The organism is Amycolatopsis echigonensis (assembly GCF_014174495.1).
Taxonomy (GTDB): Bacteria; Actinomycetota; Actinomycetes; order Mycobacteriales; family Pseudonocardiaceae; genus Amycolatopsis; species Amycolatopsis echigonensis.
In genome coordinates this window covers 1-57,671 of record NZ_JACJHR010000003.1, presented here as the reverse complement: position 1 = coordinate 57,671, position 57,671 = coordinate 1, and the positions used below count along the sequence as shown (strand labels likewise).

52 protein-coding genes (1 of these 52 running past the window's edge) are annotated in these 57,671 nt (G+C 70.6%); 23 read left to right on the top strand and 29 right to left on the bottom strand.

The window, feature by feature from the left end; genetic code table 11:
* The 3 genes from H5411_RS03190 to H5411_RS03180 form a co-directional block, all read right to left on the bottom strand.
* Nucleotides 1–318, bottom strand: partial view of a PHP domain-containing protein gene (locus H5411_RS03190; RefSeq protein ID WP_183122895.1) — the 5' end (the start) only. 1,284 nt of this gene lie to the left of the window's left edge; the window shows 318 of its 1,602 coding nt (coding positions 1–318); its start codon is at nt 316–318; its stop codon lies off the left edge, out of view.
* Between the two features lie 140 nt (nt 319–458).
* Nucleotides 459–2,567: a 3-hydroxyacyl-CoA dehydrogenase NAD-binding domain-containing protein gene (locus tag H5411_RS03185; protein WP_183122894.1), complete on the bottom strand. Its 2,109-nt coding sequence runs from the start codon at nt 2,565–2,567 to the stop codon at nt 459–461.
* On the bottom strand, nt 2,567–3,766 hold the full coding sequence (locus H5411_RS03180; RefSeq protein WP_101434657.1) for a thiolase family protein: 1,200 nt from the start codon (nt 3,764–3,766) through the stop codon (nt 2,567–2,569). Before H5411_RS03180 ends, H5411_RS03185 begins: the two co-directional genes overlap by 1 nt.
* Nucleotides 3,767–3,972: 206 nt before the next feature.
* Here H5411_RS03180 and H5411_RS03175 point away from each other — a divergent pair, with 206 nt between their 5' ends.
* Nucleotides 3,973–5,037 carry a tetratricopeptide repeat protein gene (locus tag H5411_RS03175; protein ID WP_101434656.1) on the top strand — a complete coding sequence of 355 codons (1,065 nt, stop codon included), beginning with the start codon at nt 3,973–3,975 and terminating at the stop codon, nt 5,035–5,037.
* 36 nt (nt 5,038–5,073) lie between these two features.
* On the opposite strand, the gene H5411_RS48825 is transcribed toward H5411_RS03175, so the two are convergent.
* Nucleotides 5,074–6,045, bottom strand: coding sequence for a 3-hydroxyacyl-CoA dehydrogenase NAD-binding domain-containing protein (locus H5411_RS48825; RefSeq protein ID WP_101434655.1), 972 nt, complete (start codon nt 6,043–6,045; stop codon nt 5,074–5,076).
* Nucleotides 6,042–7,154, bottom strand: a complete 1,113-nt coding sequence (locus H5411_RS03165; RefSeq protein ID WP_220816449.1) for an NAD/NADP-dependent octopine/nopaline dehydrogenase family protein — start codon at nt 7,152–7,154, stop codon at nt 6,042–6,044. The genes H5411_RS48825 and H5411_RS03165 overlap by 4 nt, the downstream gene beginning before the upstream one ends.
* 305 nt (nt 7,155–7,459) lie before the next feature.
* Between H5411_RS03165 and H5411_RS03160 the strand changes: the two genes are divergently transcribed.
* On the top strand, nt 7,460–8,224 hold the full coding sequence (locus H5411_RS03160; RefSeq protein ID WP_183122893.1) for an IclR family transcriptional regulator: 765 nt from the start codon (nt 7,460–7,462) through the stop codon (nt 8,222–8,224).
* A 45-nt stretch (nt 8,225–8,269) separates the two neighbouring features.
* Here the strand turns inward: H5411_RS03160 and H5411_RS03155 are convergent, their stop codons facing one another.
* The 3 genes from H5411_RS03155 to H5411_RS03145 all read right to left on the bottom strand — a co-directional run bounded on the left by H5411_RS03155 (nt 8,270) and on the right by H5411_RS03145 (nt 11,565).
* Entirely contained in the window at nt 8,270–9,541 is a 1,272-nt protein-coding gene (locus H5411_RS03155; RefSeq protein ID WP_183122892.1) for a ribonuclease D, read from the bottom strand.
* A 71-nt stretch (nt 9,542–9,612) separates the two neighbouring features.
* The gene (locus H5411_RS03150; RefSeq protein ID WP_033291604.1) at nt 9,613–10,329 is read right to left on the bottom strand and encodes a response regulator transcription factor; all 717 of its coding nucleotides are present in this window, start codon (nt 10,327–10,329) and stop codon (nt 9,613–9,615) included.
* 672 nt (nt 10,330–11,001) lie between these two features.
* Entirely contained in the window at nt 11,002–11,565 is a 564-nt protein-coding gene (locus H5411_RS03145; RefSeq protein WP_167441842.1) for a DUF3000 domain-containing protein, read from the bottom strand.
* Nucleotides 11,566–12,088: 523 nt separating this feature from the next.
* Between H5411_RS03145 and hemE the strand changes: the two genes are divergently transcribed.
* Genes hemE through H5411_RS03125 form a run of 4 tightly spaced genes read left to right on the top strand, consistent with a single transcriptional unit; the run spans nt 12,089 to nt 16,690 of the window.
* Complete coding sequence (hemE, locus tag H5411_RS03140; RefSeq protein ID WP_183122891.1) at nt 12,089–13,171, top strand: uroporphyrinogen decarboxylase; 1,083 nt, start codon at nt 12,089–12,091, stop codon at nt 13,169–13,171.
* A complete protein-coding gene (hemG, locus tag H5411_RS03135; RefSeq protein WP_183122890.1) occupies nt 13,168–14,577 on the top strand; it encodes a protoporphyrinogen oxidase in 1,410 nt (469 codons plus the stop codon). The genes hemE and hemG overlap by 4 nt, the downstream gene beginning before the upstream one ends.
* Before the next feature lie 46 nt (nt 14,578–14,623).
* Nucleotides 14,624–15,316, top strand: coding sequence for a hydrogen peroxide-dependent heme synthase (gene hemQ / locus H5411_RS03130; RefSeq protein ID WP_009075643.1), 693 nt, complete (start codon nt 14,624–14,626; stop codon nt 15,314–15,316).
* Nucleotides 15,317–15,322: 6 nt separating this feature from the next.
* Nucleotides 15,323–16,690 carry a CoA transferase gene (locus tag H5411_RS03125; protein ID WP_183122889.1) on the top strand — a complete coding sequence of 456 codons (1,368 nt, stop codon included), beginning with the start codon at nt 15,323–15,325 and terminating at the stop codon, nt 16,688–16,690.
* Nucleotides 16,691–17,095: 405 nt separating this feature from the next.
* On the opposite strand, the gene H5411_RS03120 is transcribed toward H5411_RS03125, so the two are convergent.
* The 9 genes from H5411_RS03120 to H5411_RS03080 all read right to left on the bottom strand — a co-directional run bounded on the left by H5411_RS03120 (nt 17,096) and on the right by H5411_RS03080 (nt 24,327).
* On the bottom strand, nt 17,096–17,422 hold the full coding sequence (locus H5411_RS03120) for a hypothetical protein (RefSeq protein WP_183122888.1): 327 nt from the start codon (nt 17,420–17,422) through the stop codon (nt 17,096–17,098).
* Nucleotides 17,419–18,222, bottom strand: coding sequence for an MbnB/TglH/ChrH family RiPP precursor modification enzyme (locus H5411_RS03115; protein ID WP_183122887.1), 804 nt, complete (start codon nt 18,220–18,222; stop codon nt 17,419–17,421). Before H5411_RS03115 ends, H5411_RS03120 begins: the two co-directional genes overlap by 4 nt.
* Nucleotides 18,215–19,048, bottom strand: coding sequence for a TIGR04222 domain-containing membrane protein (locus H5411_RS03110; RefSeq protein ID WP_183122886.1), 834 nt, complete (start codon nt 19,046–19,048; stop codon nt 18,215–18,217). Before H5411_RS03110 ends, H5411_RS03115 begins: the two co-directional genes overlap by 8 nt.
* A 39-nt stretch (nt 19,049–19,087) precedes the next feature.
* On the bottom strand, nt 19,088–20,038 hold the full coding sequence (locus H5411_RS03105) for a TIGR04222 domain-containing membrane protein (protein ID WP_183122885.1): 951 nt from the start codon (nt 20,036–20,038) through the stop codon (nt 19,088–19,090).
* Between the two features lie 98 nt (nt 20,039–20,136).
* Entirely contained in the window at nt 20,137–20,979 is an 843-nt protein-coding gene (locus H5411_RS03100; RefSeq protein ID WP_183122884.1) for a TIGR04222 domain-containing membrane protein, read from the bottom strand.
* A 111-nt stretch (nt 20,980–21,090) separates the two neighbouring features.
* Nucleotides 21,091–21,519 carry a peptide-methionine (R)-S-oxide reductase MsrB gene (gene msrB, locus H5411_RS03095; RefSeq protein WP_101434644.1) on the bottom strand — a complete coding sequence of 143 codons (429 nt, stop codon included), beginning with the start codon at nt 21,517–21,519 and terminating at the stop codon, nt 21,091–21,093.
* 19 nt (nt 21,520–21,538) lie between these two features.
* Complete coding sequence (locus tag H5411_RS03090; RefSeq protein WP_101434643.1) at nt 21,539–21,844, bottom strand: hypothetical protein; 306 nt, start codon at nt 21,842–21,844, stop codon at nt 21,539–21,541.
* Between the two features lie 50 nt (nt 21,845–21,894).
* Entirely contained in the window at nt 21,895–23,589 is a 1,695-nt protein-coding gene (locus H5411_RS03085) for a serine/threonine-protein kinase (protein ID WP_183122883.1), read from the bottom strand.
* Nucleotides 23,590–23,652: 63 nt separating this feature from the next.
* Nucleotides 23,653–24,327, bottom strand: a complete 675-nt coding sequence (locus H5411_RS03080) for a TVP38/TMEM64 family protein (protein WP_183122882.1) — start codon at nt 24,325–24,327, stop codon at nt 23,653–23,655.
* 37 nt (nt 24,328–24,364) lie between these two features.
* On the opposite strand from H5411_RS03080, the gene H5411_RS03075 reads away from it, so the two are divergent.
* The 3 genes from H5411_RS03075 to H5411_RS03065 all read left to right on the top strand — a co-directional run bounded on the left by H5411_RS03075 (nt 24,365) and on the right by H5411_RS03065 (nt 27,384).
* On the top strand, nt 24,365–25,387 hold the full coding sequence (locus H5411_RS03075) for a DNA polymerase domain-containing protein (protein WP_183122881.1): 1,023 nt from the start codon (nt 24,365–24,367) through the stop codon (nt 25,385–25,387).
* 175 nt (nt 25,388–25,562) lie between these two features.
* On the top strand, nt 25,563–25,955 hold the full coding sequence (locus tag H5411_RS03070; protein WP_037713305.1) for a DUF6221 family protein: 393 nt from the start codon (nt 25,563–25,565) through the stop codon (nt 25,953–25,955).
* A 424-nt stretch (nt 25,956–26,379) separates the two neighbouring features.
* Nucleotides 26,380–27,384 carry an MsnO8 family LLM class oxidoreductase gene (locus tag H5411_RS03065; RefSeq protein WP_183122880.1) on the top strand — a complete coding sequence of 335 codons (1,005 nt, stop codon included), beginning with the start codon at nt 26,380–26,382 and terminating at the stop codon, nt 27,382–27,384.
* Here the strand turns inward: H5411_RS03065 and H5411_RS03060 are convergent.
* Nucleotides 27,381–28,037, bottom strand: coding sequence for a maleylpyruvate isomerase N-terminal domain-containing protein (locus H5411_RS03060; RefSeq protein WP_183122879.1), 657 nt, complete (start codon nt 28,035–28,037; stop codon nt 27,381–27,383). The genes H5411_RS03065 and H5411_RS03060 overlap by 4 nt on opposite strands.
* Nucleotides 28,038–28,077: 40 nt before the next feature.
* On the bottom strand, nt 28,078–29,670 hold the full coding sequence (locus H5411_RS03055; RefSeq protein WP_183122878.1) for a PucR family transcriptional regulator: 1,593 nt from the start codon (nt 29,668–29,670) through the stop codon (nt 28,078–28,080).
* A gap of 117 nt (nt 29,671–29,787) precedes the next feature.
* Between H5411_RS03055 and pruA the strand changes: the two genes are divergently transcribed.
* Both pruA and H5411_RS03045 read left to right on the top strand, forming a co-directional pair.
* Complete coding sequence (gene pruA, locus H5411_RS03050; protein WP_101434637.1) at nt 29,788–31,416, top strand: L-glutamate gamma-semialdehyde dehydrogenase; 1,629 nt, start codon at nt 29,788–29,790, stop codon at nt 31,414–31,416.
* 15 nt (nt 31,417–31,431) lie between these two features.
* Nucleotides 31,432–32,361 carry a proline dehydrogenase family protein gene (locus H5411_RS03045; RefSeq protein ID WP_183122877.1) on the top strand — a complete coding sequence of 310 codons (930 nt, stop codon included), beginning with the start codon at nt 31,432–31,434 and terminating at the stop codon, nt 32,359–32,361.
* Nucleotides 32,362–32,437: 76 nt separating this feature from the next.
* On the opposite strand, the gene trxA is transcribed toward H5411_RS03045, so the two are convergent.
* A complete protein-coding gene (gene trxA, locus H5411_RS03040; RefSeq protein WP_101434635.1) occupies nt 32,438–32,809 on the bottom strand; it encodes a thioredoxin in 372 nt (123 codons plus the stop codon).
* A gap of 87 nt (nt 32,810–32,896) precedes the next feature.
* Between trxA and H5411_RS03035 the strand changes: the two genes are divergently transcribed.
* Complete coding sequence (locus H5411_RS03035) at nt 32,897–33,136, top strand: DUF2630 family protein (RefSeq protein WP_101434634.1); 240 nt, start codon at nt 32,897–32,899, stop codon at nt 33,134–33,136.
* A 74-nt stretch (nt 33,137–33,210) separates the two neighbouring features.
* Nucleotides 33,211–33,798: a TetR/AcrR family transcriptional regulator gene (locus tag H5411_RS03030; protein ID WP_183122876.1), complete on the top strand. Its 588-nt coding sequence runs from the start codon at nt 33,211–33,213 to the stop codon at nt 33,796–33,798.
* Nucleotides 33,799–34,181: 383 nt separating this feature from the next.
* Here H5411_RS03030 and H5411_RS03025 read toward each other — a convergent pair whose 3' ends face one another.
* The 7 genes from H5411_RS03025 to H5411_RS02995 all read right to left on the bottom strand — a co-directional run bounded on the left by H5411_RS03025 (nt 34,182) and on the right by H5411_RS02995 (nt 39,359).
* Entirely contained in the window at nt 34,182–35,681 is a 1,500-nt protein-coding gene (locus H5411_RS03025) for an alpha/beta hydrolase (protein ID WP_183122988.1), read from the bottom strand.
* 192 nt (nt 35,682–35,873) lie between these two features.
* A complete protein-coding gene (locus H5411_RS03020; RefSeq protein WP_183122875.1) occupies nt 35,874–36,947 on the bottom strand; it encodes an ATP-dependent DNA ligase in 1,074 nt (357 codons plus the stop codon).
* A gap of 26 nt (nt 36,948–36,973) precedes the next feature.
* Nucleotides 36,974–37,573, bottom strand: coding sequence for an Asp23/Gls24 family envelope stress response protein (locus H5411_RS03015; RefSeq protein ID WP_101434631.1), 600 nt, complete (start codon nt 37,571–37,573; stop codon nt 36,974–36,976).
* A complete protein-coding gene (locus H5411_RS03010) occupies nt 37,573–38,106 on the bottom strand; it encodes a DUF6286 domain-containing protein (protein WP_183122874.1) in 534 nt (177 codons plus the stop codon). Before H5411_RS03010 ends, H5411_RS03015 begins: the two co-directional genes overlap by 1 nt.
* Complete coding sequence (locus H5411_RS03005; RefSeq protein WP_183122873.1) at nt 38,106–38,492, bottom strand: Asp23/Gls24 family envelope stress response protein; 387 nt, start codon at nt 38,490–38,492, stop codon at nt 38,106–38,108. Before H5411_RS03005 ends, H5411_RS03010 begins: the two co-directional genes overlap by 1 nt.
* Complete coding sequence (locus H5411_RS03000; RefSeq protein WP_009075692.1) at nt 38,489–38,665, bottom strand: hypothetical protein; 177 nt, start codon at nt 38,663–38,665, stop codon at nt 38,489–38,491. The genes H5411_RS03005 and H5411_RS03000 overlap by 4 nt, the downstream gene beginning before the upstream one ends.
* Nucleotides 38,666–38,903: 238 nt before the next feature.
* Nucleotides 38,904–39,359 (bottom strand): Asp23/Gls24 family envelope stress response protein, encoded by a 456-nt coding sequence (locus H5411_RS02995; RefSeq protein WP_220816447.1) that lies wholly within the window; start codon nt 39,357–39,359, stop codon nt 38,904–38,906.
* Between the two features lie 909 nt (nt 39,360–40,268).
* Between H5411_RS02995 and zapE the strand changes: the two genes are divergently transcribed.
* Entirely contained in the window at nt 40,269–41,312 is a 1,044-nt protein-coding gene (zapE, locus tag H5411_RS02990; RefSeq protein ID WP_183122871.1) for a cell division protein ZapE, read from the top strand.
* Here the strand turns inward: zapE and H5411_RS02985 are convergent.
* Both H5411_RS02985 and rocD read right to left on the bottom strand, forming a co-directional pair.
* The gene (locus H5411_RS02985) at nt 41,254–41,835 is read right to left on the bottom strand and encodes a phosphatase PAP2 family protein (RefSeq protein ID WP_183122870.1); all 582 of its coding nucleotides are present in this window, start codon (nt 41,833–41,835) and stop codon (nt 41,254–41,256) included. The two genes, zapE and H5411_RS02985, sit on opposite strands and share 59 nt — an antisense overlap.
* Nucleotides 41,836–42,115: 280 nt before the next feature.
* Entirely contained in the window at nt 42,116–43,354 is a 1,239-nt protein-coding gene (gene rocD / locus H5411_RS02980; protein ID WP_220816446.1) for an ornithine--oxo-acid transaminase, read from the bottom strand.
* Between the two features lie 183 nt (nt 43,355–43,537).
* Here rocD and H5411_RS02975 point away from each other — a divergent pair, with 183 nt between their 5' ends.
* From H5411_RS02975 to H5411_RS02935, 9 genes are all read left to right on the top strand, one after another.
* On the top strand, nt 43,538–44,392 hold the full coding sequence (locus tag H5411_RS02975) for a PPK2 family polyphosphate kinase (RefSeq protein WP_183122869.1): 855 nt from the start codon (nt 43,538–43,540) through the stop codon (nt 44,390–44,392).
* Nucleotides 44,393–44,413: 21 nt separating this feature from the next.
* On the top strand, nt 44,414–46,516 hold the full coding sequence (locus H5411_RS02970) for a S9 family peptidase (protein WP_183122868.1): 2,103 nt from the start codon (nt 44,414–44,416) through the stop codon (nt 46,514–46,516).
* Nucleotides 46,516–47,469 carry an LLM class F420-dependent oxidoreductase gene (locus H5411_RS02965; protein WP_183122867.1) on the top strand — a complete coding sequence of 318 codons (954 nt, stop codon included), beginning with the start codon at nt 46,516–46,518 and terminating at the stop codon, nt 47,467–47,469. The genes H5411_RS02970 and H5411_RS02965 overlap by 1 nt, the downstream gene beginning before the upstream one ends.
* A gap of 221 nt (nt 47,470–47,690) precedes the next feature.
* A complete protein-coding gene (locus H5411_RS02960) occupies nt 47,691–49,190 on the top strand; it encodes a pyridoxal phosphate-dependent decarboxylase family protein (RefSeq protein ID WP_183122866.1) in 1,500 nt (499 codons plus the stop codon).
* On the top strand, nt 49,187–50,479 hold the full coding sequence (locus H5411_RS02955; RefSeq protein ID WP_183122865.1) for a lysine N(6)-hydroxylase/L-ornithine N(5)-oxygenase family protein: 1,293 nt from the start codon (nt 49,187–49,189) through the stop codon (nt 50,477–50,479). The genes H5411_RS02960 and H5411_RS02955 overlap by 4 nt, the downstream gene beginning before the upstream one ends.
* The gene (locus H5411_RS02950) at nt 50,476–52,269 is read left to right on the top strand and encodes an IucA/IucC family protein (RefSeq protein WP_183122864.1); all 1,794 of its coding nucleotides are present in this window, start codon (nt 50,476–50,478) and stop codon (nt 52,267–52,269) included. Before H5411_RS02955 ends, H5411_RS02950 begins: the two co-directional genes overlap by 4 nt.
* Nucleotides 52,266–53,579, top strand: a complete 1,314-nt coding sequence (locus H5411_RS02945; RefSeq protein ID WP_183122863.1) for a type I glutamate--ammonia ligase — start codon at nt 52,266–52,268, stop codon at nt 53,577–53,579. Before H5411_RS02950 ends, H5411_RS02945 begins: the two co-directional genes overlap by 4 nt.
* Before the next feature lie 40 nt (nt 53,580–53,619).
* Nucleotides 53,620–55,032 carry a Si-specific NAD(P)(+) transhydrogenase gene (sthA, locus tag H5411_RS02940; protein ID WP_183122862.1) on the top strand — a complete coding sequence of 471 codons (1,413 nt, stop codon included), beginning with the start codon at nt 53,620–53,622 and terminating at the stop codon, nt 55,030–55,032.
* A gap of 57 nt (nt 55,033–55,089) precedes the next feature.
* Nucleotides 55,090–57,048 (top strand): intein-containing Rv2578c family radical SAM protein, encoded by a 1,959-nt coding sequence (locus tag H5411_RS02935; protein ID WP_312877457.1) that lies wholly within the window; start codon nt 55,090–55,092, stop codon nt 57,046–57,048.
* Nucleotides 57,049–57,671: the final 623 nt, after the last annotated feature.

Below are 57,671 nucleotides of genomic sequence, written 5' to 3'. Positions count from 1 at the left end.
CACCGACGACTTCTCGTGCGTCGCGTGCCCGTGATCAGTGAAGACGACCCACTTCGCGCCGTGCTCGCGCGCGCCGGCCGCGATCCGGTCGATGGTGTACATCGCGTCGTACGAATACTGGCTGTGCGTGTGGTGATCGCCGACGACCCACTGGTAGCGGCGGCCGAACAGCCAGTCGAGGTCCAGCCCCAGATCCAGGTCTGCCGCGTCGGCCTGGCCCGAAGCCAGCATCGGCGCCCCGGCCGCGACGGCACCGGCCAGCCCCGCGCGCTTGAAGAATCCGCGACGGCCGACGCCGTCCGGGTTCGTGCTGTTCATCCTGCTCCTGACCTGCTCGAAAGATTCGGCAGGACGCTATGGGGCAGCGGTGAACGGGTGGTGCCCGGAAGGTCACGAAGTGCTCGGTGTGTCCGGGTTCACGGCGGAGCCGCCCTGCGCGGGGCGGCTCCGCCGAGGCGTTACGCCGGAACCGAAGCGACGCCCTGGGAGAGGAACGGCTTGCCGTTGACCCGCTCCGAGACGCCCGACCGGTCGAGGTACGGCGTGATGCCGCCCAGCCAGAACGGCCAGCCGGCGCCGAGGATCAGGCACAGGTCGATGTCCTGGGCCTCCGCGACCACGCCCTCGTCGAGCATGATCCGGACCTCCTCGGCGATCGCGTTCAGCGCGCGGTCGCGGACCTGCTCGGCGGTCGAGGGCTGGTCGCCCTGCTTCCACAGTTCGGCGACCTCCGGGTCGACCGACGGCGTGCCGTTCGCGTCCCAGGTCCAGACGCCCTTCTTGCCCGCCTTCACGAACCTCTCGAGGTTCTCGCTCACGGTGAAGCGGTCCGGGAACGAGCCGTGCAGCGTCTCGCCGACGTGCAGCGCGATGGCCGGGCCGACGAGCTGCATCAGGTTCAGCGGCGACATCGGCAGGCCGAGCGGCTCGAGCGCGGAGTCGGCCACGTCGAACGGCGTGCCCTCGTCCACCGCGACCAGCACCTCGCCGAGGAAACGCAGCAGCAGCCGGTTCACGACGAACGCCGTCGCGTCCTTCACCAGCACGCTGGACTTCTTCAGCTGCTTGCCGACCGAGAACGCGGTCGCCAGCGTCGCGTCGTCGGTCTTCTCGCCGCGCACGATCTCCAGCAGCGGCAGCACGGCCACCGGGTTGAAGAAGTGGAAGCCGACCACGCGCTCCGGGTGCTGCAGCTTCGAGGCCATCGCGGTGATCGAGAGCGAGGACGTGTTCGTGGCCAGAATCGCCTCGGGCGAGACGTGCTGCTCCAGTTCGGCGAACACCTGCTGCTTCACGCCCAGCTCTTCGAAAACGGCCTCGATCACGAAGTCCGCGTCGGAGAACGCGGCCTTGTCGAGCGAGCCGGTGACGAGTGCCTTCAGCCGGTTCGCGCCGTCCGGCGAAACCCGCTTCTTGGCCAGCAGCTTGTCGATCTCCTCGTGGACGTAGCCCACGCCCTTGTCGACGCGCGCCTGGTCGACGTCGGTGAGCACCACCGGAACCTTCAGGCGGCGCACGAACAGCAGCGCCAGCTGGCTGGCCATGAGCCCCGCGCCGACGATGCCGACCTTGTTCACCTTGCGCGCCAACGACTTGTCCGGCGCACCGGCCGGCCGCTTGGCCCGCTTGTTGACCAGGTTGAACGAGTACAGCCCGGCTCGCAGCACGTCCGACATCAGCAGCTCGGCGAGCCCGTCGGTCTCCGCCGCGTAACCGCGGTCGAGATCGTTCTCCCGCGCCAGTTCCAGCAGTTCGACAGCCTTCGTCGCGCCCGGCGAGGCACCGTGGGTGCGACCGTCCACGATGGACTTGGCGCGCGCGATGGCCGCGTCCCACTCCGCGCCGCGGTCGATCTCCCGGCGAGCCGGGGTGATTTCGCCGTTGACGACCTTGGCCAGCCACAGCAGCGACTGCTCCAGGTAGTCCGCGGAACCGAAGACCTCGTCGACGATGCCGAGTTCGGCGGCCTTGCGCACGTTCAGCATCTTGTTCTGCGCCAGCGCGTTCTCGATGATCACGGTGACGGCGGCGTCCGGGCCGATCAGGTTCGGCAGCAGCTGCGTGCCGCCCCAGCCCGGGAACAGGCCGAGGAACACCTCGGGGAACGCGATCGCCGCGGTGTTCTCCGACAGCGTCCGGTAGTGGCAGGACAGCGCGAGCTCGAGCCCGCCGCCCATCACCGCGCCGTTGACGAACCCGAACGTCGGGATCTTCGACTCGGTGAGCCGCCGGAACACGTCGTGCCCGGTCTGCGCGATCTCCCGCGCCAGCTTCGGGTCCGACACCGCCTCGACGCCGGAAAGGTCCGCGCCGACGGCGAAGATGAACGGCTTGCCGGTGACCGCGATCGCGGCGGGCTCGGCGGCGAACGCCTCGTCCAGCGCGGTGTTCAGCGCGACGAGACCCTGCGGGCCGAAGGTGTTCGGCCGGGTGTGGTCGTGCCCGTTGTCCAAAGTGATCAGTGCGACCGGCTTGTCCAGCCCCGGCACCTTGACCAGGTTGGTGACCGCGTTGGTCACGACCTCGTCCGGGAACGCCGCCTTCGCCTCTTCAGCGGTGAAAGTCATTACTTCGCCCCCTCAGAGCCGTTGTATGCCGGGTTTTCCCAGATCACGGTGCCGCCCATGCCGATGCCGATGCACATCGTGGTGAGGCCGTAGCGCACGTCGGGGCGCTCGGCGAACTGGCGGGCCAGCTGCGTCATCAGCCGCACGCCGGACGAGGCCAGCGGGTGGCCGCACGCGATCGCGCCGCCCCACTGGTTGACCCGCGGGTCGTCGTCGGCGATGCCGAAGTGGTCGAGGAACGCGAGCACCTGCACCGCGAACGCCTCGTTGATCTCGAACAGGCCGATGTCCTCAATGGACAGACCGGTGCGCTGGAACAGCTTCTCGGTGGCCGGCACCGGGCCGATGCCCATCACCTCCGGCTCGACGCCGGCGAACGAGTAGCCGACCAGCCGCATCCCGATCGGCAGGCCCAGCTCGCGCGCGGTGTCCTCGTCGGCGAGGATCGCCGCGGTCGCGCCGTCGTTGAGACCGGCCGCGTTGCCCGCGGTGATCCGGCCGTGCGGACGGAACGGCGTCTTCAGCTTCGCCAGCTGCTCGACGGTCGTGCCCGGGCGGGGCGGCTCGTCCTCGGTCGCGAGGCCCCAGCCGAGTTCCTTGCTGCGGGTGGCGACGGGCACCAGCTCGGGGCCGATCTTGCCGGTCTTCACGGCCTCGGCGTAGCGCTCCTGGCTGCGCGCGGCGAACGCGTCCGTGCGCTCCTTCGTGATCTCCGGGAACCGGTCGTGCAGGTTCTCCGCGGTCTGGCCCATCACGAGCGCGGTCGGGTCGACCAGCTTGTCCGCGACGATCCGCGGGTTCGGGTCGACGCCCTCGCCCATCGGGTGGCGGCCCATGTGCTCGACGCCGCCGGCGATGGCGATGTCGTAGGCGCCGAAGCCGATGCCGCTCGCGGTGGTGGTCACCGCGGTCATCGCGCCCGCGCACATCCGGTCGATCGCGAAGCCCGGCACGGACTTCGGCAGCCCGGCGAGCAGCGCGGCGGTGCGGCCGATGGTCAGGCCCTGGTCGCCGGTCTGCGTCGTCGCGGCGATCGCCACCTCGTCCACGCGCTCGGGCGGCAGCTCCGGATGCCGCCGCAGCAGCTCGCGGATGGCGTTGACGACGAGGTCGTCCGCCCGGGTCCCGGCGTACATGCCCTTGTCGCCCGCCTTGCCGAAGGGCGTGCGTACCCCTTCGACGAAGACGACATTGCGCACCCCTCGCGCGGCGGGCGCGAGCGGCGGCGTAGCTGGTGCGGCCACGAATGCTCCTGAAGTCGAGAGTGTTCCTGTCCCGCACCCTAGCCCTTGTTACCGGTGGGTAACCAGGGGAGTGGCCCAGTCGAGTGGGGGACGGCACACTCCCGGGGAGCTGCCGGACGGCTGAAGGAGGACTGAACCGCTGGCCAGGGCAGACTGTCCAGGTGAGATTCCTCCGCCCGAAGCCAGAGCCCGCTGACGAGGTCGCCGCGCTGCGGGCCGCCCTCGCGAAGGCGCGCAACCCGAACAGCGTGCCGAACCTGCGCCGGCGGTTCCTGCTGGGTCAATTGCTGGTCAAGAACGAGGACTGGTCGGCGGCGGAGCGGCATTACGCGGACCTCGTGCCCGCGTTGACCGAAACCTTCGGTCCGCGCGGGCCGGAGACCCTTGCCGCGTGGGCGAATCTGGCGCACTGCCAGACCTCGCAGGGCCGTCCGGCGGAAGCGATCCCGCTGCTGGAACGGACCGCGGAGCTGTTCGAGGAAACGTGGGGCGCGCGCCAGCCCGCGACGTTCAAGACCCAGCTGTTCCTCGCGGAAGCCTACGGCGTGGCGGCGCAGTACGAAGACGCGCTGGCCGTGGTGGACGCGCACGTCGACTACTGCGCGGCCGAACTCGGCCCGGCACACTCGCTGACGAAAGCCGGACGCCGCCGGAAGATCACCATGCTGCGCACGCTGACCCGCTATGAGGCGGTCGGACAACTGCTGGCGGACGAGGATTCGCTCTGTGCGACCGACGAGCAACGAGACGCGATCCGCGGACTCCGTTTGGTCGTGCAAGCCGAAACCGGAGATCCGGAGCCGGCGATCGCACCGATGCGCGAACTGTTCGGGAAGCGGCCAGAGCTGGCGGAGTCCCTGGCGGCCGTGCTCCTGAAAGCAGGGCAAGCCTCCGAGGCAGCCGTCCTGCTCCGCCAGGTCCTGGCCGAGGCACGAGGCCGAGGCGCGCTGGTCGTCCGCAGCACGCTCGCGCGTGCCTGCGTAGAGAGCGGCGAGCTGGACGAAGCCGAGCACTGTGCGCGAACCGTGCTGGCCGCCGGTGCTTGGCCGGCAGGACATCCGATCGTGCTCGGCCTCCGCGCGACGCTGGCCCGGGCCGCCGCCCGACGGGGCGACCGGGTGAGTGCCGCCGCGGAGCTGGAGTCCGTGGTCGCCGGGCTTGCCGCAGTCTTCGGCGACACTCATCCGCTCACTGTCCAGGCAGCCGGATGGCTTGAGGAGTGCTGACGGCCGCGGGCCCGAACCCGCGGCCGCCGCCGAGGATCACTCCTCCGAACCGTCCTCCGGGCGCACCGGAACCGGTGTCCCGTCTCGCAAATGCGGTTCGCGCAGCCGGAAGATCTCCTCGAACTCCCGTATCCGCGCCGCCCGGTAATCCGGCACTCCGGCCGGGTCGAAGCGGTAGAACCCGGTCCCGTCCTGGAGGCCTCGCCGCTGGCCGGTCATGTTCTCCTCGACGATCGCGGGCGCCTGGAACCGTTCGCCGAGTTCGCCGGTCAGGTAGCGCGAGGCGTAGTACAGGATGTCGCCGCCGCCCCAGTCGATGAATTCCAGCGGCCCCAGCACCGAAAACCGCGGCCCGAGCCCGGCGCGGACCGCGAGGTCGATCTCGGCGGCTCCGGCCACCCCTTCCTCGACCATCCGCGCGGCCTCGTTCATCAGCAGCGCCTGCAGCCGCGGCACGATGTACCCGGCGGCAGGTCCGCACACCACCGGCACCTTGCCGATTTCGCGCAGCAGCTCCACGAGCCGGTCGACCGCGGCCGGATCGGTGCCGTCGCTCCGGCTGACCTCGACCAGCGGCATCAATTCGGCCGGGTTGAGCCAGTGCGCGTTGACGACCCGCTCCGGCCGGTCGGCGAGCTCCGCGATCTGCGTGACCAGAAAGGTCGACGTCGTCGAGGCCAGCACCGCCGACTCCGGCACCTGCGAGCCGAGCCAGCCGAACACCTCGCGTTTGATCTCCATGACCTCCGGCACGGCCTCGAACACCACGGTCGCGTCGGCGAGTTCCTTCGCCGAACGGTCGCCCAGCGTCAGGCTTTCCAGCGCGTCCGCGTGGCCGGACATCGCGCGCAGCCGGTCGGCGAGGCGCTTGCGGACCTCGTCGCGCCGGAGCTGGCGTTCCTCCTCGGTGCGGTCCTTGACGTCCGCGAGCAGTACCGGATGTCCCGCCGCGAGGAAGGCCAGCGCGATGCCCTCGCCCATCCTCCCGGCGCCGACGATGGCGATCACGACTGGACTCCGTCCCGCAGCAGTTCGGTCAGACCGGCCCGGTCGAGATCCGCCAGTCCGAGGTTCTCGAACGTCCGGCCCTCGGCGTAGAAATCGCGGCCGGTGACGGCGGAACCGAGAGCCAGCAGACCCGCCGCGACCGGCGTCGGCACGCCGGCCCAGCGGCCCGCGGACACCAGCAGCGACAGGCCGAGCCGTGTGTCTTCCACCATGTAGCGGTGCGTGTGGAGGTCGATCTTCTCGCGCCAGTCGCCGCTGTCGGTGAGCCGCTCGTGCGCCGCCCGGCCGTACATCCATTCCTCGCCGTCAGTCGCGTAGTGGTCGGCCAGCGGGAAGTGCGGCGCGCCGTAGCCGAACGCTTCGCGCAGCGCGACCCGCTCGGCGTCGAGCGCGTCGGTGACCCGGCGGATCGACGGCTGCGTACCCTCGTTGTGGATGTCCCAGGCGGCGAAATGCTCCAGCGGACCGGCGTTCATCGTGATCAGCGGCGGATGGATGATCGGGCCCGCGTTCATCAGCGCGCCGCTGAGCCCGTCGCCCGCGTCCTCGATGCTCGGGTAGGCCTCGCGCAGGGTTGTGAACGCGCTTTCCGCCAGCCGCAGCGGGAAAACCCCGGTCGGCAGACGCGTCGCGTACCCGCTGATCACCACTTCCGCGTCACCGTGCCGACGCGCGAGATAAGGCAGCGTCCCGGCTTCGGCGAAGGCGATCTCCGAGCTTCCGCCCGCCGCGGCGACGGCCTTCGCGAACACCATCGAACCGAACGTGCCCGGCGGCAGGAGAACCACTTGGCCCTCGGTCAGCAGCGGTGCGAGCCGGGGAGCCAGGTCGTCGTGCGTGGTCGACGGCAGCGGGATCACGATCAGGGCCGCGCCGCGCACCGCTTCGGCGAGGTCCGTCACCGGGTTGATCTTCCCCGTGCCGTCGCCCACCGGCACCGAGCGGGAACCCCGGTAATCCCGGACCTCCACCGCTCCGGCTGCGCGCACCGCTTCCAGTGCCTCGGCGTTCCGCCGCCACCAGCGCACTTCGTGGCCGTGCTCGGCGAGTTCCGCCACCGTGGCCCAGGAACCGTGCCCGCCCCCGAGCACCGCGATCTTCACTTTCATGTGCTCCTGTCTAGTGTTTCTCTACTGTCCCGCCGACCGCACCTTCTCACGGGTCGCCAAGGCCGGTCTCGGCCCACAGCCGATCTCGCTGCTCGCGCAACCCGGGCGATCGTCTCGATCGCCGGGCCCGGATCGCGCTGCCTGCGAGGAAATCCGAACCCCCGGTGCCCATGCACGGCGAGCGTCACTCCCGCTCCGAGCCCGAGACCCGACCCCGCCCCGGTGATCACCACTGACTCGCTCGGCCGACCCACGCCCGCAGTGTCGCTTGCGCCGCGGCCCGGCCTCAATCAGACTTCCGCCACATGGAAGCCAGGCCCACCTCGGCGGCGCGGCTGCTGTCGGTGCTGGACTGCTTCAGCGCCCAGACACCGGTGCGGTCCCTGACCGAAATCGCCCAGGCGGCGGGTCTCCCGTTGAGCACGGCGCACCGGCTGGTCGGCGAACTGGCCGAGTGGGGCGCGCTGACCCGCGACGAACACGGCGGCTACCATCTCGGCCTGAAACTGTGGGAACTGGGCTCGCTGTCGCTGGCCCGGGCGTCGATGCGCGAAATCGCCCTGCCGTATCTGGGCGACCTATTCGATGCGACCGGTGAAAACGTGCATCTGGCCGTCCTGGACGGAACGGACGTCGTGTTCCTGGCCCGGCTGGCCGGACACCGCTCGGTCGAAATCCTGACCACGACCGGCAGCCGCCTGCCCGCGACCACCACCGCCACCGGCCGGGTCCTGCTCGCGCACGCCGCTGCGGACGTCCGCGAATCCGCGCTGACCAGCCCGATCGCGGCGGAAACCCAGCACACCACGACCGACCCGGAGACCCTGCGCGCCGAACTCGCTGACATCGCGCGCGCCGGATACTGCGTCGCCGACCGCCAGCTCGCTGACGACGCGGTCGCCGTCGCCGCCCCGATCCGCGACGCGTCCGCCCGGGTCGCCGCCGCGGTCGCGGTCGTGGGCCGCCGGGAGACAACGTCAGTGGCCCACCTGGTGCCCGCGGTGGTCACTACGGCGACTGGCGTGGCGCGCTCGCTCGGATATCGCCGACCGACCCGTCGCCGCGTCTGACCCTGGTCTCCACCTCACCTAGAGGTCTGAACCATCCGAAGCAGGTCAGGAAGCCGTGCTGGCCAACGCTTTGCTCAACGCCGCCGCCGTCAGCTCCACCTGCCACGGCCGCGCCCCGCCTGCTCGCAGCGCTTCCGCGACCGAGTCCTCCGAGAGGTCGGCCGGCGGTCGCCAGCAGGTGCGCCGGACGAGGTCCGGCAGCAGGAGGTTCTCCACCGGCAGCTTGCGGTCCTCGGCGATCGTGGCCAGCGCGGCACGCGCGGCGGTGAGCCGGGCAGCGGCGTCGGGGTCCTTGTCCGCCCAGCGGTTCACCGGCGGAGGGCCGTCGGAAGGCTGGTTCGGGCTCGGCAGCTCGCTCGCAGGCAGTGCTTTGGCCGCCTGCAGGTGCCGCAGCCAGCTGGCGGTGTACTTGCGCTGCACGCGTCCGCTGAACACCGGCAGCTTCTGCAGTTCCTCGACTGTCTTCGGGTCCGAGGTCACCGCGTTGACGATCGCGCTGTCGGGCAGGATCCGGCTCGGCGCGCGGTCGCGCTTGCGGGCCAGTTCGTCGCGTGCCTGCCACATTTCCCGCACCGCGGCGAGGCCGCGCGGGCTGCGGATCTTGTGCACTCCGGAGGTCCGGCGCCACGGTTCGGCGCGCGGCGCGGGCGGGGGAGCGGTGCGGACGGCCTCGAACTCCTGCTGCGCCCACTCCAGCTTGCCCTGCGCCGCCAGCTCGGCTTCGAGCTTCGCGCGCAGTTCATTGAGCAACTCGACGTCGAGCGCGGCGTAGTTGAGCCAGTCGACCGGCAGCGGACGTTTCGACCAGTCCGCGGCGCTGTGCCCCTTTTCGAGCGTGTACCCGAGCAGCAGCTCGACGAGCGTGCCCAGCGCCACGCGTTCGTATCCGGCCAGCCGTCCGGCCAGCTCGGTGTCGAACAGCGACCGCGGGTGCAGGCCCAGTTCCGCGAGGCACGGCAGGTCCTGGGACGCGGCGTGCAGCACCCATTCGGTGTCGTTGAGGACGTCCCGCAGCGGGGCGAGGTCGTCGGCGAGCGCGATCGGGTCGATCAGCACCGTGCCGGAGCCTTCGCGGCGCAGCTGGACGAGATAGGCCTTGGGCCAGTACCGGTAGCCCGACGCCCGTTCGGTGTCGACGGCGACGGCGCCCGTGCCCTCGGCGAGCCGCGCGCACGCCTCGGCGAGCGCGTCGGGATCGGCCACGACCGGCGGGGTGCCTTCCGCTGGTTCCCGGAGCAGCACCGGCGTTCGGGAGGCCCCGGAGGTGTCGGTGGTCTCGTCTCCGGTCCGGGCTCCGTCCGCCTGTGCAGTTCCCATGTCCGACGACCCTACGGGACGGGCGGACCGCGCCTGGTCCGCCCGCCCCGCGGGGACGTGGTTCGTCGTCGTCAGCGGATCACGCCGGCTCGCATCGCCAGCGCGACCATCTGAGCCCGGTCGCCCGTGCCGAGCTTGCGCCCGATGCGGGACAGGTGGGACTTGACGGTGAGCGCGGAGAGGGAAAGCTCCTCCCCGATCTCCTTGTTCGACTGCCCGTCCGCGACGAGCTGGAGCACCTCCACCTCGCGAGCCGACAGCTCGCGCGGCGTGTTGTCGGTGCCCGCCACTCGCGTGCCAGTCGCCAGGACCGGGGCCACGCTCGGGTCGGCGTAGACGCCGCCTTCGAGAACCCGGCGCACGCCGTCGGTGACGACCACCGGCGATGCCGATTTCAGCAGGTACGCCTGAGCGCCGGCCTGGAACGCGGAACGCACCGCGTACGGGTCGTCGGAGGATGCCAGGACCACCACGCGCGGCCAGCCGTGGCTACGGAGTTCCGTAACCAGTTCGATGCCGCTGCCGTCCGGCAGTCCGAGATCGAGGATCGCCAGGTCGCACGGGCCGGTGGCCTGTGCTCGCGCCCTCGCCTCGGCCACCGTGGCGGCCTCGTGGACAGTGCCCGCACCCATCTGTGCGAGTCGTGCTGCGATTGCCTCCCTCAACAGCGGGTGGTCATCGACCACCAACACGGAAAAAAGTTCTTCCCGCGGGTGCGGAACCATGCTCGCCGGCAAAGCACCGGCTGGCGTGGATCGGACGGCCTGAGATAAGCCGACGGTAGCCACGTCACTACCTCCCTGGAGTCGGTCGTGCCCCCCGACCGGCACCGGGACCTTCGGCCGTTCAGCCGCGCCAGCTTTAGACCGAAAGTGGTGTCGTCCCAGGCACTGTAGCCGTCCGGACGCCGTTGCGGGGGGATCGAATGGGTATCTATCCGAAACAGTTCGTCACTCAGCGAGTTCGTTGTAACACGATCGGACTAAGGATCGGAGTCTTGTTAACGACTGACGACCGGGCCGCGATGCACCAGAGTTATCGGTATCGAAACGGGCGTGCAGATGGCCCGTGCACCTGCGGGTGCTGCCGGAGCCGGGCCGCCGCGCCGTCGACGCGGACCCGGAAATGCGCCTCGGCCGGGGCAAGATCATTTTCTTTCATGTTTTGCCGCGCGCACCTTCCCGGCGTCGGACGTCCGTCGGAGGCGTCCGAAAGGGCCCTGGAACGGCGTCGGAGCTGGTTACCGGGGGTTCACTGGCTGTGATCGCGCCCGGCCACGAACGTGCGGCATCCGGAGCAGCGGGTGCCGCGGTCCACGATGGACGGTCGGCGGCGGACGCCCGGAAGCGCCCTCGAAGATCTCCGCGGAGCGCTCCGGGGGCCCGGATCCGCCCGCGAAGGCGCGTTCGTGCGCGTGCAAGCGCCCCGAAGGCGCTGCCCGACCGGGTGAACTTAGGAAATCAGGAGCTCTGCCGCTGCTCGAACAGCGTGACGCCCACCGGAGGCAACCCCACGACGCTCGCCATCACCTGGCAGAACGCGAGCCCGTGCGGGCCGAGCGCGGCGTCGGTGGGGGTCCAGGACGCCCGCAGTTCGAGGTCGTCGGTGCGGGCCGGGCCGGAGATGTCGCCGAACCGGGCCGAGGACGTCTCGGTGACCGTGCCCCCGAGCGCCTTCCACGACGCGCCGGAGGCCTCCAGCGCGTCGGTGAGCCACGACCAGCCGACCGCGGGCAGGAACGGGTCGGTGGCCAGTTCGCGGTCGAGCTCGGCTCGCACGTACATGACCAGCCGCAGCACACCGTCCCAGCCTTCTTGGCCGTCCGGGTCGTGCAGCAGCACCAGCCTGCCGGACGCCAGCACGTCGGCCGGTCCGGAGACGTCGCAGCTCAACGCGTAGGACCACGGCGCGAGCCGCTGCGGCGCGCGCATCGTCTCCAGGCGGATCTCCGGGCGCGGCCGGACGGCTTGCAGCGCCGCGACGGCTTCGCGGAAGAGATCGGGCACTGGCGTCATCGCGGTCACGCACCGACTGTAGGGCGGCGACGCCCCGTTGCGGACGCAGGCGCGCCGAGCGAGACCCACCCGCGACCCGCGGAACGGCTTCGGCCGCCTTTGGCATGCGCCCCGCCCTCCGCGCGCTCCGCCCGCGCGCACCCGCTCCGGCTCGCGCTCCGTCCGTTGGGCATCCCGTCCGCCGGGTACTCAACCCCCTCGCGCTTGGCCTCCTCGCCTCGCACGTGGCCTTTCGCCTCTTGCCCGCCGCACCTTCGAACTCGCCGCGGCTGTCCCGTTCCCTCGGGCCTTGGCCTCCCCGCCCCGTGCGCGCCGCCCGTCGCGTCCGCCGCCGTGCTGTTCCGACATGCTGGCCACCCTGTCTCTACCCGCCCCAACGCCGTATCCGGCGCAGCACGCAACGAATCCGGCATGGCGACCTGCTGGACAATGCCGAATCCGCAGCGAAGCGCGCAGGATGCCGACGCCGCGGATCCGGGGCCGGGCTCGTTGGGCACGGGGCGGCCCGGGACTGTCGGACCCGCGTGGGACCATGGGGTTCGTGCCTCAGGTTTCGTCCGCGCCCGCCGGCGCTCCGTCCGTTTCGCCCCGTCGCGCCCTGCCCGGCTCGGCTTTCCTCGCCGCCGCGCGCGGGGAGCGGCCCACGCGCGTCCCGGTGTGGTTCATGCGCCAGGCCGGTCGTTCGCTGCCGGAGTACCGCGCGCTGCGCGAGGGCGTGCCGATGCTCGACGCGTGCTTCGACCCGGAGATGCTCGCCGAGATCACGATGCAGCCGGTCCGCAGGCTCGGCGTCGACGCGGCGATCCTGTTCAGCGACATCGTCGTCCCGCTCAAGGCGGCGGGCGTCGACATCGACATCGTGCCCGGCACCGGCCCCGTCGTGGCCTCGCCGGTGCGCGACGCCGCCGCGGTGCGCGCGCTGCCGAAGCTGGAACCGGAGCAGGTCGGGCAGGTCGGGCAGGGTGTCCGGCTGCTGGTGGAGCGGCTCGGCGAGACGCCGCTGATCGGGTTCGCCGGCGCGCCGTTCACACTGGCCAGCTACCTGATCGAGGGCGGCCCGAGCCGCAACCACGAGCACACCAAGGCCTTGATGCACTCGCAGCCCGAGGTCTGGCACGACCTCGCCGCGCGCCTCGCCGACATCGCCGCCACGTTCCTGCGCGCCCAGCTCGAGGCGGGCGTCGACGCGGTGCAGCTGTTCGACTCGTGGGCCGGTGCGCTGTCCGAGCGCGACTACCGCGAGTTCGTGCTGCCGCATTCGAGCCGGGTGCTGGCCGTGGCCGGGGAGTACGGCGTGCCGCGGATCCACTTCGGCGTCGGCACCGGCGAGCTGCTCGGCGCGATGCGCGAGGCGGGCGCGGACGTGGTCGGCGTCGACTGGCGGATCCCGCTCGACGTCGCGGTCCAGCGGCTCGGCGGCGACGTGGCGGTGCAGGGCAACCTCGATCCGGCGCTGCTGTACGCGTCGTGGCCGGTCCTGGAGGCCGAGGTGCGCCGGATCGTCGAAGAGGGCCGCGCCGCTCGCGGGCACGTGTTCAACCTCGGCCACGGCGTGCTGCCGAGCGTCGACCCGGAGGTGCTGAAGCGGGTCGTCGACCTGGTGCACTCGCTGTGAAGCACGTCGCGGTCGTCGGCGGCGGGATCTCCGGGCTGGCCGCGGCGTACCGGTTGCGCCGGCTGCTCGGGGACCGGGCGCGGATCACCGTTTTCGAGAGCACGGCCGCGATCGGCGGGAAGCTGCGCACGGCGGAGGTCGGCGGCGTCAGCTACGACGTCGGAGCCGAAGCGTTCCTCGCGCGGCGGCCCGAGATGATTTCGCTGGTCGAGGAGGTCGGCCTCGCGGATCGCCTGGTGCATCCGACGAAGGCGCGCGCCAAAATCCACGCCGGCGGTTCGGTGCAAAGCTTGCCGCCCGGCACCGTGATGGGAGTCCCGGCGTCCGCGGACTCGGTCGCGGGTGTGCTGTCCGAAGACGGGCGGCGCGCGGTCGAGAAGGAGCGCTCGCTCGGCCCGGTCGACCTTGGCGACGGCGATGTGCCGCTCGGTCCGTTGCTGCGCACGCGGTTCGGAGACGAGCTGGTGGACCGGCTGGTCGACCCGCTGCTGGGCGGCGTGTACGCGGGCGGTGCCGACGGCCTCGGCCTCCGCGCGACGATGCCCGGCCTGGCCAACGCGATCGAGGGCGGCGCGGGTTCGCTCACCGAGGCCGCGTCGTCGCTCCTTCCGAAAACGCCGGGCACCGCACCGGTTTTCGGCAGCCTCACCGGTGGCCTGCGGGGATTGCTCGACCGGTTGCTCGAGCTGTCCGGAGCCGAGCTGCGTACTTCGTCGACGGTCCGCGCGCTGACGAGGACACCGTCCGGCTGGCGTCTCGAGTTCGGGGCTGCCGCGCCAGCGCACGCACCTGCCGACAGCCCGGTCGACGCGGACGCGGTCCTGCTCGCGGTGCCCGCGCCGGCCGCCCGGAAACTGCTCGACGGCGTGGTCCCGGTGGCTTCGACGGCGTTCGGCGAGGTCGAACTGGCGTCGATGGCGGTCGTCGCGTTCGCGTTCCCGCCAGGCACTGAGCTGCCCGACGCGTCCGGAATCCTCATCGGCGCGGGGGAGCGGGACGCGGAAGGCGTGCCGTACGCGTCCAAGGCCTTCACGTTTTCGTCAAACAAGTGGGCTCACCTTGGCGAAGCCGGACCGGTGCTGGTGCGCGGTTCGGTCGGCCGGTTCGGCGAGCCCGGCGCGCTGAACGGCGACGACGATTCGCTGGTCACGGCGGTCCGCTCGGATCTGGCCCGGCTCGCCGGCGTCACCGCGGAGCCGATCGACACCCTGGTGACGCGTTGGGGCGGCGGCCTCCCGCAGTACGGCACCGGGCACCTGGAGCGGGTGACGCGGATCGAGACGGCAGTGTCGGAGATCCCGGGCCTGGCTGTGGCGGGCGCCACGCTGCACGGCGTCGGGCTGCCCGCGTGCGTGGCCACGGCCGACGCTGCTGCTCGGCGGATCGCGGAGCAGCTCTTCGTGTGACGGAGCCCCATGGCGATCGCCGGGCGGACAGTGCCAGGATGGAGTCATGGCGCGGCTGAATTACAACGAACTCAACGACACGATCCGCTACACCACGTGGTCGGTCTTCCGGATCGAACCGGGGAAGTTGGGGGAGGACCGCGGCGCCGCGGGCCGTGAGACGGCCGAGTACCTCGACGGGCTCGAGGCCAAGGGCGTCGTCGTCCGGGGCGTGTACGACGTGTCCGGCCTCCGTGCCGACGCGGACTACATGATCTGGTGGCACGCCGAGGAGATCGAGCAGGTCCAGGCCGCCTACACCGGGTTCCGGCGCACGCCGCTCGGCCGCGCGTCCACGCCGGTCTGGAGCCAGACCGCGCTGCACCGGCCCGCCGAGTTCAACAAGAGCCACGTGCCCGCGTTCCTGGCCGGCGAGGAGGCGCGGAAGTACGTCTGCGTCTACCCGTTCGTCCGGTCCTACGACTGGTATCTGCTTCCGGACGAGGAACGCCGCAAGATGCTGGCCGACCACGGCAAGGAGGCGCGGGACTACCCGGACGTGCGCGCCAACACCGTCGCGTCGTTCGCGCTCGGCGACTACGAGTGGATCCTCGCCTTCGAAGCCGACGAGCTGCACCGGATCGTCGACCTGATGCGCCACCTGCGCAACACCGAGGCCCGTCGCCACGTGCGCGTCGAAATCCCGTTCTACACCGGCACGAAGGTGCCGCCCGCCGAACTCGTCGCGGCTCTGCCGTAACCGCCGGTGCAGGACGTACTCGCCGGGGCCTGGCAGTCGCTCGCCGGGGAACCGTTGCCCGCCGTGTCCCTGACCGGCGACGAATCCGTGTTGCCCGGACATTTCCGGGTGCCCGCGATGGCGAGCGCCAGCATCGCTGCGGCCACCCTGTCCGCCGGTGAACTGCTGCGGTTGCGCGGCATCGACCCGGGCACGGTGTCGGTCGACACCCGGCACGCCGCAGCCGCGTTCCGCAGCGAGCAGTTGTTGCGCATCGACGGCGAGCCCGGCCCGAGCCCGTGGGGCCGCATCGCGGGCGACTACCGCGCCGCCGACGGCTGGATCAAGCTGCACTGCAACACCACCCGGCATGAGGCGGCGGTCTGCTGGGCGCTCGGCGTCCCGGCGACCCGTGAAGCGGTCACCAAGGCCGTGGCCGGGAAATCCGTGGCCGAGGTCGAATCCGCCGTGGTGACCGCGGGCGGCGCGGCAGCGTTGATGCGCTCGCGCGAGGACTGGCTGGCGCACCCGCAAGGCCAGGCAGTCGCGGAACTGCCGCTGGTGGAGCTGAACCGCATCGGGGACGCGCCGAAGCGCACCCTGTTCGACTCGGACCGTCCGATGGGCGGCGTCCGCGTGCTGGAGCTGACGCACGTGCTCGCCGGACCCGTCGCGGGTCGCGTGCTGGCCGCGCACGGCGCGAACGTGCTGCACGTCGGTGCCGCGCACCTGCCGCGAATCCCGGTGCTGACCATGGACACTGGTCAGGGCAAGCGCTCGGCGTTCATCGCGCTCGACACCGAAGGCGGCCGCGCGAAGCTGAAGAAGCTCATCGCCCGCGCGGACGTCCTGCTCCAGACGTTCCGTCCCGGCGCACTCGCCCGGATCGGCTTCGGCCCGGAACAACTCGCCGAACTACGGCCCGGCCTCGTGGTAGCGGACGTGTCGGCCTACGGCTGGACCGGCCCGTGGGCCCGCCGCCGCGGGTTCGACAGCCTCGTGCAGATGTCGTCCGGCATCGCCGAGGAGTACGCCACGGATGCACCGGTTCCGCTGCCCGCGCAAGCGCTGGACCACGCCACCGGCTGGCTGACCGCCGCCGCCATCATGACGGCGATCCGCCGCACCGTCACCGACGGCGGCACCTGGCATGCCCGGCTTTCCCTTGCGGGCACCGGACGGTGGCTGGATTCCTTGGGCCGCAAGGACCCGGAACCGTCCGAAGTGGACTACACGGACCTCCTGGAGACGGTCGACAGCGACTTCGGCCGGATGACCCGCGTGCGGATGGCCGGAGACCTGCCGGGCGCGCCGCCGCACTGGGACCACCCGACGCACCAGCCCGGCGCGGACACGGCGGTGTGGTCGCCGGTCGTGCCCCAGCCGGTTTCGTAGGCGTCGCCAGGGCTGTGGGGTGGCCGCGCTGGTCGTGCGGATACCCACGGGCTGGGCTGGGCTGGGCTCGCGGGAGCCGTCAGGGCGGGAGTGCCGCGCCGGTCTCGTGTGGTCTCGCCAGTCAGATGAGCACTGTCGGCTTCGCGAGTGCGGCCAGTATCGCCAGTCAGGCGAGTGCTGCCCGTTTCGCGAGTGCTGCGGGTCTCGTGTGGTGTCGCCAGCCAGATGAGCGCTATGGGTCTCGCGAGCGCTGCGCCGGTCTCGCGAGTGCCGCGGGTCTCGTGTGGGCACCATCCAGTCCGGTGAGTCAGCCAGTTCCTGCGCCCCGGCCCGTACGTGATAACTCCCGCCGTAACCGGGCATGTCGTCAGCGTAGCCAGCACCACCGACAAAAACCGGACAGGCTCAGCGCCGGAACCACCTGCGGCGAGGTTTGGGCAGGTCACCGCGGGCGACGAGCCACTCCGCGAATGCGTCGGCATACTCGCGTGCCCGGATCGAAGTCGTCTTCGGACACTCCGCCGCGTACGCATCGAACAACGGCCGGTACCGCGAGCCCAACGTCTCAGGAAGGTCCGGCCGCAGGTATGCCACCAGCCGCCGCCGCTTCGAGAGCAGCACGTCCGCCTCGACGCGCAACCGTGACGCATCGAACCCGGACGGCGCCTCGGCCCCAGTCAACAGGCTGTCCAGCAACGCAGCCTGCCGAGCCGCCAGTTCTTCCCGGCTCACAGCGTCACCGCGGTCCGCAGCGCGACCAGTTCGGCAGCGAGTTCGGAATCGGTGGGGTAGTCGTCGTCGCGCTCCAGGAGAACGCCGGGCGGATCGGTGCGCCGACGCAGTTCGGCGAGCAGATCCAGCACCTCGGGCAGCACCGGATGCGCGTGCGTGTCGTGATAAACGCCGTCGCGCTCCACGCCGCCCGCCATGTGCACGTACGCGAGCCGTTCCCACGGAATCCCGTCCAGGAACGCCACGGGATCGGTGCCCACGTTGCGCGCGTTCGCGTACAGATTCGCGACGTCGACGATCAACAGGCAGCCGGTCCGTTCGGTCAGCTCGGTGAGGAATTGTTCCTCGGCCAGCTCGCTTTCCGGCCACTCGAGCAGCGCCGCGATGTTCTCCAGCGCCAACGGGACGTCCACAATGGACTGTGCCAGCCGGACGTTGTCCACCAGGACGTCCAGCGCCTCGTGCGTGCGCGGCAGCGGCATCAGATGCCCGGAGTCGAGCCCGCCCGCGCGGACGAAGCACACGTGGTCGCTGGCCAGCGGCGCGTCGAGGACCCTCGCCAGTTCGGCCAGGTGCTCCACCCTCGCGGTGTCCAGCGGCTCGGCCCCGCCCAGCGACAGCGACACCGCGTGCGGCAGCACCGGCATCCCGCGATCCTTCAGTGCCAGCAGGCTTTCCGGCAGATGCGGGGCGTGCAGGTTCTCCGCGACTACCTCGACCCAGTCGACGCCCGGCAGCCGCGCGATCGACAGGTCCAGTTCCGGCCGCCAGCCGATGCCGATTCCCAGCCGGTCAGCCACCGCACCCGCCTCCGCCTCCGCATCCACCGCCGCCACCGCCACAGGACGATCCGCCGCCGGACGACGTTCCCGCGCCGCTCTTCAACGCCAAGCTTGTCGCATGGTCCGGGTACTGTGCGAACCCGCCCAGCGCGACCAGCGAAGCAGCACCGACCAGCAGCGCACTGGCCTGCGCCCGTTGTGCCACGGGGTCCGTCCGCACCGCGGCGACCATCGCGCGCCCGGCCTTGGTCAGCTGGACTTTCGGCCGCTTTCGGCTGGCCACCGTGAGTACCGCGAGAAGCGCAGTGACCACCAGCAGCACGTTCAACCCCGCAGTCGGCCGGTGCAGCGCAGAGCCGTTCGCCGAGCGCACCAACCCGACCACGAACAGCGCGGCATACACCAAAAACACTCCCATCGCGAAGCGAGCGGAGGCGACCGCGACCAGGCCGCGCTGGCGCAGTTCGTTCCCGATGCCGCGTACCGGAGCGGAGACCGCTTCCGCCGCGCGCAGCCGGGCGGTCGTCTGGGGCCGGTTTTGCACTGCCGTGTAGACCGCCTGCTCAACCGGCCCGGTCGGCGATCCGGAGACAGCGGTGAGCTGACCCCGGGTGTCGACCCGCAGCAGCCCGCGCTCCAGCAATGCCGCGATCGCCGTGTCAACCGCGCGGTGGTGGCCGCCAGCGAGGTAGGCGAGCTGGTAGACGTCGAGCGGCCGGTGTACGTCCGCAGGCGCTCTCGGTCCGATTCGCGGCCAAACCAGCTGCACCGCCAGCGTCAAGGCCAGCGCGGATCCGTAGATCGCCAGGAACTGCGGGCCGGAGATTCCCCACGGTTCATGCACGACGTCTCCTTCCTCAGTCCGGGTGACTAACGCCCCCGGTTATCCGCCGCAGCCGCCTCCGCCGCCGCAACTGCTGCCTCCGCCGCACGAAGACCCGCTGCTGCACGAGGAACCACCGCCGCACGACGACCCGCCGCTCGAACCGCCGCCCCCGGCCCAGGTGCTCCCGCCGCCGCTGAGCAGCGCCGTGCTCATCTCCTCGTCCGGGTACAGAGCGATCCCGCCGAGCGCTACCGCCGCCGCGGCCCCGACGAGCAACGCTCCACCGCCGTTCCGGTTCGTCGCGGCGAACTCCTCAGGCCGTTCCTCAGCAGCTTTCGCGTCTTCTCGGGCCCGCGCCACAATTGAGCGGCCCGCGTCGGTCGGACGGGACGTCTTTGAGCCCTTTCGTGCTGTGTAAGCGATCAATGTCAGGTTCCCGGCCACGAAGAGCAGTCCGACCAGGCCGCCGATCGGCCGGCCCAGCTGTGCTCCGTTGACCGCGCGGACGATGCCGATCAGCAGCAGCGCCGCGTACGCGACCACAATGCCGACGCGGAAGCCGTCCAGTCCGTCGCCAGCAGCGAGCAGCCCACGCCGTTCGAGGTCCTCGCGGATCTTGTCTGCTTCCGGCCGGACCGACGGCGACTTGCGCACCATGGCGACAGTCGACGTGCCGCCCTGAGCGGCGTCGTGCACCACTCGCTCCAGCCCCTTGCGCGCCGGTCGCTTGCCGATCGCGCTCAGCTTGCCCTTGCTGCTCACCCGCAGCAGTTCCTGTTCCAGCAGCGTCGCGATCGCGGTGTCGATCGCGCGGTCCGCACCGCCGGCCAGGTAGGCGAGCTGGTAGACGTCCGGCTGCACCAGCGGCGCCTCGACGGTGGCGGGCGCGTTTCGCTGCCGGGACCGCGCGATGGCCGGCCAGCTCAGCTGCACGAGCAGCACGACGGCCAGCGCCAGACCGTAGATCAGCAGGAATTGCGGGCCCGAAATGCCCCACGGTTCGTCCACGGCTTCCCCCTCTTCTCAGCGTTAGCGGAACCCTAACCGGCCGGTCGACGGCGGCTGTCGGCAGAACTGACGCAGCTGATGTCCGGTTAGTTCCCGGTTCAGCTGTTCCCGCCGCCGCGGCCGGACCCGCACCTCGCCCCGGCGGCCCAGTACCCCGCTGCTCCGGCGGACCCGCCCGCGACGCCGGTGCCCGCGACGGCCGCCCGCGCCTGTCGGGTCGCCGGGAGTCCGCGGAGCAGCGCGACCCGCAGCTCGCGATCCGGATGGTTCGAAAGCCCACCGACCGCGACACTTCCCGCCAGACCGCTGATCAGGCTCTGGTCCGGCCACGCGGCTTCAGCTGCTTTGCGTCCGGCGTCGGTCGGCCGGATCCGCCGCGCAGCCCGGCGACGGGACAGCGCGGCGACCACGAACCATCCCGGCAGCAGCACCGAAATCAGCACATAACCGTTCAGCCCGCCGACGAACGCCGCCGCTCCGGCCGCCGCCAGCACCGCTTCTCCGATCGCGGTCCACTTCCACGCCCTCTGCAGTGCCTGGCCGTCAACGAGCAGGCCGCGCTTGGTGAGGTCCTCGACTAGTTCGCGGACCGTGTCGCCCCCGACGAGACCGCGCAGAACGGTCGCGATCCCGGCGCCCGTCCCGGTCAGCTCGGCGGCTTCCCGGCTCAGCGCGTCAGACGGTTGGGTCGGCGTGCGGTACAGCCGTCCCGCGGAGTCCGCGCGCAGCTGCTCTCGTTCCAGCATCGAGGCGACCGTCGTTTCGGCGACGCGGATCGGGCCGTTCGTCAACAACGCGACCTGAGCCGCGGACGTCAGCCGGGTTTCGGGATGCCTGCCCTGGTGCAGCCGGGCGGCCGTCCGCCGTCCGAACCACCAGCAGACCAGCGCCGGCACCAGGATCAGCGCGGCAGGCATCGCGCGTTCGAACGTCCACTCCATCACGGACCCCCTCCGGATGAAGAGTCCACGCTACCCGCCCGCCCGGGGTTGCCGCCGGACGAAAAACCGCCCTCCCCGGGACGGGAAGGGCGGTTTCCGGGGACCCGGGCGTCAGTCGCCCGATTCCGGGACGAGCTTCAGGGAAATCGAGTTGATGCAGTACCGCTGGTCCGTCGGGGTCGGGTAGCCCTCGCCCTCGAACACGTGCCCGAGGTGGCTGTGGCACGAGGCGCACAGCACCTCGATGCGCCGCATGCCCATGGTGCGGTCCTCGCGCAGCAGCACCGCGTCGGAGTCCGCCGGGTCGTAGAACGACGGCCAGCCGCAGTGGCTTTCGAACTTCGTGTCGCTGCGGAACAGCTCCGCGCCGCAAGCCCGGCACTCGTACACGCCGGTGGTCTTGGTGTCGGTGTACTCGCCGGTGAACGGCCGTTCGGTGCCGGCTTGCCGGAGCACCGCGTACTCCTCGGGGGCCAGCTGCTCCCGCCATTCCTGGTCGGACTTCACCACGCGCGGAGTGGTGCCGACGACGGGTTTCATACCTTTCACCCTTCCCACGTTACCTGGAGAGAAAAGCGACCGTGTGCAGCGCGATGTCCCAGGCCGTGACCAGCAGCCCGAGCACGATCAGCACCGCGACCAGCGCGGACACCCAGTAGCGGAGCCCGCCGGTGCGGCTGCTGGACTCAGCGAAGTCGGCGACCTGGTCCAAGCACGCCTCGACGGTGAAAGTGGGCCCGGTGCGCTCCATCCGGTCGAGATGGGCGGCGAACGCGCGGGCCTCCGGGTCGTACGGATCGAGCCCGACCAGATCCTCGTGAAACCGAGGATTCCAGCCCGGCGGCAGAGCTCCGTTCTCGGCCATGCCTCAACGGTAGGCTATTCGGCCTGCCGTACCCACCTCTGCGGCGAGTGTCACTGGGCGGGAGTACCGCCCCCGAGGCGCGGATCGGAATTGATCATCAGCGTGCCGTCGGGTCCGGCGACGACCTGCACGACCTTCTGCATCGGCGCGCCGCCCTCCGGGGTGAGGGTGATCTGGACGTCGGCGGAACCGTCCGGATTGTTCTGGCGCTTGTAAACGCTGGCATTCTTGTAACCGCTCAGCTTGTTCTGGTCCCAGTACGAGGCGAAAGCGGCCTGATCGCCGAAGGCCGCCTGCGCCGACGGGGTCAGCATCGCCCATGCAGTGGGCGACCCGGCGTTCTGGTAGAAGTTCACGGCTAGCTGGCCCGCAGGCCCCCACTCGACGTTGCCACTGGACTTGACCGGCGGCGCGGAGGAGCTCGGCGTGCTCGACGGAGTCGCCGGAGCGGAAGAGGTCGGCGCCGGCGGCTGCGCGTTCGACGAAGCCCCGCCCTTGTCCCGGCTGCTGCTCAGCACCAGGAACACCACCAACGCCACCGCGACGACCGCCACGGCCCCGCCGGCGAGGAACGCCATCTTCTTCTTCCGCGCCGCGGCAGCCGAAACCCGCTCGCCCGACCCGGCGCCGGAGTAGTTCGGCGCGGCAGCGGTAGGCGTCGGCCGCACCGCGGGCTGCGGATGCGGCGGAGTGTTCGGCTGGGGCGCAGGACGCGAAGGCGCACCCATCGGCATGAACGCCGCGGTCGGCGTGCGCGGCGGGTTCGACGGTGTCTTCGGCGCAGCCGCAGCAGCAGCTGCCGGAGCCGCTGTGCGCGCCCACGGCGGACGGGACCCGTTGCTCCCCGGACCGCGATTGCCCGACAGCAGTTGCAGCGGCGGAGCCGGTTCCCCGGTCGCCAGCGCGGCCAGCCGCTCCCGTGCCTCGGCCATGCTCGGCCGCTCGGACGCTTCGCTGCGCAGCAGGCTCATCAGCAACGCGGTCGCCGGCCCGGCCTGCGTCGGCGGGTTGACCTGGCCGTTCGCCGCCGCGTACAGCAGGGCGAGCTGGTTCGTGGTGTTGCCGTACGGGGTCTGTCCCTCGATCGCCTGGTAGAGCGTCGCGCCGAGGGCGAAGACGTCCGAGCTGGGCACCGGGTCGGCGCCGCGGGCCAGCTCGGGCGCGAGGTAGGCCGGGGTGCCGCCGATGAGGCCGGTCTGGGTGAGCGTCATGTCGCCGGCCGCGCGGGAGATGCCGAAGTCGGTGATCTTCGCGGTGCCGGTTTCGTCGATGAGGATGTTGCCGGGCTTGACGTCCCGGTGCACGATCCCGGCGCGGTGCGCGGCCACGAGCGCCGCGGCGACCTGCTCGCCGATCCGCGCGACCTGGCCGACCGGCAGCGTGCCCTTTTCGGCCAGCACGGCGGACAGGCTCGGGCCGTTCAGGTACTCCATGACGAGGCACGGGTCGCCGCCGTGCTCGGCGACGTCGAACACGACGATCGCGTTGGGGTGCTGGAAGCGGGCGGCGTTCTTCGCCTCGCGCATGGCGCGCTGGCGCATGTTGTCGCGTTCGGCCTCGGAGACGCCCGGCTGCGGCAGGATCTGCTTGATCGCCACGGACCGCTCCAGGCGCACGTCCACGGCGCGCCACACCACGCCCATGGCACCGCTACCAATGTGCTCGACGAGGCGGTAGTGCCCCGCGATCAGCTGCCCGGTGTCGATGACGCCCGCTCCTGACGAAAGTCCCGTGATCGTGGTCATGCGCAGCGCGGATACCCCTCGCGCACCCGAACGAGTGTAGCGGTCGGAAGTACCTGCCCGCCGTCAGCCAGCCGGTGCAGACGGTACGGGAGCCTCCGGCTCGGCGGCGGGGACGCGCTTCCGCAGCACCCGCACCAATCCTGCCGCACCGAGCACCGCGAAGACCGCGTAGCAAGCCAGCAAAGCGGGCGGCGTGTCGCCGGTCAGCGCGTCCGCGAAAACGACCACCGCGATGGTGCCGGGGACGCTCCCGAGCGCCGTTCCGGCAAGGTACGGAAGGAGTTTCACGGACGAAACGCCGCACAGGTAGTTCATCGCCGAAAACGGGACGACCGGGATCAACCGCAGCGATGTGATCGCGAGCACGCCGCCGTCGGCGAGCCGGTCGTTGACCGCGCGCACGGGCGCGCGGTGCAGATGCCGCAGGATCAGATCCCGGCCGAGCAGCCGGGCCAGCCCGTACGCCAGGGCGGCGGCGATCGTGGTGGCCGCCAAGGCGATGAGCACTCCGGTGACGCTGCCGACGAGCAAACCGGCGGCCAGATTGAACACCGTGCGGGGGATAGGCGCGACGGTGAGCAGCGAATAAGCCACGAGGAGTACCAGCGGAGTCATCGATCCGGTCTCCGCGGCCCAGGTGCGCAGCTGCGCCGGTCCCGGGATCGGCAGCCACAGCGCGGCGGCGCAGAGAAGGGCTAGCACGGCCAAGGCGACGATCAGCTTGGTTCTCCCGGACACGCCGCCACGGTACGGCACTCGCGGCTACGGTGACCGCATGGCCAAAAACGGCGATCCGGTCGAGTACCAGGTGGGGGAGCGCACCGTCCGGGTGTCGAGCCCGGACAAGGTCTATTTCCCCGAGCGTGGCATCACGAAGCGGCAGGTGGTCGAGTACTACCTCGCCGTGGCCGACCCGTTGCTGCGCGCGATCGGCGAGCGGCCGACCACGCTGAAACGCTACGTCGACGGCGTCACCGGAGAGTGGTTCTACGCCAAGCGCGTGCCCAAGGGTGCGCCGGACTGGCTCGAGACCGCGCGGATCGCCTTCCCGTCCGGCCGCACCGCCGACGAGGTCTGCCCGACCGAACCCGCGGTGTTCGCCTGGGCAGCGAACCTCGGCACCTTCGACTTCCACCCGTGGCCGGTCCGCCGCTCCGACGTGGACCACCCGGACGAACTGCGGATCGACGTCGACCCGCCGGAACGCGCCGGATTCGCCGACGCGGTCGAGGTCGCCGGCGTCGTCCGCGAGGTGCTCGCCGACGCCGGGCTCACCGGCTACCCGAAGACCTCCGGCGGCCGCGGTGTGCACGTCCTCGTGCGGATCCGCCCGGAATGGGACTTCATCGCGGTCCGGCACGCGGTGATCGCGCTCGGCCGCGAGGTCGAACGGCGGATCCCGGACAAGGCGACCGTGTCGTGGTGGAAGGAGGAACGCGGCGGCCGCGTCTTCCTCGACTACAACCAGGCCGCGCGGGACCGGACGGTCGCCTCGTCCTGGTCGGTGCGCGGCACTCCGCGCGCGACCGTGTCGACGCCGCTGACCTGGGATTTGCTCGCCGACGTCGACCCCGACGACTTCGACGTGCTGACCGTCCCCGGTTTCCTCGCCGAGCACGGGGACCTGCACGCGCCGATGGACGAGAAGGCGTTCGGCCTGGAGACGCTGCTGGAGTGGTACGAGCGCGACGACCGCGACCTCGGCGGCGCGGAACTGCCGTACCCGCCGGACTACCCGAAGATGCCCGGCGAGCCGAAGCGGGTGCAGCCGAGCAAGGCCCGACCGGACCAGGCGTGACCGTTCGATCGCCGGGTGTGATCACTCTGGGTGATCAACATGGTACCGGGTTTTGTGCACGTTTCCGCAGGTAAAGCTGAGTTTTCTGCCGCCGATTACCATGGAAGGCGCCGCTGGGTGGTAACGCGCCGGGGTCGAGGTGCGACTATTGCCGGGACCGGAGGAGGGAGACGTCGTGGACGACCTGATCGCGTTCCTCGCCGCGCGCGTCGGACAGCGGCAGGCGCTGATCATGCAAGCGGTGCAGAAGGGCAAAGCCGGAGAGCCGCTCACCCGCGGCGAGGCCAAGGTCGGGCTGGAGGAGCGCGTCCGTTCTCTCGGCGACCTCGAACTCGACGTGGTCAACCAGATGATCAACGAGATCGAGGCGACCCGGCGGATCATGCTCGCGCATCGGACCACGGTGTCGGAGAAGGTGCCCGGGTTTCCGCTGTACGGCAGCGAGTATTGGTGCGAGACGTGCCATGTGCCCGCGGACGAGGCCGGATCGAATTGGTGTTTGACGTTGCGGTTGCTGGCGTTGCCGTATGCGGACCATCCGGATTACAGCGAGCGGTGGAGGCCCTGAGGGACGGCTCGTCGCCTGGCGGCGACATTGCGGTGGGTTGCGTGGGGGCACCCCGAAGCTGAGTGTGACTACGGCGCGGGGGTGCTTGTCAAGGCGGGAAAGATGCCTTGACAAGCACCCCCGCGCCGTGTTTTGGGCTTCGTATCGGGGTGCGGGGGTGGTGTGGGTGCTTGGTTGGTTGGGTGCGTTGGCGGCGGTTTGGTGAGTGGGGGGCGCGGCTGGGGTGAGTGGTTGCGTGGGGTTCGCGGGCTGGGTTTTGGCGGCCCAATGTGGCGTTGGGTGCATCTGACGTGCCGAACGCCGCATGGGGTGCGTCGCGGCGGCGGTGGCGGTCCGTGAAGGGCTCCTTGAGGGAATCCAAGTCCGTGAAGGGGCCCTTCACGGACAGCGGGGCGGGAATTCGGGCTGTGCGGTTGACGTTGCCGTGAGCGTGGACGTTCCGATTTCCGTGCTGGACAGGTCGCCCGTGCGGCGAGGGCGGGGGACCGCGCAGGCGATCCGGGACACCGTCGCGTTCGCGCGGGACATCGAAGCGCTCGGCTACCACCGGTTTTGGGTTTCCGAACACCATGGCGTGCCTGGAGTCGCCGGGTCCGCGCCTGCGGTGCTTGCGTCGGCCGTCGCGGCCGCGACATCTCGGATCCGGGTCGGGTCCGGGGGCGTGATGTTGCCCAATCATCGGCCGCTCGTGGTTGCTGAGCAGTTCGGGGTTCTGGAGTCGTTGTTCCCTGGGCGGATAGACCTCGGGATCGGCCGCTCGGTCGGGTTCATCGAGCCGGTGCGGCGGGCGCTCGGGCAGGGCAAGGACGCGGCAGACGGCTTCGACGGCCAGATTCGCGAGCTTCTCGCGTACTTCCGCGGCGAGCAGGACGGGGTGCACGCGATCCCGGCCGAAGGGTTGTCGCTGCCGGTGTTCTTGCTCGCGACCGGTGCGGGCGCGGATCTCGCCGCCGGGCTCGGGTTGCCGCTGGTGATCGCTCCGGCGCATGGCCAGCGTGCGATGGCGGAGGCGATCGCTCGGTACCGCGAAACGTTCAGGTCCGATGTGGACGATCCCTATGTCGTCGTGTCGACAGCGGTCGCGGTGGCGGACACCGCGGAGGAGGCTCGGCGGCTGCTGGTTCCCGAGGCCTGGTCCACTGTGTACTCGCGCAGCCACGGCGTGTTCCCGCCGCTTTCGCCTGCGGACGAGATTTTGGCCCTGCCGATGACCGATCGGGAGCGCCGCCGTCTCGACGACACGTTGGCCGGCCAGATCAGCGGTACTCCGGACGAAGTCGGCGCACGCCTCGCGGACCTGGTCGCCGCGACGGGAGCCGACGAGTTGCTCATCAGCACCAGTACCTACGACCCGGCCGCGCGCGTCGAATCGTTCGCTGAACTCGCTCGGCTTGCTGATTTGCCTGCGGCGGAACGGCTTTCGGTCTAGCCGAGGACGATCGGCAGCTTCTCCGTCAGCGACCCGAGCGCCGCCTTTTCCTCATCGGTCGCGGCACGGCGGCCGGTCGCTACCAGGAGCGCGCTCTTGTCGTCCAATGCCGACGGCAGCGGCGAACCCAGTGCGGTCTCCACCGTCCGCCGGGTCGCTGCCAGGCAGTCTGCGTCCGGACCATCCACTTCGGACAGATTCCTAACGAGGTCCAAGTGGTGCAACGTGGCTTCCACGACGTAGGTCTCGAAGTAGTCCGCGACCGTCAGCACGTAGTCGCGGGTTTCGACCTTCGACGCCGGGTCCGCGAGCGCTGCGGCGCGGCCCGCTGCTTGGGCCAGGTCGTCGAAGTGGTGCGCCAGCCACGCGGTGGTGCCGTAGCTGACCGCCGCGCGGCGGGTGAAGAGGCTTTCCGGTTCCGTGCCGGTCGGCAGGTCGGTGCTGAGCTCCCAGTATTCGGCGGCGGTGTGCGTCGGCTCTGCCTCCGACGGGGTCGCGAGCGTGATCAGGATGTCCTGCGCGTCGATGACGAGGTGGAAAACCAGGTCCTGCACCAGCCAGCCGGTGCAGCCGGACGGGACCAGCCACTGCCCGTCTTCCAGCGACCTGACGGCGTGCTGAAGTGCGTTCCAGGAGCGGAAGAAGAGGTCCACGACGGCACGTTAGCGATCACACCCCCTCGCGGCACCTGATTTACAGTCGCAGCAACAATTCGGTGAGCAGCCGCTGAGCCGGATCAGTCAGGTCGATGCCGGACACCTCCGAGGCCCGCCGCACCCGGTAGCGCACGGTGTTCGGGTGGATGTTCAGCGAGCGTGCGGCCGTGCGGACGTCACCGAAAGCGTTCAGGTACGCCAGCACTGCGGGCACCAGAATGTCGCCGTGATCGGCGTCGTGCGCGCGCAGTTCCGCGATCCGCGGATCGCGCAGTCGGGGCTGATCTCCCAAGTAGGCCAACACTTCCGACAACAGCACGTCAGCCCGGACATCAGCCAGTGACGCGACGTCGGACGGCCAATGCCCGCGCGTCATCGCCATCAGCACCCGGTCCGCATCGCCGCGCGACAACGCCGCGTCCGACAGGCTCGGCACGATCCCGCCGAGCGCCGCGCGGACCGGGGTGTCGAGATGTTTCTGTGCCGCCCCAACGATTTCCTTCGCCAACGCGAGCACCGCGGCATCCGAGTGTTCCGGCAGATCCGGCAACAACGCATACACGCGGCCGCCGAGCACGCTCACGAGCGCGGTCCGCCGGTAGGCTGCCGTGTGCACGGCGATCAGGTGCACCAATTCGGCCCGGCGCAGCAACCGGTCCGAAGCGGCGGTCGACTGCTGCCGAGAGAGCGTGAACGCCAATACCTGCGCTGGGCGCGCCGGATCCGCACCGATGTCGTCCGCGACGGACTCGGCGTCGACGCGCCCTTCCAGCAACCCGGCCAGCAGATCCTCGCGCAGCCGAAGTTGCGGATCGGGCAGCGTTCGTGCGCGGATCAGTTGCGGGGCAAGCGTTCTGCTCGCGCCGAGCAGCGCGACCTCGGCCTGCTCGGTCAGCGGCTGCGCGCCTTCCTGCACCCAGATCGTGCCGAGCGGTTGCGACCCCGCGTGGATCCCGGCGGCGATGCGACGGCGAATGCCCAGCTCCGGGCGTTCGTCCACGCGCACGATTCCTTCGCCGGCCCGCAATCGCTGGTAGACGCCCCATTCGCGGAGGATGGCGAGGTACCGCTCCGGCCCTTCGCGGCCCAAGATCGACAACCGCCGCAGCTCGTCGACCTCGTCCCCGGCTCGTGAATACGCCAGCACGCGGCTCGCGGTGTCCTCGATGCTGACCAGGCCTCCGGTGAGCGTCGCGACCGTCTGGGCCAGCGCGAAGAGATCGCCGAGCACCTCGCCGGTTTCCGCCTCGCCGCCTGCTCGGGCCGCGTCGACCACCCCGCGCGCCAGCGCCTCGACCTGCTCCCACCGCGCCTCCGCGCCGACGGTGAGCAGTGCGACGCCAGCGTCCGCCGCGACGTCCGTGCCGCCTTCGCCCTTCACCGCCACCGCAGCCGCTCCGGCGCGTCCGGCCGCGCGGATCGCCGCGGCCGCCGACCGGCCCCGCGCGCCGATCACCAGGGCGAGGTCGCCGGGGTGCGGTTCGGGCGGATCCTCGGGGTCGAGGATCACCACGTCCTGCACCGGAACGCCCAATCCGCGCGGCGCGACGAGCACCCGCACGAGCGGTTCGCCGAGCGTGGCGAGGACGTGCCGCAGCGAGGCGCCGGCGAACGGTTCGGCGGCTGTCACCGGATAGGCCGATCGGACAAAACCATATGGTCGATTCTAGCCGCTTGAACAAACCCCTGAACGCCGCGCGGAGTTATCTTTCGGGCAACCGACGTGTAAGCCAACGAGGGAGCCGCCGTGGACGCCGTGACCCAGACCCCCGCCCCGAAAAACGAGCCGGTGCTGACGTACGCGCCGGGCAGCGCCGAGCGCGCCGAGCTGGAGGGTGCGCTGAAGAAGCTGGGTCAGGCCGCTCCTGTCGACCTGACGGTCACCGTCGGCGGCGAGCAGCGCGCGGGCGGCGGCGAGAAGATCGACGTTGTCCAGCCGCACAACCACAGCCACGTCCTCGGCACCATCCAGAGCGCTTCGAAGCAGGACGCGACCGACGCGATCGCCGCCGCCGCGAAGGCCGCTCCGGAGTGGCGCGCGCTGTCCTACGACGACCGTGCGGCCATCCTGCTGCGTGCCGCTGACCTGCTGACCGGCCCGTGGCGCGCGACGCTGAACGCTGCCACCATGCTCGGCCAGTCGAAGACCGCGACGCAGGCCGAGATCGACTCCGCGTGCGAGCTCGCCGACTTCTGGCGCTTCAACGTCGCGTTCGGCCGCAGCATCCTCGACCAGCAGCCAGCCAGCTCGCCCGGCGTGTGGAACCGGATGGAGCACCGTTCGCTCGAGGGCTTCGTGTACGCGATCACGCCCTTCAACTTCACCGCCATCGCCGGTAACCTGCCCACTGCGCCCGCCCTGATGGGCAACACCGTGCTGTGGAAGCCGTCGCCGACGCAGAGCTTCGCCGCACACCTGACCATGCGGCTGCTCGAAGAGGCCGGCATGCCGCCGGGCGTGATCAACCTGCTGCCGGGCGACGGCAAGGCCGTCTCCGAGGTCGCGCTGACGCACCGCGACCTGGCGGGCATCCACTTCACCGGCTCCACCGCGACCTTCCAGCACCTGTGGGGCACTGTCGGCGCGAACATCGCCGGCTACCGCAGCTACCCGCGTCTCGTCGGCGAGACCGGCGGCAAGGACTTCGTGCTTGCGCACTCGTCGGCCGACATCGACGTGCTTCGCACCGCCCTTGTCCGCGGAGCCTTCGAGTACCAGGGCCAGAAGTGCTCCGCTGCTTCGCGGGCGTACGTGCCGCGCAGCGTCTGGGAGCAGCTGAAGGACGGCCTTGCGTCCGAGACCGCCGCGCTCAGCTACGGCGACGTCACCGACCTGTCGCACTTCGGTGGCGCAGTGATCGACCGTCGCGCCTTCGACAAGCACGCTGCCCTCTTCGAGCGCGTTAAGAACGACAGCGAGGTCGAGATCCTCGTCGGCGGCGAAGCGGACGACAGTGTCGGCTACTTCGTGCAGCCGACCGTCCTCGTGTCCACGAACCCGAAGCACGAGATCTTCAGCACCGAGTACTTCGGTCCGATCTTGTCGGTGTACGTCTACGAAGACGCTGACTTCGACTCTGTGCTGCAGTTGGTTGACGAGACCGCTTCGTACGCCCTGACCGGTGCCGTTATCGCGAACGACCGCGCGGCCGTCGCGAAGGCTTCGCAGGCGCTGCGGTTCGCCGCGGGCAACTTCTACGTCAACGACAAGCCGACCGGCGCGGTCGTCGGCCAGCAGCCGTTCGGCGGGGCGCGCGCCTCGGGCACGAACGACAAGGCCGGTTCGGTCTTCAACCTGCTCCGCTGGACGAGCCCGCGCTCGATCAAGGAGACGTTCGTGCCGCCGACCTCCGTGCGCTACCCGCACCAGGGCTGAGAAGGAGACACCGCCATGCTGCGTGCCCCGTTGCTCGCCGCCGCTCGTTCGCAGCGGATGCGTGCGCTGATCGAAGCGGTGCCGGTCACCCGGTCCGTGGTGCGCCGGTTCGTGTCCGGCTCGGCTACCGCCGACGCCGTGCGCGTCGCACGGGAACTGGCCGCCGACGGCCGGAAGATCACCATCGACCACCTCGGCGAAGACACCACGGACGCCGCACAGGCCACCGCCACCGTGCAGGCGTACGAGGAGTTGCTGACGGCGCTGTCCGAACAGGGCCTGGCCAAGGGCGCGGACGTCTCGGTGAAGCTGTCCGCGGTCGGGCAGTTCCTGCCGGGCGACGGCGAAGGCGTCGCGCTCGAGAACGCGCGGAAGATCTGCGCGGCGGCCGAAGCGGTCGGCGCGACGGTGACGCTCGACATGGAGGACCACACCACCACGGACTCGACGCTCGGCATCCTCCGCGAGCTGCGCGCCGAGTACCCGTGGGTGGGCGCGGTGCTGCAGGCCTACCTCCACCGCACTGAGCAGGACTGCCGCGAGCTTTCCGGCCCCGGATCGCGGGTGCGGCTGTGCAAGGGCGCTTACGCCGAGCTGGAATCGGTGGCGTTCCAGGACAAGTCCGAGGTGGACAAGTCCTACGTGCGCTGCCTGCGCGTGCTGATGGCCGGGCAGGGCTACCCGATGGTGGCCTCGCACGATCCGCGGATGATCGCGATCGCCGGCAAGCTCGCCGCCGACGCCGGCCGTACGGCCGGCGACCACGAGTACCAGATGCTGTACGGCATCCGGCCCGAGGAACAGAAGCGGCTCGCCGGCGAAGGCAAGACGATGCGCGTGTACGTGCCCTGCGGCGACGAGTGGTACGGCTACTTCATGCGACGGCTGGCCGAGCGGCCGGCGAACCTCGCGTTCTTCCTGCGCGGGCTCGTCACCCGGTCCTGAACCATTGCGAAGGCCCGGCACCCTGGCGGGTGCCGGGCCTTCGTGTTCCCCGGGGTGTGCGCCTGTAGCGGCTCGTTCAGGCCTGCTCGGCTTCTTGCGCGGCGGCGGCCTTGCGCACCTCGTCCATGTCGACCTCGCGGGCCTGGCGGATGAGGTCCTCCAGCGCCGCTTCCGGAAGGGCGCCGGGCTGGGAATAGATGAGGGTCTTGTCGCGGATCACGGCGAGCGTCGGGATCGAGCGGATGTCGAACGCCGCGGCGAGCTGCTGTTCGGCTTCGGTGTCCACCTTGGTGAAGGTGATGTCGCTGTGCTTTTCCGAGGCCTTCTCGAACACCGGCGCGAACTGGCGGCACGGGCCGCACCAGCTCGCCCAGAAGTCGATCAGCACGAACTCGTTGTCGGTCACGGTCTGGTCGAAATTGTCCGCGGTCAGTTCCACTGTGCTCATGAGTGGTCCAACGAACGAGCCAGGTGGGGAATTCCCCGGACCACGGTAGCGTCCTGGTGGGTGTCCGACGCTTCTATGGAGGTTGACGTGGCTGACGGGATCTTGGGACGGATCGACGAGCTGATCGCGGAGGAGAAACAGCTGCGGGACCGGGCGATCGGGACCGGTCTGTCCTCGGACGACCGGGAGCGGTTGCGCCGGGCCGAGGAGGAGCTCGACCAGTGCTGGGACCTGCTGCGGCAGCGCCGGGCCCGGGTCGAGTTCGACGACGACCCGGACGAGGCTTCGGTCCGGCCGGTGAGCGAGGTCGAGGGCTACCGGCAGTAGTCTCCCGTCTCCATCAAGAGCTAACTGTTAGCTTTTGGTAACCGGCCAGGTTTTGTGGCTGATAGCATCCGCGGATGACTGAGCCGTCCGGGCGGCGCGAGCGCAAGAAGGCTGCGACCCGCCGGAAGATCGCCGACACCGCGCTTCGGCTGTTTCTCGAGCGCGGGTACGACGAGGTGGGAATCCGGGACATCGCAGCGGAGGCGGACGTCGCGGTGACCACGGTCTTTTCGCACTTCGCTTCGAAGGAAGCGCTGGTCTTCGAACAGGACTCGAACTTCGAAGAGAGCCTGCGGGGAGCGGTCGAGCGGCGGGCGTCGGCGGAGTCGCTGATCCCGGCGTTGCGGGAGGAAATCCAGGCGCTGGTGCGACATTGCACCGCGGACAGCGTCGCGCCGGTCTGGCGGATGATCGACGGGTCGCCCGCGCTGCGGGAGTACGAGGAATCGATGCGGCTGCGGCACGCGGAGTCGCTCGCGTCGGCGATGGCGGCCGACCCCGGGCTCGGGCGGACTCCGACGGCGTGCCGGGCGATCGCGCGGTTCGTGGTCGACGCCTATTCGGTGGCCCGCGAGGCGGCTGATCCGGAGGCCGCGGTGGACGAGGTCTTCCGGATGATCGAGGCGGCCTGGGCGGCTGCCAGTCCCGCTGTGTCGCGTTAGGACGGTCGGGTTCAGCCGCCGCTGTGTCGGCCGCGTTGCTCGGTCGCGCGTGCGTTCCGGATTGCGAATGGCGAAATTCGGTGCGCTGTTGAGGTTTTCGGCACTCCTCGTGAGATTTCCGGTCTCAGATGAGGGAGTGGATCCCACTGGGTCGAGTGATGCGCGTTCGAACACGTGTTCGAGATACTGGTTGAGTGTTCGCAACGACTTCGGCGGGACAGCCCCGATCCCGCCACCTCAGACCTCAGCGGGGATTGCTCGGCCGGATCAGCCGATTGCTGGTCGGATGGCGGCGATTTCTCGGCGAGAGGGAACCGTTCGGCCGATGCGCCGCGGAGACCGCAAGGCGCTGGCGGAATACCGGTCGCTCGCCGGGTCGATCCCTAGGCCGGGCAGAGAGTGCCGTTGTCCGGCACCTTGCCGTCGATCAGGAAGGACTGTGCGGCGGCGGTGACGCAGGGGGACTGGCCGACCGCGCCGTGCGCGACGCCCTGCCACGTGACAGTCACGGCGCTGGGCAGCTGGTCCGCCGCCCGGGTAGTGCCGACCTGCGGCGTTACCGGATCGGTGGCGGTCGCGGCCACCAGAATGGGCGGCGCACCTGGCGCGCCGGCGGGAGGCAGAGCCTCGCGGCGGACGGGCCAAGCGCCGCACCACGCGAGTTCCTGAGCGACGGCCGCGCCGAACTGCGGGTACTTCGCGCGCATGCCCGCCGCCGTGCGGTCCAGCTGATCGGCGGGCAGCCGGGTGGTCGTGTCGTTGCAGCGGGTCGCGATCGTGCCGCCGATGCGCGACGTGCGGCCGCGGACGTCCGCGACGATCGGGTCGGCGAAGCCGGCCAGTGCCGTGACGTCGCCGTTCTTCGCGGCGTTCAGCGCGTCGGCGAGGGCAGGCCAGTTCGAACGGTCGGCGAGCCCTTGGTACACCGCGTAGGTCGCCACGCCCGGGCTCATCGTCACGCCGTCGTCAGTGTCCACAGGGGACGTCCGGAGTCGGTCGGTCACCGCCTTCAGCGCGACCTTCGCATCGCCCATCGGGCAGTTGCGGGCGGCGCAGTCCGCGGAGAAGGCGTCGAACGTCGTCTGGGCGCCAGCGGCCACCGCGTCGAGCACGGCCGCCCGGTCGGCGCCCGGGTCCGGGATGCCGTCCAGCACCATGCGGCCGACCTGCGCCGGGTAACGCACCGTGTACTCCGAAAGCACCTTCGAACCGTCCCCGCGGCCGAGCGCGTTCAGCCGGTCCAGGCCCAGTTGGGTGCGCAGCTGGTCGAGGTCCCCGGCCGTGCGCCAGCTGTCCAGCGCGGTCTGCGCGGTGTCGAGGTCCAGCGCGCACTGCTGGCCGGCGCGGCGAGCCGCGTCGAGCACCTCGCCGAGGCCGCCCTCCGCCGGGTCCGCGCCCAGCAGGTCCGAGCGCACTTCCAGCGGCACGCACTGCACTCCGCCGGACAGCCCGGTGCCGCGCCGGTCCATGCCGATCAGCGAGAACTTCTTGAGGAATTCCGGCGGAAGGCGGGTCGCCAGGCGCGCGGCGAACAGCGAGCCGGGCTCGCCGCCGACGTCGTTGACCACCACGAGCGGGATCGGGCCGTCGCCCGCCTTCAGCACGAAGATGCGGGCGAGCAGATGCTGCGTGTCCTCGGGCGCGTCGAGCGGGGACGTCATGCGCGCACAGCTGACGTGCAGCGAATCGGGCAGCGCCGGAGCGGCCATCCGCTGCCGGGTGTCCGCGTCGCAGTTGGCCCACCGCAGGCTGGACTTCTTGGGCTCGGCCAGCGGCGGCAACGGCACCCCGGCACTGCTCGGGGGCGGCGCGGTGGTGGTGTGCCCGTCGTTGTCGATCACCGCGGGCCGCACGGAGGGCCCGCTGGTGCACCCGGCCAGCATGAGCGCTCCCAGCGTCGCCGCCGCCAGCCGGGCGCGCGTACGGAAACGGCTGGGGGAACGGCGGTGCACGGGCTGGTCCTCACGTCTGCTCGGCGGAACTCTCGGTCGAGCTTGGCACGCCTGGTGTGGGAAGCCAGTGAGCGGGTCGTGCGGCGTGTCCGGTCCACGCTGGTCCAGACGGCCCGGCACCGGTCAGCGGGTGCGGACGACCTCGCCCCGGAACACCGCCGACAGGTCGTACCGCGCCGGCTCGTCCAGCTGTGCGTAGCCGCACGACGACGGCTCCCGGTCCGGCCGCCAGCGCACGAACTGAGCGGTGTGCCGGAAGCGCGACGGATAGCCGCCCTCCGTGTGCTCGTACGAGACCTCCACCACGCGCTCCAGCCGCAGCGGCACCCACGGCTGTTCCTTAGACCGCCAGCGCGTGATACCGCCCGGGATCCGCTGCCCTTCGCGGACCGCGTCGCCCAGCCACGGGTGCCCTTCGCCGTCCGTGATCAACGGGGCGAGCTCCTGCGCCAGCTCGCGGCGGCGGGCGACCGGGAACGAACCGACCACGCCGACGTGGTGCAGCAGCCCGTTCTCGTCGTACAGGCCCAGCAGGAACGAGCCGACCGCCTCGCCCGGTGCGCCGTCCACGTGCCAGCGCAGGCCCGCCAGCACGCAGTCCGCGGTGCGGGAATGCTTGTACTTGAACAAAACCCGCTTGCCCGGCGAGTACGGCTCGTTCAGCGGCTTGCCGATGACACCGTCCAGCCCGGCGCCCTCGAACAGCTCGAACCAATGCCGCGCGGTGTCCGGATCGGTCGTCGCCGGCGTCAGCGCGACGCCCGGCAGAGCCTCGAGCCGTTCCCGGCGAGCCGACGTCGGCTCGTCCACAAACGACTCGTCGCCCAGCGCGAGCACGTCGAAAGCCACGAACTGCGCGGGCGACTGCTCGGCGAGCAGCTGGACCCGGCTGTCCGCCGGGTGGATGCGCTCGGTCAGCGCGTCGAAATCGAGCTTGCCGTCGCGGGCCACCACGAGTTCGCCGTCGAGCACGACCCGCTCCGGCAACGATTCCCGCAGCGCGGCGAGCACTTCCGGGAAATACCGATTCAGCGGCTTCTCCGCGCGCGACTGCAGGGTGATCTCGTCGCCGTCGCGGAAAACCAGGCAGCGGAACCCGTCCCACTTCGGCTCGAACAGCAGGCCGCCGGAATCGGGAATGGCTTTCGCCGGCTTCGCCAGCATGGGTTTGATCGGTGCCTGCACAGGGAGGGCCATGCGGGCATTCTGGGCGAAACGCGGGATCAGCGCACGCGTGCCGGGCCGGTCGTGTCGAGTTCGAGCCGCACCGCGGCCGGCAGCGTCTCGACGCCGAGCGACTCCCTGGCGCGCGTCAGCACGTACGCGTCGAGGTCCTCCCACACGCGCCGGACTTCCGTGCCCTCGGCCAGCCAGAGCGTGATCCGCAACGCCGGTTCGGCCACCGTGCCCACCGACCGGACGCGAGCCCGGGTAACTCCCTCAACGCTCTCCGCGTCGGTTTGCACGGCCCCGGCCAACGCGCTGGCCGTGACGGTCAGCTCCGCGCCGATTGTCTCGTCGAGCTTCAGGTCGGGACGGCGTTCCGGGCGCAGCGAACGGAAAAACCACCACAGCCCGAACACGAGCAGGAGCACCCCGAGCACGATCGCACCGATCCGCGCGTACAGCGCGTGGTCGCGCAGCCAGCCGAGCGCGATCGGGTCGAGCACTGGTCGGTGCCCGCGGAACTGCCCGAGCCATCCCATGCCGACGACCAGTGCGCCCGCGCCGGCCAGCACGCCGAGTACGCCGACCAAGGAGGTCAGCGTGCGCTCGGCACTGTACGAACGGCCTTGCGCGCGACGCGCCGCGGAAGCGCTCATCACCGGTCCTTCGGGGAGTCGACGACCACAGACACCTTCGGACGACGCTGCAGCGGGAGGTCGTCCAGCACCCTGGCGACGGTTTCCAGCAGCCGCGGCCGCAGCTGCTCCTCGGTTTCCAGCCGGCTTGTGGCGCGCACGCGCACCCGGCGGGAACTGGCCGTCACGGACGCGCCGCGCACGTTGTCCTCCGCGCGCACCGCCAGCCCGATCAGCCGCGCGAGCGCGCGCGGCGAGGTGTTCACCGTGATGCCGTCAGCGGGATCGGTCATCCGGACCGCACGGTCGCCCGCACCGAGCGCCAGCACCAGGAGCACGAGCCCGGCGAGCACGGCGATCCCGGCGGCGATCCGCACCGGCGTGCTGGTCCAGTCCAGCTCGGCGATCGCGGACTTCCACCGCGGCCACGGCACGAGCAGCGGTTCCTTGTCAGGCTGCCACCAAGCCCACCCGACCTCGAGCGCCAGCAGCGCGCCGCCGGCCGCGACTGCCAGACCGAGCAGCGTGGACAGAAGACGGACGAGGATGCGCATCATCGCACCCTCGGGGGCACGTCCGGCAGCAGCGCGGTGACCGTCACCGCGACCGAACGCACGTGATAGGAGGTGATGCGTTCGACCTCTTCGACGACCTTCGCGCGCACCTGCCCGGTCACTTCCCGCACCGGTGCCGGGTAACGCAACGCGAGATCGAGGGATAGCTCGACGTCGTTGTCCGAACCGCCGACCTTCGCGGACGCGCCGGACCTCCCGGCGCTGACCCCCGCCACTCGGCGCTCGGTGAGCATCGTGCCGGGAACCTGGTCAGCGGCGTGCTGCGCGACCTTGCGCACCACGGCGTGCGCGATGGTCAGCGAACCGCGCTCGGCGGGCTCCGGAAGGTCGCTGGGGGACGGCCCTGCCTCGACCGCCCGGGTCACTTGTCTCGGCCCTTCCCGAACAGGTCGCCGAGGTCGAGTTCGCCGTCGAGGACCCGGCCGACCACGAGCCCGATGATGCCGACCGCGAAGGTCACCAGGAAGGCGGTGAACCCTTGCGTGGCGGCCAGGCCGAGAATCAGCCCGGCGAGGATCCCGGTCTGCGTAGCGTTCAACGTGCGCCCTCCTGGGATGTGCGTGCTGCGCGGTTGAGGTGGTGCCTGTTCTGAGGTGCTTCGGTATTCGGTTCGGCGTTGCGCGTGCTGCGGCCTACGCGGCGCTTCGGGACTGCCGCTGCTGGGCCCTCCACGGAACTCGAACCGCCCGGCCTGGCTGACGCCGGTCCGCTGCGTCCCGAGGCGTTCCGGCTGAAGCGTCGCAGCGCTGCTCAGCCAGCGAGCCCTTCGGACCCTGTCATTCGACCCGGCTCGACTCGGGCTCGTCCTCCTCGCCGGGAAGGTGGATGTCGTTGACCGCGATGTTGACCTCGATCACCTCGAGCCCGGTGATCTGCTCGACCGAGGTGATGACGTTGCGCCGCACGTCGCGGGCGACTTCCGCGATCCGTGCGCCGTATTCGACGACGACGTCGAGGTCGATCGCGGCCTGCTTCTCGCCGACCTCGACCGCGACGCCCGCGGTGGAGGTCGCGCCCGAGCCCGGGATCCGGTCCCGGATAGCCCCGATCGCTCGCGACACCCCGCCGCCGAGCGCGTGCACCCCGGCGACCTCTCGTGTCGAGAGCGCCGCGATCTTCTGCACGACCAGCGACGAGATCGTGGTGCGCCCAGCGGTGTCCGTCTGCTCGACCGACGACAGCGCGGAAGTCGGGACAGCGGTGGGCACATCGGGCCGGTTCGTGCTCGGCATGGTTCCTCGCTCCCTGTATGCGGACATGGCGCGTCCAGTGTCACCGCGAGCGGCCCGCGGCGCCGGAGACGTGCCCGTTCGAAAGACCTCCCGACCGGGCGAAAACTCACGCGGCATCCCTCGAACGGGTGAGTAGGCGGGTCACGGCGCTGGCCGCCCTTGCGGCGATGCGTGTGGAGCTTGATCGGCGCTCAACGGATCAGAGCCGTCGTGATGGCTCCTTGGCAGAAGTCCTGCTGGTCCGTTGGCCGACGATCGACCTTGTTCGTCGCGGTCCGCCGCTGGCGTCGGGGCCAGTGACGCGGCTCGTTCCCATCAGGCGGCACTGTGGCGGGGTTGATCGGCCGTCAAGCGGATTCGGGCGTCGTGCGACGGCTGCGTGGCACCAGTGCTGGTCTGCTTGCCGATGATCGGCCTTGCTCGGTGGGGTCCGCTGCTCGTGTCGGCCCGGTGGCGAGGCTCGTTCCAGCTGCGCGGCAAGGTGGGGGGCCTGGCCGGCGGGATTCGGGCTCTCGCGCGGTGGCTGCCTGGCGACAGTGCTGCCTCGGCCGCTGGCCGAGCGTCGGCCTCGCTCGGCCAGCGGCCGTCGCTCGTGCCGGGGCCTGCGACGCGGCTCGATGCAATGCGACAGCGTCGGGCCGATCTGCGTCGCCGCTAGCGCCGGGTAGCGGCGCGGCTCGATGCTGCAGGGCCGAGCCACTTCGCCGTCCGCACCGGGGCAGCGGCGCAGTCCTGACCGGGCCACCGGAGCGCCTGACCAGCGCCGCAGCCCGGTGACAGTCGCCACACGCATCCCGGCTCGCCCGTCCCTTCTCCGGCGAAAGGCGGCTCCGACCGGCGGATTTGCCGTTCCTGACCCCGCTGAGGCGCGCCGAAGCGGCCGGGGTCGTCCGGATAGGCTCTTCGACCATGCCCGCCGCTGCGCTGACCGACCGGTTTCCCGAGCTAGGGGCCGACGAGCTGATCGCGTCCCTCGTGCCGCCGCCGCGGTTCGGCGAGGCTCGGTTTTCCACCTACATTCCCAACCCGGACGAGCCCAGCCAGGCGGCCGCGGTCGAGGCGTGTTCGGCGTTCGCTTCGCGGATCGGGGCGGCGAAGGCCAAGAAGTCCCGGTTGCGGTCGCTTTTCGGCGGCGGCGCGGCGATTCCGGACGGGCCGATGGGGCTTTACCTCGACGGCGGTTTCGGCGTCGGCAAGACCCACCTGCTCGCGTCGACGTGGCACGAGACTCCGGGGCCCAAGGCGTACGGGACGTTCGTCGAGCTGACGCACCTCGTCGGCGCGCTGGGGTTCGCCAACGCGGTCGCGCGGCTGTCCGAGCATCGGCTGCTGGCGATCGACGAGTTCGAGCTCGACGATCCCGGCGACACCACGCTGGTCAGCCGGTTGCTGCAAGAACTGACCGACGCGGGCGTCTACGTCGCGGCGACCTCCAACACCCTGCCGGACAAGCTCGGCGAGGGGCGGTTCGCGGCGGAGGACTTCCTGCGCGAGATCCAAGCGTTGTCGCGACGGTTCGGCGTCGTCCGCGTCGACGGGCCGGACTACCGGCATCGCGGGCTTCCGGATGCGCCGCCGCCGGTCGGGGACGACGAGATCGATGCCTCCGCGTCCGCGCATGAAGGGTCCACTGTGGACGAATTCGGCGCGTTGACGAAGCATCTCGAGCGCCTGCATCCCTCGCGGTACGGGAAGCTGCTCGACGGGGTCCGGCGGGTGCACCTCAAGCACGTGACGCCGGTGCCGGACCAGATGGTCGGGCTTCGCCTCGTCGCGTTGGCGGACCGGCTGTACGACCGGGCGATTCCGGTGGTCGTGTCCGGCGTGCCGCTGCCGGAGCTGTTCGGCGAGGAGATGCTGAACGGCGGTTACCGCAAGAAGTATCTGCGCGCGATCAGCCGGTTGACGGCTCTCGCGCGCGACGCGGTGACAGCGCCGCCCGCATCGCGGTGACGACGGCTGGGGCGAAACACACGCCGCCAGCGATGTCGGTGAGGTAGTGGTAGCCGAGGCCGACCATGCCCACTGTTGCGCAGCAGACCAGCACCGCGCCCACCGCAATGGCAACCGCTTTGAATCGGACCAGCAGCACTACGACAGTGAGCACGGCTATCAGGCTGACGGTGTGGCCGCTTGGGTAGACAAGCGTGCCGCCTTTCCAACGGTCGAAAGCGGGTTTCAGCGCCCAGCTGTTCAGCGCGATGGCGACGAGCGGGCCTGCCACGGTGAACAATGCGTCGACCCGGTTGTGCCGGTAGAGGCAGATTCCGGCGATGAGGGCGGCAGCCGGGATCAGCACATACGGTTCCGTGGGCAGCACCAGCAGGTTGAGCAGACTCGGGCTTAGCGTCGAGGCGGACCTGTCAGCCCATCGGTCCACTGCGCCGGGTGCGTACGGCGCGACGAGCAGCCCCAACACAACGGTGGCGAGCGCGCTGAGCGCGGCGAAGAGGGCGAGATTTCGCCTGGCGGTCACGAAGCGAAGCCTAGTCACAGTCCTGGCGGCGTGCGGGTCCTCGGTTCGGCACTGACGGGCGGAGGGACACAAAGCGATGGGGGACATCGGGATTCACGGGGCTATCGCGGACCACTTCGAGACGGTCCGCGGCGAACGACGGAACGTGGCGCCCGACCAGGTCCCTCGAGGACGACTACGGCTGCGGCATCGAGATGACCGCCTCCGCCGGACGGGGCGACGGTCTCGGTCATGCACACCCGGTGACCGCCGCCCGGAAGAACGGCGGTCACCGGGCAGGTCAGCCGCGTACGACCTGAGCGATCGCGTCGACGCCGCGGTCCAGTTCGGCTTCGGTGATCACCAGCGGCGGAGCGACACGCAGCGTGCGGTCGTGCGTCTCCTTGCACAGGACGCCCAACCCGGCCAACGCCTCGGACGCCGCTCGTCCGGTCGGACCGTCCGGCGCGATGTCGACGCCTGCCCAGAGACCGCGTCCACGCACCTCCGAGACCCCGTCGCCGACCAGCTTTGCGAGACGCTCGTGCAGGTGCGCGCCGAGTTCGGTGGACCGCTTCTGGTACTCGCCGGTCTGGAGCATCCGCACCACGGCGCGGCCGACGGCGCAAGCCAGCGGGTTGCCGCCGAAGGTCGAGCCGTGCTCGCCTGGCTTCAGCACGCCCAGCACGTCCCGGCTGCCGACCACAGCGGACACCGGGACGATGCCGCCGCCGAGGGCCTTGCCCAGCGTGTACAGGTCAGCGCGGACGCCTTCGTGTTCCAGCGCGAGCACGGTGCCGGTGCGTGCGAGACCGGACTGGATCTCGTCGGCGATCATCAGCACGCCGTTCTCGTCGCACAGTCGTCGTACCTCGGCGAAGAATCCCGCGGGCGGCACGACGACGCCTGCCTCGCCCTGGATCGGCTCCATCAGCACGGCCGCCGTACGCGGCGTGATCGCTGCCTTCAACGCTTCCGCGTCGCCGTACGGCACCTGGACGAAGCCCGGGGTGAAGGGCCCGTAGTCGGCGCGCGCGGTTTCGTCGTCGGAGAACGAGACGATGGTGGTGGTGCGGCCGTGGAAGTTCGACCGGGCGACCACGATCTCCGCCGTGCCCGCCGGAACGCCCTTGACCTGGTACGCCCACTTGCGCGCGACCTTCACCGCGGACTCCACGGCCTCGGCCCCGGAGTTCATCGGCAGCACCATTTCGGTGCCGGTCAGCTCGGCCAGCTCGCGGCAGAACAGGCCGAGCTGGTCGTGGTGGAACGCGCGGGAGGTGAGCGTGACCCGGCTCAGCTGCTCGGTCGCGGCGGCGATCAGCTCGGGATTGCGGTGGCCGAAGTTGAGCGCGGAGTAGCCGGACAGGAAGTCCAGATAGGACTTGCCGGCCACGTCGGTCACCGAAGCGCCTTCGGCTTCGGCGATCACGACCGGCAGCGGATGGTAGTTGTGCGTGCTCCATTGCTCGTCGAGCGCGATGAAGCCGTCGGAGGAGGTGGGACGCGCGGTGCCGGCAGGCTGGACGGACGCTGTCATGCGTTCAGGCTAGAGGCCGTTCGCGGGGAGTTCAGCCGGGAAACGTTGCTTTCCCCCGTCGTTCGTTGCGCAATCGAGGGGTCTGACCGGCGATTCGATGCGCCGCTCGCTCGACCGGATGACACCCGGCCGGACGCCGGAGAGGTCCCCGGGGATCGGCCGCCCTCCGGTTATCGTCCCGGGATGGCGAAGAAGCAGCAGAACGGAAACCGGGTCCGCGACGCGCTCCGTGCGGGCGACGAGCTGCCGGACCCGGCTTCGTCGCCCGTGGGGCCGGAGAAGAAGGCGAAAGGCGGCAAGAAACTCGAGTCCGCCGGGGAACAGCTCGCCGGGTTGCAGGAGGCGCTGTACGCGGAGGGCATCGGCGGCGGTCAACGCAGCGTGCTGTTGGTGTTGCAGGGCATGGACACCTCGGGGAAGGGCGGCACCGTCGGGCACGTCCTCGGCCTCGTGAACCCGATGGGCGTGCAGTACGCCGGGTTCAAGAAACCCACCGCTGCTGAACGCAAGCACGACTTCCTGTGGCGCATCCGCAAGAAGCTCCCGTCGCCGGGGCACCTCGGCGTCTTCGACCGCTCGCATTACGAGGACGTCCTCGTGCCGCGCGTGCTCGGCCAGCTCCCGGCGGCCGAGCGACGGCAGCGGTACGCGCAGATCAACGCGTTCGAAAAGGAGCTGACCGACAGCGGTACCGCGGTGGTGAAGGTGTTCCTGCACATCTCGCCGGAGGAGCAGCTTCGCCGGCTCACCGCGCGGCTGGACCGGCCGGAGAAGCGGTGGAAGTTCGACCCGTCGGACATCGATGCGCGCCGGCAGTGGCCTGCGTATCAGAAGGCGTACGCCGACGTGTTGAAGCGCACGTCGACCGCGCACGCTCCGTGGTACGTCGTCCCCGCCGACCGCAAGTGGTACCGGAACTGGGCGGTCGCCGAGCTGCTGGTCGAGACGCTGACCGAAATGGACCCGCAGTTCCCGGAGCCCGCCTTCGACGTCGACGAGCAGCGGGCCGCGCTGCAGGGTGTTGGCGTGCCCGCCTGATGATCTGAAAGAGTGCTGGTCGTGACCGATTTCGCACTCGACGACGTTCCGTTCCTCCGCCAGCAGGCCCGCACCCAGCGGTTCACGCTCGGCGCGCCCAAGCAGTTCCGGGTCGCCCCGGACGGTTCGCGGGTGCTGTTCCTGCGCAGCGCCACCGGCACCGATCCGCGGCACAGCCTGTGGTCCTTCGACCTCGCGACCGGCGAGGAGACGAAGCTGATCGACGCGGCCGAGCTGGTGTCCGGCGACGAGGACCTGCCGCCGGAGGAGCGGGCGCGCCGCGAACGGGCCCGGGAGACCGGCGGGGGCGTCGTGGCCTTCGGCGTCGACGACGCGTTCACGGTCGTGACCTTCACGCTGTCGGGCAAGCTGTACACGCTCGACCTCGCGAGCGGAGAGACGCGCATCCTGGTCGACGGGTCCGTGATCGACCCGCGGCCGAACCCGACCGGCACGCACGTCGCGTACGTGCGCCAGCGGCGGCTGCGCGTGATCGAGCTGGCGACCGGCGAGGACCGCGTGCTCGTCGGCGAGGACGACGAGGACGTCACCTGGGGGCTCGCGGAGTTCATCGCCGGCGAGGAGATGGACCGCACGCGCGGCTACTGGTGGGCGCCGGACGGGCGCAGCCTGATCGTGGAGCGCGCCGACCGCGGTCCGGTGCCGCGCTGGACGATCGGCGACCCGGCGAACCCGCAGCAGCCGGCGAACGTCGTGGCGTATCCGTCGGCGGGTTCGCCGAACGCCGAGGTGTCGCTGGCCGTGCTGGGGCTCGACGGCAGCCGAGTCGATGTGGAACGAGGAGACTGGGAGTACCTGGTCACCGTGCACTGGTCGGCGGGCGGGCGGCCGCTGCTGGCCGTCCAGCCGCGGGACCAGAAGCGGCTCACCGTGCTGGCGCTGGACACCTCCGACGGTTCGGTCGCCGAAGTGCACACCGAGACCGACGAGCACTGGGTCGAGATCTTCCAGGGCGTTCCGGCGTGGACCGCGGACGGCAAGCTGGTCGTGGAAAGCGCGGCCGACGGCGATCACCGGCTCCTGGTGGACGGCAAGCCGGTCACGCCGCCGGGGATGCAGCTGCGGCAGGTGCTGCACGTCGGCGAGGAAGTTCTGTTCACCGCTTCGGAAGACGACCCGACGCAGGTGCACCTGTACCGCACCGAAGACGGCACGGTGCGCCGGCTGTCCGCCACGGACGGCGTGCACGTCGGTTCCGGCAGCGCGGCTCTCACCGTGCTTTCCTCGTGGAGCCTCGACCACAGCGGCCCCAAGGTGACCGTGCTGCGGGACGGCATCGAGGTGGGCTCGATCGAATCGTCCACTGTGGACCCGGAGATCGTGCCGAACCTGACCTGGCTCACCCTCGGCGAACGCCGGCTGCGCGCGGCTTTGGTGCTCCCGCGCGGATACGAGCCGGACGAGGGCAAGCTGCCCGTCCTCCTCGACCCGTACGGCGGGCCGCACGCGCAACGGGTTCTCCAGAGCCGCAACGCTTTCCTGACCCCGCAGTGGCTCGCCGACCAGGGCTTCGCCGTGCTGGTCGTGGACGGTCGCGGGTCGCCCGGCCGCGGACCGGCGTGGGAGAAGGAGATCGCGGGCAAGCTCGCCGACGTCACGCTGGCCGACCAGGTCGACGCCCTGCACGCGGCCGCCGCGGCGCGTCCCGAACTGGACCTGGACCGGGTCGCGATCCGCGGCTGGTCCTACGGCGGCTACCTGTCCGCGCTCGCCGTGCTGCGGCGGCCGGACGTGTTCCACGCGGCGGTCGCGGGCGCGCCGGTCACCGACTGGTCGCTGTACGACACCCACTACACCGAGCGCTACCTCGGCAAGCCGGACGACGAACCCGAAAGCTACGAGCACAACTCGCTCATCGCGAGCGCCGGTTCGCTTGAGCGGGCGCTGCTGATCGTGCACGGTCTCGCCGACGACAACGTCTTCCCGGCACACGCGCTGCGGCTTTCCTCGGCGCTGCTGGCGAAAGGCCGTCCGCACGTTTTCCTGCCGCTCGCGGGCGCGACGCACATGACGCCGCAGGCCGAGGAGGTCGCGGAGAACCTCATGCGCCTCCAGGTCGAATGGATCCACCGGGAACTGGCCGCTGCCGGGAAGGAGAGCTGATGTCTCGCTGGGGTTTGACGATTCCGCTCACCGGCGTCCCGCTCGTCGAGCACCGGGCGCTGATCGAGGAGCTGCCGGATCTCGGGTACACCGACGTCTGGAGCGCCGAAACCGCTGGTACCGACGCGTTCACGCCGCTCGCGCTGGCATCGCAGTGGGCACCGCAGCTGCGGCTGGGCACCGCGATCGTGCCGGTGTACACGCGCGGCCCGGGCCTGCTGGCGATGAGCGCGTCCACCCTGGCGGAACTCGCGCCGGGCCGGTTCGTGCTCGGCATCGGGGCTTCGTCGCCGGTGATCGTGGAAGGCTGGAACGCGGCGGAGTTCAGCGAGCCGTACCAGCGGACGCGCGACACGTTGCGGTTCCTGCGCTCGGCGCTGGCGGGGGAGAAGGTGACCGAGGAGTACGAGACGTTCTCGGTCAGCAAATTCCGGTTGGAGCGGGCCGCCGATCCGGCGCCGTCGATCATGCTGGCGGCGTTGCGGCCGGGCATGCTGCGCTTGGCCGCGGAAGAAGCCGACGGTGCGATCACGAACTGGCTCGCCGCCACGGACGTGCCGAAGGTGCGGGAGGTCGTCGGCCCGGACGTCGAGCTGGCGGCCCGGATTTTCGTGTGTCCCACCGAGGACGCGGCGGCCGCGCGCGGGCTCGGGCGGATGCTGATCTCGTCGTACCTCACGGTTCCCGCGTACGCGGCGTTCCACGACTGGCTCGGCCGCGGCGACCAGCTGCGCCCGATGCACGAGGCGTGGGCCGCGGCGGAGCGGAAGAAGGCGAACGAGGTGATCCCGGACGAGGTCGTGGACTCGCTGGTGCTGCACGGCAGCGTCGAATCGTGCCGCGAGCAAATCCAGTCCTATGTGGACAACGGGCTGACCACGCCGGTGCTCGCGGTGCTGCCGACCGGCGGCGACGTCTTCGAGCAGGTGCGCGGGCTGGCCCCGGCGCGCTGACCTTCCCGGAACGGCCGGTGCTCCCCTTGGCGGGACACCGGCCGTTGTGCTGCGGCGAAGGTCCGTGAAGGGCTCCTTGAGGGAATCAGATTCCCTCAAGGAGCCCTTCACGAACCGCCAGGCCCGGTTCGCCCAGCATGCTGGCCCCGCGCGCGGGCTGTCGGTGGGTGTCCGTATTGTTGCGCAGGGTAAGGCAAGGTTACCCTAAGAAAGGCGGTTCCATGGCGGATGCGCCCTCAGCGCCGACGGCCCCTAGGTCCAGGTCCGGCGTGGCTTCCGCGGAGTGGCTGGCCGGCGGCTCCTGCGGAGCGGACCGGCTGGCCCAGCTCCTCCCCGCGGCGCTGCGCGGGATGGCCGCGGGCACGGCCGAACGCGGCGGTCCGGTTCCGGCTGGCGGTCCGGCCGCGGTGGCGGCAGCCCTCGCCCGGGCGCAATCATCCGGGCTCCCGAGCCACGGAGTGGGCGCCGAACAAGCCTTGGAAGAGCTTTCCGCCCTGCTCGCCGCCGGATCCGCCGATCCAGCCGACCCCGCGTGCGCCGCGCACCTGCACTGCCCGCCGCTGGCCGTCTCGGTCGCCGCTGACGTCGTCGCTTCCGCGCTGAACCCGTCGATGGACTCCTGGGACCAGGCCCCGGTCGCGAGCGAGATCGAGCGCGAGTTCACCACCGGCATCGCCCGGCTCTGCTACCCGGACGCCGCCCGCCCGGACGCCGTCATCACTTCCGGCGGCACCGAATCGAATCTTCTCGGCCTCCTGCTCGCTCGGGAATCCGCAGTCACGCGACCGGTGTGCGGGGCCAATTCGCACCACAGCGTCGCGCGCGCGGCGTGGCTGCTCGGGTTGCCCGCGCCGGTCGTGGTGCCGTGCGCGGGCGACCGGATGGTTCCGTCCGCGCTCGCTGAGGCGTTGGCGCCGCTCGGCGCGCAGGCCGTGGTCGTCGCGACCGCTGGCACCACCAACACCGGCCGGATCGACCCGTTGCCGGAGATCGCCGAGATCTGCCGCCGGACCGGAGCGCGGCTGCACGTCGACGCGGCATACGGTGGCCTCGCGCTCTGCAGCGAACGCCTCCGCTCCCGCGTCGCTGGGCTGGAACTGGCCGATTCGGTCGCGCTTGACCTGCACAAATTCGGCTGGCAGCCGGTTGCCGCAGGCGTCTTCGCCGCACGCGCCGAGGCTGATCTGGAGGCGCTCACCGTCCGTGCCGAGTACCTCAACGCCGACGACGACACCGAAGCCGGACTGCCCGATTTGCTCGGCCGTTCGCTGCGCACGTCCCGGCGTCCGGACGCGTTCCGGATGGCGGTCACGCTCCGCGCGCTCGGCACGTCCGGGATAGGTGCGCTCGTGGAACGCTGCTGTGCCAACGCTTCCAGCGTGCACGCGATGGTCGAGGACCATCCGGCACTGCGGTCGTGGGGTGCACCCGAACTGTCCACAGTGGTCTTTCGCCCGCTCGCCGCCGACGGGCTGCCGGAAACCGCCGGGGACGACTTGGTCGCGCAGGTGCGCCGCACGCTTCTGGAGGACGGCACCGCGGTGATCGGTCGCGGTGCGTTGCCGACCGGACCGGACGGCGAGGCGCAGCTCTGGCTCAAGCTCACCCTCCTGCACCCGCACACCGAGCCCGCCGACTACCGCGCGCTGCTCGACGCGGTGGCCACGGTCGCGGCTGACCTGCGCGCGAGCGTCACGCGGGAAAGCCCGATCGCGTCGTGAGGCGCTACGACGTCGCCGGGGTCGGGATCGGGCCGTTCAACCTGTCGCTGGCCGCACTGGCGGATCCGCTCGACCAGCTGGAGGTCGTGCTGTTCGACGCGCGTCCCGAGTTCCGCTGGCACCCCGGGCTCCTCCTGGACGGCGCGACGCTGCAGGTGCCGTTCCTCGCCGACCTGGTGACGCTCGTCGACCCGACCAACCGCCATTCGTTCCTCAACTACCTGCGCGAACGCGGGCGGTTGCTGCCGTTCTACTTCGCCGAGCGGTTCCATCTGCCGCGCGCCGAGTACGACGACTACGGCCGCTGGGCAGCGTCCCGGCTGCCGTCGTGCCGGTTCGGGCACGAGGTCACCGGCTTGCGCTGGATCGAAGACGAAGAGGCGTTCGAGCTGACTGTCAACGGTGCGGAACCGGTGCTGGCGGCGGCGGTCGTGCTCGGGGTCGGCACCCAGCCGAGCGTGCCGGAACCGTTGCGGCCCTTGGTATCCGCGCCCGACGCGCTCGCTCTGCATTCCGCGGACTACCTCACGAGGCGCGCTGAACTGATTGCCGCGGAGTCGGTGACTGTGGTCGGTTCGGGACAGTCGGGAGCCGAGGTATTTCTCGACCTGCTGCGTTCGCGATCCACTGTGGACGGTCTGCGCTGGCTCGCGCGAACGCCTGCCTTCGCGCCGATGGAGTACTCGAAGCTCGGCCTGGAGCAGTTCACCCCGGACTACACGGCGTACTTCCACGGCCTTCCCGAAACGGTGCGCGACCAGCTTCTCCCAGCGCAATGGCAGCTATACCAAGGGATTGATGCCGAGACGATGGCCGAGATCCACGACGAGCTGTACCGCCGGAGCATCGGCGGCGGCTGGCCGGGCGCGGTGCTGACGCCGGGTGTCGAGGTGGTGTCCGCGACCGTCGGCGACGGGATCGAGCTGGGGCTGCGGCACGTCCAGCAAAGAACGACCGCGACGCACCGGACGTCGGCCGTGGTGGCTGCCACCGGCTACGCGGAAACGCCGACCGGACCCTTGCTGCAGGGGCTCGGCGAAGCGGTCCGCCGCGATGCGCGAGGGCGGCTCGTGATCGGTGCCGACTATCGCGTCGAACTCGATGTTCCGGGGCCGTTGTTCGTGCAGAACGCAGAACGCCACACGCACGGTCCCGGCGCGCCAGATCTCGGGCTCGGCGCGTGGCGGGCGGCGGCGATTCTCAATGCGGTATGCGGAAAACCGGTGTACGACCTGCCCGAACGGACAGCATTCACCACGTTCGGCCTCGACCAGACGGAGGACCAGTGACCCTGACCGACGACGCCGCTTGGCGGGCCGCTGGCTCGCTCGTCACCCACAAAATGCTCGGCGAGTTGTCCTACGAAGCGCTGCTGGCGCCCGAGCCCGGCGAACCCACGCGGTCCGGACACCGCAGCTGGCACCTCGACCTGCCCGGCGACGTTTCGTACCGCTTCGAGGCACGCCGAGGCGCGTTCGAGTCGTGGACAGTGTTGCCCGGCAGCGCAATCCGGACCGCTGACGGTGTGGAAGCTCCGGCGGACGACCCGCGCACGTTGATTGTCGACGCGCGGGAACAGCTTGGGCTCACCGGCCTGCGGCTGGCCGACGTCCTCGCCGAGCTGACCTCGACGGTCGCCAACGAGGCGACCCGACTGCGGCGCGCACCGACCGCCGCCGCACTGTCCACGATGGACTACAACCTCGCCGACGGTCACCTCACCGGCCACCCGCGGCTAGTGCTGAACAAGGGCCGTGTCGGGTTTTCCGCTCCCGACCGCGCCCGCTACGCGCCCGAGTCCGGTGCCGACATCCGGCTGCGCTGGTATGCCGTGCACCGCGATCTCGCGCAGTTCCGCAGCGTGGCCGGGCTCGACGCGGAGACTTTGCTGCGCGAGGAACTGGACGACCAGACCCGTGCGGAATTCACTGCCCGCGCAGCACAACTCGGCGCTCTCGACGACTACGTCTGGGTTCCGGTGCATCCCTGGCAGGCCGACGAAATCATCGGCACGCTCTACGCCGCCGAGCTGGCGACCGGCCGGATGGCCGAACTGGGGGAGAGCAGCGACGTCTACCGTCCACATCAGACAGTCCGGACCCTCGCCAACCGCTCGCGCCCGGACCGGTGCGATGTGAAAACCGCGGTCTCCGTCCGGAACACGCTCGTTTACCGCGGCCTGAACTCCGCCGCGACGCTTGCCGGACCGTCGGTCACCGAATGGCTGCGCCGCATTGACGCGTCCGATCCGTTGCTGTCCGAGAAGTACCGCTTCGAGCTCCTGGGCGAGGTCGCGAGCGTGTCGGTCCGGCACCCGTTGTTCGGCTCGCTGGAGGAACTGCCGTACCGGTTCCACGAAACGCTCGGTGCGCTGTGGCGTGAGCCGCTCGTCGCCCGGCTCGCCCCAGGAGAGCAGGCGATCTCGTTCGCCGCGCTGCCGTACCGCGACGCCGCTGGCGAGTCCGTGCTGACCAGGCTGATCACGCAGTCCGGCGAGGGCACTCAGGCGTGGCTGTCGCGACTGTTCGACTTGCTGCTCACGCCGTTGCTGCATTGGCTGCTCCAGTACGGCGTTGGCTTCTGCCCGCACGGCCAGAACCTCGTGCTCGTGGTGGACGCGGACGGCCGTCCGTTGCGCGTCGCGATCAAGGACTTCGCCCAGGGCGTCGACCTGCTGGACGAGGAACTGCCCTGCTACGCGGATCTTCCGCCGGACGCCGCGGCCGACATGCTGCGCTGGCCCGCGCATCTGCTCGCGCAGTCGCTGTTCAGCTCGGTTTTCTCCGGCCAGCTGCGGTTCTGGGCCGAACTGCTGCTGGACGATCTCGACCTGGCGCGCGGAGATTTCTGGGCTTTGGTACGCGAGGTAGTCGGCCGATACCGCGACGAAAACGCCGAGGTGGCCGAGCGATTCGACGCCTGCCGGCTGTTCGCGCCGGACGTCGAGCGCGTCACGCTCAACCGCGAGCATCTCGCCGGACAGGGGTTCGACAAGGTGGAACGCGACGACGAATTCGATGTGCGCTGGGGCCGGGTGCCGAACCCGTTGCACGCGCCCGATCCGGACGGTGCCTGGTGAGCCCCTTCGACCGTCCGGTCGGGCCGCGGTCGCTGGCCGTACGGGCCGAAGCGGGCTCGGCGGCCGCGGAGGTGCTGCGTCGAGTGCTGGCCGAGGATGGTGCTCGGCTGGTGCTGTTGGTGCCCGACCCGCACGCGCGGTTCGCGGCGGTCGAGTTGGCCGCACCGTTCGCCGCCGAGGTTCTGGACAGCGGATACGGCGTGTGCAGCTACGTCTTCGCGTGGACGCCCGAGCGCGAGCCGTTGCCGGAGGTCGGCCCGCTGAAGCCGTACCTCGGCGGGTTCGGCGACCTGCGCGTGCGGCTCGACGCGGCGACCGCGTTTCCGCTCGGAGACCAGACGTGGGCGGTCGTCGGGGACGCGGAGTTTCCGACCGGCGAACCGGCCGGGCTCGCGCCGCGGACGGTGTTGCGGGCCCAGCTGGCGCGGCTGGAGGAGCACGGGCTGGTTCCGTCGATCGGGATCGAGCACGAGGTGGTTTTTCGTACGCAGGAAGGGGACCCGCTCACCGGACACGGCGTGGACTACGCGGTCGGCGGCACTGAACGCCTAGCGCCGCTGCTGGCGGACCTGCGGTCCGCGACGGCCGGTCTCGGTGTGGAGTCGGCGCGGGCGGAGTGCCATCCGGGGCAGTACGAGGTCGTCCTGCGGCATCGTGACGCGCTCGCGGCCTGCGACGACGCGTTGCTGCTGCAGATGGCGACCCGGCAGGTGGCCGTCCAGCACGGTGTCCAGGCCGACTATCTCGCCGCGCCGGAACCTGGTCAGGGGAATTCGTGCCACGTCCACCTGTCCTTATCCACTTCGGATGGTCCGGTGGGGTTTCCGTTCGCGCTGGGCGCTTTTCTGGCCGGAGTGTTACGGGATGCGCGCGCGTTGTCCGCGGTGTGGGCTCCGACGTGGAACAGCTATGTCCGGCTGCGCACCGCGCCGTTCTCGCCGCGCGAACTCCGGTGGGGGCCGGACGACCGGACGTCCGCGATCCGGCTGTGCGGGACGTCGTCCGCGCCGCGGCTGGAGTTCCGCTTCGCCGGCGCGGACGCGCAGCCGCACCTCGTCGTCGCCGCGCTGCTCGCCGCCGGTACCGCTGGCCTGGCCGAACAGCTGTCGCCACCTGACGCGGGTGCACTGAGCGGACAGCTGGCGTCGTCGCCGTGGGAGGCGCTGGAGTTGCTGGGGGAGGGACGGCTCGCGGCGTTGCTGGGGGAGGATGTCGCCGCGCAGCAGGCCGCGTTGCTGCGCGAGGAACTGGACGCCGCGCTCGGATCGGTCACCGATCTGCACCGCCGCCGGGGTGCCCTGCGCTCGTGAGGACTTGCGCTGACCGGCGCGGGTGCGCAGGCTCAGGGCCGTGAGCGAATACGAGTACGACCTCATCGTCATCGGCTCGGGCCCGGGAGGGCAGAAAGCCGCCATCGCGGCGGCGAAACTGGGGAAGAAAGTCGCCGTCGTCGACCGGCAGGACATGGTCGGCGGCGTGTGCGTCAACACGGGCACCATTCCGTCGAAGACGCTGCGCGAAGCCGTGCTGTACCTGACCGGGATGAACCAGCGCGAGCTGTACGGCGCGAGCTATCGGGTGAAACAGGACATCACCATCGCCGACCTGATGGCGCGCACGCAGCACGTCATCGGGCGCGAAGTCCAGGTGGTGCGCGCGCAGCTGCTGCGCAACCACGTCGACCTGATCGGCGGCGTCGGTTCGTTCGCCGATCCGCACACCGTCCTGGTCGACGGCAAACACCGCGGCGACCGGCGCACCATCACCGGCGACTACGTCGTGATCGCGACCGGCACCCGTCCCGCCCGCCCGCACCACGTCGACTTCGACGCCGCGCGGGTGCTCGACTCGGACGAGATCCTGGCGCTGGAGGCGATCCCGTCCTCGCTGGTCGTGGTCGGCGCGGGGGTGATCGGGATCGAGTACGCGTCGATGTTCGCCGCGCTCGGTTCGCGGGTGACCGTCGTCGAGCAGCGCGACCAGATGCTCGATTTCTGCGATCCGGAGATCGTGGAATCGCTGAAGTTCCAGCTGCGCGACCTCGGCGTCACGTTCCGGTTCGGGGAGAAGGTCGCGAACGTCGCGATCTCCGACGACGCCACGGTGACGACCCTGGTCAGCGGCAAGCGGATCCCGGCGGACGCGGTGATGTACTCGGCGGGACGGCAGGGCATGACGGCCGCGTTGGCGCTGGAGAACGCGGGCCTCAGCGCGGACCGGCGCGGCCGGCTGGAGGTCGACGAGCACTACCGGACATCGGTCGAGCACGTGTACGCGGTCGGCGACGTGATCGGATTCCCGGCGCTGGCGGCGACGTCGATGGACCAGGGCCGCCTCGCCGCGTATCACGCGTTCGGCGAACCGGCGAACGACATCGGCGCGTTGCAGCCGATCGGGATCTACACGATCCCGGAGATCTCGTACGTCGGTGCGACCGAGGCGCAGCTGACGTCTTCGTCGGTGCCGTACGAGGTCGGCATCGCGCGGTACCGGGAACTCGCGCGCGGCCAGATTTCCGGGGACAGCTATGGGATGTTGAAGCTGCTGGTGTCGACGGCGGACCGGAAGTTGCTGGGAGTGCACGTTTTCGGCACCGGCGCGACTGACCTCGTGCACATCGGCCAGGCGGTGATGGGCTGCGGCGGCACGGTGGATTACCTGGTGAACGCGGTCTTCAACTATCCGACGCTGTCCGAGGCGTACAAGGTGGCGGCCCTCGACGCGACGAACAAGATCCGCGCGCTGGAGCGGTTCTCCGGCTGAGCCCGGCCTCGCTCGTTCGAGGGGTGTTCGAACATGTGTTTGACAGTGCTTTAGAACGTGTGTTCGACTGTAGGGGTGCGTTGGGAACAGTTGCGAGCGGGGAAGGAGGAGCCGGCACTCCCGGGTCTCGGTGCCTTCGGAGATTTCGTGCGCTCGGTGCGGGCGCCGGAGTTCGACGGCGTCACCTTTCACGAGGTGCGGGCGCGGTCCGTCCTGAACCGGGTGCCCGAATCGTCCGCGGTGCCGTTCCGGTGGTCGGTCAACCCGTATCGCGGGTGCTCGCACGCGTGCACGTACTGCCTCGAGGGCGACACGCCGGTGCTGATGGCCGACGGCCGCACGAAGCCGATCGCCGAACTGCGCGTGGGCGACCGGATCATGGGCACGCGCGGACACGGCGTCGCGCGCAGGCTCGTGCCCACCGAGGTGCTCGCGCACTGGACCACGGTGCGCCCGGCGTACCGCGTCACGCTCGAGGACGGCACGCGGATCGTCGCCGGGCCGGATCACCGGTTCCTCAGCGCGCGTGGCTGGAAGTACGTCACCGGAAGCAAACTCGGCACCGCGCAGCGACCGCACCTGGAACCGGGCACCGAACTGGTCGGCGGCGGCCGGTTCGTCCGCACGCCGGACGACACGCTCGGCTACCGGGCCGGGTATCTGTGCGGCATGCTGCGCTCTGGCGGTTTCGCCGCGGAATCCGACGCCGCCACGCGAGCACTGACGTACCTGCCCGACTTCGGCTCGTCAGTGGGCTTCATGCGGATCCCCCGGGAGCCGGACGCCCACTGGGCTCGTGGATTTTTGGCCGGGCTGTTCGACCTCGCAGGCGGTTACCGGCGCGGCACGCTCTCCATCGCGCACGACGAGAACGAAGTGGTGGACATGCTGTTCGCCGCACTGGACCGGTTCTCGTTCAGCTACGACACCGTCGGCCACCGGCAGCATCCCGGTCGCAGGCAAGCGCGGCTCACCGGCGGCACCGGCGAGGTGCTGCGGTTCCTGCACCTGGTCGACCCGGCGGTCGCATGGAAACGCTCACTGGACGGCACCGTGATCGGCGGCGTCCGGCGCACCGTCACGAGCGTCGCGCCGACGGGCGTGGACTTGCCGCTGTTCGACATCACGACGGGCACCGGCGATTTCATCGCCGACGGCATGGTGTCGCACAACTGCTTCGCCCGGAACACCCACACATATCTGGACTTCGACGCAGGCCGGGATTTCGACACCCAGGTCGTGGTCAAGGTCAACGCGCCGGAAGTGCTGGCGGCGCAACTGAAACGGCCGAGCTGGCAACGAGAACCGGTCGCGATGGGCACGAACACCGACCCGTACCAGCGCGTCGAGGGGCGGTATCGGTTGATGCCCGGAATCATCCGCGCCCTCGCGGACTCCGGGACGCCGCTGTCGATTCTCACCAAAGGCACCATGCTGAGCCGGGACCTGCCGCTGCTGGAGTCGGCGGGAAAGGACGTCCCGGTCCACCTGGCCGTGTCGCTGGCCCTGCTGGACGGCGACCTGCAACGCCGGCTGGAACCGGGCACCCCGACCCCGCGAGCCCGGCTGGATCTGATCCGCAAGGCCGCCGCGGCGGGTCTGCCGTGCTCGGTGATGGTCGCTCCGGTGCTGCCGTACCTGACCGATTCGCCCGAGGCCCTGGACCCGCTTTTCGCCCAGCTGGCCGAAGCCGGAGCGACCAGGGTGACGGTGCTGCCCCTGCACCTCCGGCCAGGCGCGCGAGAGTGGTTCGCCGCGTGGCTGAAACGGGAGTACCCGGAACTGGCACCCCGCTACCGACGCCTGTACGCCCGAGGAAGCTACGTCGACCGCGGCTACCGAGAACGACTGGCCACAGTGGTCGGTCCGTTGCTGCGGCGGCACGGCCTGGACCCGCGGGCGCCTCGAGCGCATTCGGAAACCCGGACAGACCCGGATCCTGACCCGTCAGGGGAGACGGGGACTGAGGTACCGGCACAACGAACGGAGGAGGCAGAACAGCTGCGCTTGCTGTGACCCGCCGGGCTCGGCGATCCGCAGCGGCCAGACTGCCGTCGGAAGCGGGAAGCGGGAAGCGGGGAGCGGCCGCCTGCGACTGTCCAGGGAGCGCCTGGTGAGGTGAGCCCTCGATGCCACCCAACCCGTCGCGCGACCGGTCGTCGGGCTGCATCTCAGCAACGTCCGCTGAATCAACCCGCAACCCGCATTCGCCAACCCGCACTCGCCAACCCGCACTGCCGCCCGAACCCGCCGTCGTTCCGCACCACGGCTCGAGCCAGCCCGCATCACCACCTGCACTGGCATCCGGCCGCCACTTCGGCTCCACTGCTCTCACGGGGCCCAGCCGTTCTCGCCAAGTGCACTGGCCTCGGGGTCCTCCATCGCTTGGGCCCTGCCAACGCTGGCGAAGCTCGCCGTCTGAATCCAGTCGCGAGCCTCCCGCCGACCGTGCCATCCCCACTGAGCCCGTCCCCCCCGCCCTGGCCCTGCCAGCTCGCCCAATCCCGCCGCCCAGCGTTGCTCCCGCCGTGCCTGTCCCGCCTACCTCGAGCCACCCTGCCGAGCCCGTCCGCGGCCTGGCCCTGCCGACTCGCCCAATCCGCCGACCCACCCAGCTCCAGCCCGCATCTCCCAAGCAC

Coding starts and splice junctions, on each gene's coding strand:
- H5411_RS03185 (WP_183122894.1), bottom strand. CDS start 2,567: ATGACTTTCACCGCTGAAGAGGCGAAGGCGGCGTTCCCGGACGAGGTC.
- H5411_RS03165 (WP_220816449.1), bottom strand. CDS start 7,154: ATGAAAGTGAAGATCGCGGTGCTCGGGGGCGGGCACGGTTCCTGGGCC.
- H5411_RS03160 (WP_183122893.1), top strand. CDS start 7,460: ATGGAAGCCAGGCCCACCTCGGCGGCGCGGCTGCTGTCGGTGCTGGAC.
- H5411_RS03155 (WP_183122892.1), bottom strand. CDS start 9,541: ATGGGAACTGCACAGGCGGACGGAGCCCGGACCGGAGACGAGACCACC.
- hemE (WP_183122891.1), top strand. CDS start 12,089: ATGGGGTTCGTGCCTCAGGTTTCGTCCGCGCCCGCCGGCGCTCCGTCC.
- hemQ (WP_009075643.1), top strand. CDS start 14,624: ATGGCGCGGCTGAATTACAACGAACTCAACGACACGATCCGCTACACC.
- H5411_RS03100 (WP_183122884.1), bottom strand. CDS start 20,979: ATGGAGTGGACGTTCGAACGCGCGATGCCTGCCGCGCTGATCCTGGTG.
- msrB (WP_101434644.1), bottom strand. CDS start 21,519: ATGAAACCCGTCGTCGGCACCACTCCGCGCGTGGTGAAGTCCGACCAG.
- H5411_RS03090 (WP_101434643.1), bottom strand. CDS start 21,844: ATGGCCGAGAACGGAGCTCTGCCGCCGGGCTGGAATCCTCGGTTTCAC.
- H5411_RS03085 (WP_183122883.1), bottom strand. CDS start 23,589: ATGACCACGATCACGGGACTTTCGTCAGGAGCGGGCGTCATCGACACC.
- H5411_RS03075 (WP_183122881.1), top strand. CDS start 24,365: ATGGCCAAAAACGGCGATCCGGTCGAGTACCAGGTGGGGGAGCGCACC.
- H5411_RS03045 (WP_183122877.1), top strand. CDS start 31,432: ATGCTGCGTGCCCCGTTGCTCGCCGCCGCTCGTTCGCAGCGGATGCGT.
- trxA (WP_101434635.1), bottom strand. CDS start 32,809: ATGAGCACAGTGGAACTGACCGCGGACAATTTCGACCAGACCGTGACC.
- H5411_RS03030 (WP_183122876.1), top strand. CDS start 33,211: ATGACTGAGCCGTCCGGGCGGCGCGAGCGCAAGAAGGCTGCGACCCGC.
- H5411_RS03025 (WP_183122988.1), bottom strand. CDS start 35,681: ATGCTGGCCGGGTGCACCAGCGGGCCCTCCGTGCGGCCCGCGGTGATC.
- H5411_RS03020 (WP_183122875.1), bottom strand. CDS start 36,947: ATGGCCCTCCCTGTGCAGGCACCGATCAAACCCATGCTGGCGAAGCCG.
- H5411_RS03015 (WP_101434631.1), bottom strand. CDS start 37,573: ATGAGCGCTTCCGCGGCGCGTCGCGCGCAAGGCCGTTCGTACAGTGCC.
- H5411_RS03010 (WP_183122874.1), bottom strand. CDS start 38,106: ATGCGCATCCTCGTCCGTCTTCTGTCCACGCTGCTCGGTCTGGCAGTC.
- H5411_RS02995 (WP_220816447.1), bottom strand. CDS start 39,359: ATGCCGAGCACGAACCGGCCCGATGTGCCCACCGCTGTCCCGACTTCC.
- zapE (WP_183122871.1), top strand. CDS start 40,269: ATGCCCGCCGCTGCGCTGACCGACCGGTTTCCCGAGCTAGGGGCCGAC.
- rocD (WP_220816446.1), bottom strand. CDS start 43,354: ATGACAGCGTCCGTCCAGCCTGCCGGCACCGCGCGTCCCACCTCCTCC.
- H5411_RS02975 (WP_183122869.1), top strand. CDS start 43,538: ATGGCGAAGAAGCAGCAGAACGGAAACCGGGTCCGCGACGCGCTCCGT.
- H5411_RS02965 (WP_183122867.1), top strand. CDS start 46,516: ATGTCTCGCTGGGGTTTGACGATTCCGCTCACCGGCGTCCCGCTCGTC.
- H5411_RS02960 (WP_183122866.1), top strand. CDS start 47,691: ATGGCGGATGCGCCCTCAGCGCCGACGGCCCCTAGGTCCAGGTCCGGC.